This is a genomic window from Promicromonospora sukumoe 327MFSha3.1, from assembly GCF_000385135.1.
Lineage (GTDB): Bacteria > Actinomycetota > Actinomycetes > Actinomycetales > Cellulomonadaceae > Promicromonospora > Promicromonospora sukumoe_B.
Window position 1 is genome coordinate 57672 of the sequence record NZ_ARQM01000013.1, and the last position, 57671, is coordinate 115342.

Below are 57671 nucleotides of genomic sequence, written 5' to 3' on the forward strand. Positions count from 1 at the left end.
CCGTGGCCTCGCCCCAGGACGCGCTGACCGAGCGCGTGCGGCTGGACGGGCTCGACCCGGCCCGCCGCTACAGCGTCCGGGTGCGTGACGAGGTGGGGCCGGCGAAATGGATGGGCGGGATCACTCCCGGCTGGCTGGGCAAGGAGGCGATGGACCTGGCCGGCTCGGTGCTGACGGGCGTCGGGCTCCAGCTGCCCACCCTGTGGCCCATGCAGGCCCTGATCATCCAGGCGACGGCGCTCCCGGAGAGCTAGACGTCCAGCGCTGGGCTAGCCGTCGAGCGCGCCCTGCCGGCGCAGCACCATCAGGGTCACGCCGCCGCCCGCGAGGGCGACCGCGATGAGCGTGTAGCCCACGATGCTGCTCGCGCCGGTGGCGGCGAGCCCTTCGGACTCGTCCTCACCGCTCGGCGCCACGTCACCCGTCGCGCCCGGGAAGGCGAGCTCGACCAGGTGGGACCCGCTCGGCGGGCCGGCGTTCGGGGAGGCAGCCAGGGTGGGCGCCGCGAACGCGACGGCCGGGAAGGCGACGAGGCCGGCGACGAGGAGCGCGGAGGCTCCCATGACGGTCATCTTGCGCACTGGGCGCTCCTTACGAAACGGGGGTCAGTCCCCGTGCCCGATGGCGAGCACGATTCCCGGATCGTAGCGACCATGGCGCAGATCGCCAATATCTGCCGATCTCGGTAAAAACCGAACAGAACTTGGCAGTCGCCCTACCGTCCTTTGCCCTTCTTCTTCTTGTTCGACGCCGGGCGCGCGCCCTTGCCCCGCGGAACGGCTCCACGGCCGCCGGACTTCGCTCCGCCCCGGCCTGCCGCCGACCGGCTCTTGGCTCCGCCCGGACCGCCCTTGACCTGGTTCTTCACCCCGGAGCGCCCCGTTTTCGCTGTCGGCGCATCCCCGGACGCACCGTCCTGGGCCCGGCCGGCGGACGGCGCGCCCCGGCCGCGCGAGCTGTTGACCGTGCGTCCCCGGACGATGCCGATCAGCTCCTCGACCAGGTCGGTGGTGCGGTCGATCGGCCAGACCAGGCCCACCGGCGCCGTCGGCCCGTCGGAGAGCGGGCGGTACGTCACGTCCTTGCGCCGGTGCAGACGCGCCAGCGACATCGGCAGCACCGCGACGCCCACGTTGGCGGCGACCGTCGCGACGACGTCGGCCGTGGTCGGCAGCCGGTCCAGCGGGTTGCCGTCCGGATCGGCCGGCACGACGCCGGGCACCGGGCGGCCGGCGAACAGGACGTCGTCGCCGGGCACCCACACGGGGTCCTGCGCGATGTCGGCGGCGGCGACCGCCTCGTCGTCGGCCAGCGCGGCGAGCAGGTGGTCCCGCGAGAAGCAGACCACCGACGCCTCCTCGTACAGCGGGATCGCGGAGAACACGTCCTTGTCCACGGGCAGGCGGCCGATCGCGGCGTCCGCGTCGCCCGCGGCCAGCGCCGCGACGACGTCGGCCGACTCGACCTGGACCAGGTCGAGGGGCACGTCGGGCAGGCGCTCGCGCCACACGCTCGCCCATTTGCCGGGTGTCGCGCCGGGCACGTAGGCGAGGCGGAACCGCGGGGCACCGGGGTCGCCGGCAGGCGCGTCCGCTTCGGCGGGGGCGGGGACGTCGGCGAGGTCGTCGAGGTCGTCGCCCGGGGCGGGCGGTCCGACGTCGGGCACGGGCTGGCTCACGCCCCCAGGCTACGGGCCGCGGGGCGATCCCGGCGGCGGCCCGCTCCACGAGGACGGCGGCCCGGGCACGTGAGCGGCGAGGATCACGCCCGCCATGGAGAGCGTGGCGGGCGCACGCCGATACCCTGGGAACATGAGTTCCTCCTTCGCCTCGCAGCGGTTCAAGCCGTCCAACGCCGCCAAGCGACTCGGCGTCTACCTGCCTGCCACGCCGCAGGAGTTCCAGGACACCCCGATCTCGCGCGCGGAGCTCGAGGAGCTGGAGACCAACCCGCCCGAGTGGCTGGCGGAGCTGCGCCGCAACGGACCGCACCCGCGGCCGGTCGTGGCGGGGCGTCTCGGCATCTCGATCGCGGGCCTGGCCCGCGGCGGCGTCACCGAGCCGCTGACCACCGAGCAGATCAACGAGCTGCGCGACAACCCGCCGGAGTGGCTGGCCCAGGAGCGGCAGACCGCCGCGCAGGTGCGGGCCGAGGAGGAGCGCGTCGAGGAGGCCCGCAAGGCCGCCGAGAAGAAGGCCCGCTCCGCCCGGTGAGTCCCGAGGTGGACGCCGTCCTCGCCCGGCTCGTGCCGCACCCCGAGGACGGCTCGCGTGCCGACGGCCCGGTCGCGGTCGACGCGACCGACCGGCTGCTGCTCGACGAGGCCAGGGCGCTCATCCAGGAGCACCCCTCCGACGTGGTGGTGATCGGCGACCGGTTCGGGGCGCTCACCCTGGGCGCGCTGGCGTCCGGCGCGCTGCGGGTCCGCGCGCACCAGGACGCGATCACTGCCGAGGCCGCGCTCGAGGCCAACACCCGCCACGCAGGCCGCACGCTCTGGGCCGCGCACGCGCGGGCGTCCGCCGACGCGCCGGTCCCGCGCGAGCCGGCCGGGATGGGCCTGACCGGGCACGACCGGCTCGAACCCGCCCTGTTCGCGGGCGCCCGCCTCGTGCTGCTCCAGCTCCCGACGTCGCTGGCCGAGCTGACCGAGATCGCCGAGCACGTGGCCCGGTACGCCGACCCGTCGGTCACGCTGCTCGCCGGCGGCCGCGTCAAGCACATGACGCACGCGATGAACGACGTCCTGGGCGCGTCGTTCGCGCAGGTCGGCGCCTCGCTCGCCCGCCAGAAGTCCCGGCTGCTGATCGCGCGGGAACCACGGTCCGACGTCGGGCCGCTCACCTACCCCGTGACCTCCCGGCTCACCGACCCGGAGATCCTGGCCGCGATCACGCCGCCGGCCGGGGCGGGCTCCGGGGCCGCCGCCGTCGCACCCGCGGCCACCGGGAACGGCACCCCGGGCGGCCTCACCGTCGTCGCGCACGGCGCCGCGTTCGCGGGCGCCACCCTGGACCACGGCACGCGCTTCCTCCTGGCCCAGGCCCACCGCTGGCCCCACCTGTCAGACCTGCAGTTCACCCCGGTGAGCTCCACGTCTGACACGTCCGAGGCTCCCACCCCCGTGCCCGGCATGGACGTGCACCCGGTCGCGGTCGACCTCGGGAGCGGCACCGGCATCCTCGCCACCGTGCTGGGCCTGCGGTACCCGAACGCCCACGTGCTCGCCTCCGACCGGAGCGCGGCCGCCTGCGCCTCGACCCGGGCCACGCTCACCGCGAACGGCGTCCGCGCGGCGGGGGTCGTGCGGGACGACGCCGGGGCCTTGCTGCCGATCCCCGACGGCTCGGCCGACCTCGTGCTGCTCAACCCGCCCTTCCACGACCGCGCCGCGCTGAGCACCGACGCGGCCCACCGGATGTTCGCCACCGCGGGCCGCATCCTGCGCGAGGGCGGCGAGCTGTGGACCGTCTTCAACACGCCGCTGCACTACCGGCGTGCGCTGGAACGCGCCGTCGGGCCCACCGAGCACGTGGCCCAGGACCCTCGCTTCACCGTGACCCGGAGCGTGCGGAAACTACTTACCGACATGTCAGTGACCGGCGGTTAGCCTGGCTGGGCGCTCGACCGGGCGCACCCGCACGGCAGCACGCCCGGCCCCGGCCGGCCTGCCCCGAGCACGTAAGGAACTGTCGATGAGGACACTTCGCACCACCCTGCGCGGCGCCGCCGTCGCGGCGGTCGCCGCATCGCTCGCCGCGGGAGCCGCGGTCACGGCGCTGCCCGCCACCGCCGCCCCGGCCGCCGCCGACGAGGGCAGGGCCATGGCAAAGGCCTCCACGACGAAGCCGGACAAGCCCGGCAAGCACAAGCCCACCAAGCCCAAGACGCCCAAGCCGAAGAAGGCGGCGGCCGACCCGGACTTCGGCCCCAACGTCACGTTCATCGACGAGTCCTGGACCGCCGACGAGATCAACGCGTTCCTCGACACGGTGAACGACGAGGCGGAGTTCAGCCTCGACCGGCACCAGGTCTTCTTCGAGCCCGGCACCTACGGGAGCGCCGCCGGCCAGGACGACCCGGCCACGGCCACCGGCATCGTGAACGCCCACGTGGGCTACTACGAGTCGATCGCGGGCCTCGGCGCGCAGCCCGACGACGTCCACATCAACGGCGCCCTGCACGTGGAGCCCGTGGTGGGCTGCCCGAACGAGCCCTGGGCCTGCGCCGACCCCGGCTCGCTGACCCGCTTCTGGCGGTCGATCTCCAACATGGGCATCAACCCGATCCAGCGTCCGGTCGGCGAGGACGCGGCCCTGCCGTACCCGGCGGGCGTGACCGAGCCGCACCAGATGCGGTTCGCCGTGTCGCAGGCGGCGCCCATGCGCCGCATGGACATCCAGGGCGACCTGACGATCTTCGGCCGGTACGGCGAGTTCGCCTCGGGCGGCTACCTCGCCAACTCGCGCGTCTCCGGCACCATCGTCTCCGGCTCGCAGCAGCAGTGGTTCACCCGGAACTCCGAGGTGGGCGCCTGGGACGGCGGCGTCTGGAACATGGTCTTCGCCGGGGTGCAGGGCGCGCCGGCCACGAACTTCGGCCAGCCGGTGGGCGACAACGTCGGCGTGACGACGACCGTCGGCTCCACGCCGGTCAGCCGCGAGGCCCCGTTCCTGTACCGGGGCGACAACGGCGAGCTGTCCGTGTTCGTGCCGAACGCGAAGACGAACAGCAGCGGGACCGACTGGTCCACCGGGTCGGACGCCGGCCGGTCGATCGGGATCGCAGACTTCTACGTCGCCAAGGCGGGCACGGACGACGCCGCGTCGATCAACGCGGCGCTGGCCGGCGGCAAGAACCTGATCCTGACGCCGGGCGTGTACGAGCTGGACGCGCCCCTGGCCATCGACCGCGCCGACACCGTCGTGCTCGGCCTGGGCTACGCCTCGCTCACCCCGACCGCCGGCAACGCCGTCGTCGAGGTCGGCGACGTGGCGGGCGTCAAGATCGCCGGCATCACCGCCGACGCGAACGTCCCCGAGTCGGAGACGCTCATCCAGGTCGGCCCGCAGGGGGCCACGGTCTCCGACGCCGCCGACCCGACCACGCTGACCGACGTCTTCGTCCGCGTGGGCGGCCCCTGGGCGGGCAAGGCCGTCACCTCCATCGAGGTGAACAGCCCCGACACGCTCCTGGACCACATCTGGGCCTGGCGCGGTGACCACGGCAACGGCATCGGCTGGGACGTCAACACCGGTGCCCACGGCGTCGTCGTCAACGGTGACCGGGTCACCGCCACGGGACTCTTCGTGGAGCACTACCAGGAGGAGCAGACCATCTGGAACGGCGAGGACGGTCAGACGCTCTTCTACCAGAACGAGATCCCGTACGACGTGCCGAACCAGGCCGCGTGGATGGACGGCGACCGCCTCGGCTACGCCGCCTACCGGGTCGCCGACGACGTGCAGAACCACTCCGCGATCGGCACCGGCACGTACTCGTTCTTCAACCAGGGCCAGGACATCCGGCTGGAGTCCGGCATCCAGGCGCCGGACGCCCCTGGCGTGACGTTCCGGTCGATGACCGCCGTGTTCCTCAACGGCTCGGGCGGCATCAACCACGTCATCAACGGCACCGGTGGCGCGGTCCAGCAGGGCACGCAGCGCACGCAGGTGGTCAGCTACCCGTAGCCCGGCCTGCCGAGGTAGAACCCTGGCGAAGTAGAACCAGGGCGAGATAGAACTCTGGCGTACCCCCTGATCAGGGGGTACGCCAGAGTTCTATCTCGCCGCAGTTCTACTTCGGCGTGGGCGTCACTTGACGTCGACGACGTCCACCACGAAGACGAGCGTGTCACCGCCGCCGATGCCGGCCTGCGGCACGCCGCGCGCACCGTAGCCGTGCTCCGGCGGGATCGAGAGCAGCAGGCGCGAGCCGACGTTCTGGCCGACCATGCCCTTGTCCCAGCCACCGATGACGGCGCCGACGCCGATCGGGAAGTCGATCGTGGTGCCGCGGTCGTAGGAGTTGTCGAACACGTGGCCGCCCCAGGTCTGGCCCAGGTAGTTCACCACGATGGTGCGGCCGGACTCGACGACCGGCCCGTTGCCCTCGGAGAGCACCTGCACCTGCAGGCCGGAGGGCGCGCCACCCTCGGGGAAGGTCAGCTCCGGCTTGTCGCCGAAGGACCCGGAGGCGGTAGGAAGCGTGGTCACGAGGATTGCCTCTCGCTCGGGATGACGTCGGCTGCCCGACGTCGGGTACCCGACCACCCTATGCGGCCACCACCGCTGCCCGCGAAGCGACAGCGGCCTGGCGCAGCGCCTCCAGCGCGGCGAGCGCGGGCGGGGTGTGCGCCACGGCGTCCTGCAGGACGGCGTAGATCGAGCGCACGGGGGTGGGCCGCACCACCGGCACCGCCACGGTGCCGGCCGGGAGCTGGACCGCGCCGAGCTCCGGCAGCACGGTCATGCCGATCCCGGCCTCGACGAACGCGACGGCCGTCGGGTAGTCGTGCGCCTCGACGTGGAAGGTGGGGCTGAACCCCGCGGCCGTGCATGCCTCCAGGAGGTTGCGGCGGCACCAGCCGCGCGCGAAGTCGTTGTCCACCCACGACTCGTCGGCCAGCTCGGCGAGCTCGATCTCCGAGCGCCCGGCGAACGGGTGGCTGCGCGGCAGCACGGCGACGTACGGGTCGTCCAGCAGGTGGTGGGCCGTGAACCCGCTGCCGGGGTCGAACCCGGTCTGTGCCACGGCGACCTGCAGGTCGGCCCGGTCCTCGGTCTTGTCCGGGATGTGCTCGGCGAGCTCCAGGTCGAGGCGCACGCCCGGAAAGCTGGTCGTGATCACGCGGACCACGTCGGGGAGCCAGGCCGAGCCGACGGAGGCGAAGTAGGCGATCGAGAGCGAGCCGGTCCGGCCGGCGCGCAGGTCGGCCACCATGGACTCGGCCTCGCCGAGCCGTTCGAGCACCCCGTCGGCCTGCGCGGCCAGGGCGCGCCCGGCGGCCGTGGGCCGGATGCCGCGGCCGTGCCGCGCCAGCAGCTTGAGCCCGGTCTCGCGCTGGAGCGCCGAGACGTGCTGGCTGACGGCGGACGGCGTGTACCCGAGGTTCGCCGCCGCGGCGCCGATGGAGCCGGACGCGACGACGGAGCGGAAGACGCGGAGGCGGTGGACGTCGAGCATGGAGCCATTGTACAGCGAGACTGAATCCAGATGAAGGAACAGTCGCTGGTGCTTCACTGTGGTTCCGGGCCAGGATCGCACCATGACCAACGCGACGGCCGATAGCCGCCAGACCTCGCCGCTCGCGCCGGGCAGAGTTCCGGGTATGAGCACCGCCGTCATCCCGCCCGCCCCGGACGCGCCCGCCGACCCGGTCGCGCCGGCCACCCCGGCCGCGGCCCCGCCGTCGACGAACCGCTGGCTCGTCCCGGCCGCAGCCGCGGTCACCGTCGTGCTGTGGGGCTCGGCGTTCATCGGCATCCGGTCGGCCGGGTTCGACTACACGCCGGGCGCCCTCACCCTGGGCCGCATCCTCGTGGGCACGCTCGCCCTCACGGTCATCGCCGGGCTGGCCGGCAAGCTCCGGCTACCGCGCGGGCGGGCGCTGATCGGCGTCGCCGTCTGGGGCGTGCTGTGGTTCGGGCTGTACAACCTCGCCCTGAACGCCGCGGAGCGCACCCTCGACGCCGGCACCGCCTCCCTGCTGGTGGGCCTCGCGCCGATCCTCATCGCCGTGTTCGCCGGGATCTCCCTGGGCGAGGGCTTCCCCGCGCGGCTCCTGGCCGGCATCGGCATCGCGTTCGCGGGCGTGGCCGGCATCGCGCTGGCCACCTCCAGCGGCGCCTCCGACGTCGTCAGCGTGCTGCTCGGGCTGGCGGCCGCCGTCGTCTACGCCGGGAGCACCATCCTGCAGAAGCGGCTGCTGCCGCAGGTCGACTCCCTGACGATGACCTGGCTGGGCTGCCTGGCGGGCACGATCGCGTGCCTCCCCTTCACGCCCGTGCTCCTGGCCGAGGTCGCCGCGGCCCCGGCGTCGGCCACCCTGAGCGTGGTCTACCTGGGCGTCTTCCCCACCGCGATCGCGTTCGTCACCTGGGGCTACGCCCTCGCGCGGACGACGGCGGGGCGGCTCGGCGCGGCGACCTACGCCGCCGCGCCGCTCGCGGTGCTCATGTCCTGGGCGCTGCTGGGCGAGGTGCCGACCCCGGTCGCGCTGGTGGGTGGCGCGCTGTGCCTGACAGGTGTCCTGGTGGCGACGCTGCGGGTGCGCTGAATTCCTTTGGTGCACCGATTGACCACGTAAGATTGCGCTCGAGATGAGCGCCCCATGACAGCACCGAAGACGCCGCCCGGGCCGCGCGGCAGCGGCCGGGTGACGATCACCGACGTGGCCGCGCTGGCGGGTGTCTCGGCGGGCGCGGTGTCCAAGGTCTTCAACGGCAACGGCCGCATCTCGGAGGCCACCTCCGAGCGCATCCGCGAGGCCGCGCGCAAGCTGAACTGGCGGCCCAGCGCGGCCGCGATCGCCCTGCGCACGGCCCGCGCGCAGGCGATCGGGCTGGTGCTGACGAGCGACAGCAAGGTGCCCGGCGTCGGCGCCGGGAACATGGACTTCATCTCCGGCATCGAGTCGGTGCTCAGCCCGCGCGAGTACGGGCTGCTGCTCAACGTGTTCATCACCGGGCAGCACGACGAGGAGCACTTCTACCGCACGCTCGCCGAGCGCCAGCGGATGGACGGCATCATCCTCACCAACTCCCGGATCGGCGACACCCGGCCCGAGCTCATGTCGCGGCTCGGCCTCCCGGCGGTGCTGGTCGGCGCCCCGTGGGAGCCCGGGGCCATCGAGTACGTGGACGCCGACCCGCCGAGCGCGGGGATCGCGGAGACCGTGGACCACCTGGTGTCGCTGGGCCACGAGCGCGTCGCGTTCATCAGCGGGCCGCGGCACTTCGTGCTCCCCGAGCTGCGCCGCGAGGCGTTCGTCCGGCGGCTGGCGGACCACGGGCTGCGCCCGCACGCCGTCGTGCCGGTCGAGTACTCGCCGGCCCGCGCGGCCGAGGAGACCGCGGCGCTCCTGGCGGGTCACGTGCGGCCGACGGCGATCCTGTACGGCACCGACACCATGGCGATCGCGGGGATGCGCACCATCCAGGCGGCCGGGCTCCGGGTGCCCGACGACATCTCCGTGGTCGGCTTCGAGGGCCTCACCCTGGGCGAGTGGGTGGACCCGCCGCTGACGACGGTCCAGCGGTTCGCGTTCCAGCGCGGGCGCGCGGCCGCGGCCAAGCTGCTGACGCTGCTGGGCGAGACCGTCGAGGAGCCCGTGCCGCTGGAGCAGCCGGCGCTGATCGTCCGCGGTTCGTCCGGCCCCGTCCCCAAATGACCATGCACCTGCTGCCAGGACGTTCGTCGTCCTGGCAGCAGGTGCATGGTCGTTCGGCGGGAGCAGCCCGGGTTACCAGCTGAGGCGGACCGCCGCGAGCTCCTCGACCGGGGGCAGCGGCACCTCGGCCGCCCCGGCCGTGACGGTCGCTGCGGCGTCCGCCCACACCCCGCCGACCAGCACGCGGACCCGCAGCTGGTCGGCCGGGACCGGCCCGCCCGCGAGCGCCCCGACCCGGTCGAGGTCGAGCGCGACCCGGACGCCGTCGAGCGGCGAGACCGCCCGGCGCTGCCCGCGCATCATCATCGGGTCGGTCAGGTTGGCCGCGAGCACCGTGAACGACCGGTCGCCGGCCCAGGTCGCCGCGTCGAGCACGCCCCGGCCGTGCAGCTCGACCGCGCGCCGCCCGCCCAGCCCGCGGCGCACGAGGTTGTCGAGCAGCGTCAGGTGGTCGGCCTGGAGCGCCTGCCAGTACAGCTCGGCCACGTTGAAGGCGACCACGTCGACGCGGCCGGCGCCGACCTCGCCGCCGAGCACCGCCGGGTCCGACGGCTCGGAGCGCGGGTAGACCTCCTCCATCGGCAGGTCAGGATGATCGGGCACGAACCGCCAGGACACGTCGACGCCGCGAACGGCGCCGCCGTCGACCCCGCCGTCGACCCCGCCGCCCACCCCGCCACCGGCCCCTCCCCCGTCCGGCACCCCGAACCGGACCAGCCGGGTGCCGCCCACGACCCTCAGGGCGTCGCCGAAGCCGTCCTGCAGCGCGCCGCCGGGCTCACGCTGCACGTAGTTGTTGCGCACGATCCCGCCGCGCCGCTCCACGACGCCGACCCCGAGCAGCTCCGTGACCAGCGCCCCGCGCCCCGCATCGTCGGGTCCGGCGACGACGTCGGGTCCTGCGACGACGTCGGGCCCGCCGCCCGTGAGCAGGAGCGCTCCCCCGCCCTCGGCGAACGCCCGCAGGGCGTCCGCGGCGGCCTCGTCGACGGTCGGCACCTCGGGCACGACGACGAGCCGCACGCCGGGCCGCGCCAGCGCCGCCAGGGACCCCGGGCCCACGTACTCGAACGGCACGCCGAGCTCGACGAGCGCCTGGTAGACGCCGGACGCGGCGTCGCGCACCGGGGCGGGCGCGCCGCGCTCGTCGGCGTCCCAGACGAGCACCTCGGCGACGGGCCGCGACTCGGCGAGGTCGGCGGACACCGTGCGGTGCAGCCCGAAGGCGCGCTCGACGGCGGGGATCCAGCGCGGGTCGGGGATCCGGGCGGCGAACTTGGTGAACCAGGGGAACGCGCCGTGCACGAACCCGTCGACGATCCACCCGGTGGTCTCGACCGCCGCGTTGACCGAGTCCTTCCACCGGAAGTCGTGCGACTCCGGGCCCACCGAGGTGATGAGCCCGACCGGCTTGCCCGGGTGCAGAGCCCGTACCCGCTTGGCGTCGCGGCCCGCCGACCAGAGGGCCTCGCCGTCGCCGCGCGCCTGGTGGTCCACCAGCAGGAACGGCACCGACCGCGCGACCCGCGGCTCCAGGTCAGCAGCCGTGAACGAGCCCAGGTTGGGCACGAACCGCACGGCCGGCGCCACGTCCTGCACGGCCCGGTCCCAGTGCACCACCAGCTCGCTGAGCCGGGTCCGGCGCCAGGCGCGGTAGGCCGCCCAGGCCTCGCCGTCGGCCGGGTCGGCCGAGGTCGGCAGCGAGCGCCCGGTCGCCGCCCGGAAGTCCGCCGCCGTCGACTCGGTGTACCCGGGCCCGTGCCCCTGCCACCGGTTGGCGAACAGCGCGTCGACGTCGTAGTCCCGTGCGATCTCGCGGAGCACCTCGGTGGTGAGCTCCCAGCTGTACCCGCCGAACGCGTCGGTGAGGTAGATGCCGGGCATGGCCCAGTGCTCCAGGAGGTCGCCGGCCTCGCTCCGCGCGATCCACTCGGGCCGCTGCTCGACGACGTCGCGGTGCACGGCGTGCGGGTCCACCCGGGCCATCACGGCCATGCCGCGCGAGCGGGCCAGGTCGACGACCTCGCCGAGCAGGTCCCGGTCCCCCAGGTACGTGCTGCGGTGGTGCAGCGGCACCTTGGTCGGGTAGTACGCGACGTAGCCGCCCGCGCTGATGCAGACCGCGGTGGACGCCGTCCGCTCGATGACGTCGGCCCACTCGTCGAGGTCGAAGTCCAGCGGGTCGTTCTCCACGAAGGTGAGCTGGGTCCAGCGGTGGGTGCCGTCCAGTCCGGTGCGCGCAGCAGTCATTTGATTCCCGTCGTCGCGATGCCCTTGATGATGTAGCGCTGAGCGAAGATGAAGAACAGGACGATCGGCACCAGGGACAGCAGCGACATGGCGAACATCGTGCCGATGCCGCTCTGCGTCTCGGTGTCGACCAGCGACTTCAGCGCCACCGGGACCGTGTACAGCTCGGTCCGGGTCAGGTACAGCAGCGGGCCGAAGTAGTCGTTCCACGTCCAGATGAAGGTGAAGATCGTCGTGGTGATGAGCGCGGGCTGCATCAGCGGCAGGATCACCGACCAGAAGATGCGGAAGGGTCCGGCGCCGTCGATCATCGCGGCCTGGTCGAGCTCGCGCGGCAGCGACCGGATGAACTGCACCATGAGGAAGATGAACACGGCGTCCGTGGCCAGGAACTTGGGCAGCAGCAGCGGGATGTAGGTGTTGATCCACCCCAGGTCCGCGAACAGGATGTACTGCGGGATCACGAGCACGTGGAACGGCAGCATGATCGTCATCAGGGTGAGCGCGAGGTACACCTTGCTCATCCGGAAGTTGAGCCGCGCCAGGGCGTAGGCCGTCAGCGAGCACGAGAACAGGTTGCCGAGCACGGAGCCGACGCCGATCAGCAGCGAGTTGCCCAGGAACAGGCTGAACGGGGAGCCGAGGGCGTCCCAGCCGTCGGCGTAGTTCTCCAGCGTGACCTCGCTGGGGAACAGGCCGGTCTGGGAGAGGATCAGGTTGCTCGGCTTGAACGAGCTGACGACCATCCACAGCAGCGGATAGATCATGAGCAGCACGAACACGACGAGCACGACGTGCCGGGTGACCTGCCGCGGCACGGAGGTGGTGGGAGAGGCAGCCATCATTCGTCTCCGTAGTAGACCCAGCGCCGCGACACGATGAAGTTCGCGGCGGTCGCGGCGGCGATGACCAGGAGCAGCACCCACGCCATCGCGGACGCGTACCCCATGTCGAAGTTCACGAAGCCGCGCTGGTAGATGTACAGGGTGTAGAAGAGGGTCGAGTCGAGCGGGCCGCCGCTGCCCCCGCTGACCACGTGCGCCTGCGTGAAGGCCTGGAAGGCGCTGATCATCTGCAGGATCAGGTTCAGGAAGATGATCGGCGTGAGCAGCGGGATGGTGATCGACCAGAACCGCCGCACGCGGCCGGCGCCGTCGATCATCGAGGCCTCGTAGAGCTCCTCGGGGATCTGCCGCAGCCCCGCCAGGAAGATCACCATCGGCGAGCCGAAGGTCCAGACGTTGAGCACCACCAGGGTGGACAACGCGAGCGACGGGTCCTGCAGCCACGAGCCCAGCTCGATGCCGAACCAGCCCAGGACGTGGTTGACCAGGCCGTTCTCCCCGAAGATCTGCCGCCACAGGATCGCGATGGCCACGCTGCCGCCGAGCAGGGAGGGCAGGTAGAAGGCGCTGCGGTAGAGCGACAGGCCGCGGAGTCCTTTGTCGAGCACGACGGCGAGGAACAGCGCGAACCCGAGCTGCAGCGGCACCGACACCAGCACGTAGACGAGCGTCACGCGGACGGCGGCCCAGAAGCGTTCGTCGCCCGCCATCCGCACGAAGTTGTCGAGCCCGATGAACTGCGGCGTGCTCAGCAGGTCGTAGTCGGTGAAGGCCAGCACCAGGGAGGCGACCAGCGGGCCGGCGGTGACACCGACCATGCCGATCATCCACGGCAGCAGGAAGATGTGGGCCACCAGGCCCTGGCCGCGGGTGCCGCCCGACGGCTTGGTCCGGCCGCGCGGCGGCTTGCCCCCGGCGGCGCCGGACGAGCCGGCCGCGCCGGGCGCGCCGGTCGCCCCCGGATCACGGCGCCCGGTGTCCTTCGACGAGGTCAGGGTCATCATGCGCCCGCTATCTCGCCCTCGACGGCCTCGACGAAGGCCGCCGCGGCGTCGGGCACGCGCTTCTGGCCGAGCGTGACCTCCTCGAGCTCGCGGATCATGAGGTCGCGCCAGCTGCCCGACCCGGCCGGCGCCTCGAACCGCGGGCGCTGCTCCGTCCCGGCGATCTCGCGGGTGATGGCGATGACCTTCTGCTCGTCGGGCGTGGCGTCGGGCTCGTACGCGTCGAGCAGCTCCGCGTTGGGCGGCGCGCCCGCCGACAGGCCGACCAGGCTGAGCAGCTCGGGCGAGTTGAGGTTGAAGCTCATCAGCGCGGCCGCCGCCGCCACCCGGTCGTCCGGCACGCCCGAGTACATGGCGAACCGGCTGTAGTAGGTGAAGTGGTAGCCCGCCGCGGCGTCCTCGGCGGCCGGCACGTCGCGCTGGTCGAAGACGTAGTCGGGGAACGCCTGGGCGTCGTCGACGATGTGGTTGGAGTTGGCGAAGGTGAGCAGCACCTTGTCACCCACCGAGGACCAGGACGGCTCGATGCCGTCCTGCTCGCTCACGCTCGTCGTCGCGCCCGCCAGCCGCAGCTTCTCCCACCAGTCGATCCAGGCGGCGACGCCGTCCACGCTCGCCCCGAGCCTGCCGTCCTCGGTCCACAGGTCCTCGCCGCGCTGGCGCAGGAACGACTCGAAGGGCATGTCGTGGTACGGGCCGTAGGTGGTGCCCTTGCGGCCTCCGGCGTTGTCCTTCGCGTAGTCGACGAGCAGCTCCGCCAGGCTGTCCCAGGAGAGCTCGTCGGGCAGCGAGACCCCGTCCTCCTCCTGGAACGTGGTGTTCCAGCGCACCACCGGGCTGAAGATCGACTTGGGCAGCGTGTTGAGCTCCCCGCCGAGCTTGAAGGTCTCGACCTGGTCCGCGCCGAACGCGGCGAGGTCCAGGCCCTCGACGCCGTCGAGGTCGCGGTACAGCCCCGCGTCGCGGTAGGTCAGCACGGCGGGCGACGGGATCCAGAAGACGTCGGGCACGTCGCGCGCCGCCATCTGCGTGGTCATGCGCTCCTGGTAGGCGTCGTAGTCGCCGAACTCCGGCGCGACCTTGATCTCAGGGTTGTCCGCGGTGAACGCGTCGAGCGCCGCCAAATAGGCGCGCTGCCGGTCGGAGCCGCCCCACCAGGCGAAGCGGACCGAGTCGCCGCCTCCGGAGGAGCCGCCCGACGAGCAGCCGGCGAGGGACATGGCGGCGACCGAGAGCGCCCCCATCCCCGTCCACGTGAGGAACGACCGGCGAGTGAGGTCTGACATGGTGTCCTTCTTTCAGTACGTCGTTGTACGGAGTGGTGTGCCGGGACCGGCGGTGTCAGGGCAGGCGCCCGACGTCGACGACGTTGCGCAGCGGGCGCCGCGCGAGCCATCGGTCCAGGTTGTCGAGGAAGATCGCCGTGCCGCGGTCCGCGGTGGCGGCCGTCGTGGCCCCGTTGTGCGGGGTGACGACGGTGCGGGGCAGGTCCCACACGGGTGACTCGGGCGGCAGCGGTTCGGTCGCGTGGGCGTCCAGGCCCGCCCCGGCGATCACGCCGTCGCGGACGGCGGTGACCAGGTCGGCCTCGCGCACGATCCCGCCCCGCGAGACCACCACGAGGTGCCCCTGGGGGCCCAGTGCGCGCAGCGTCCGCGGGCCGATCGCGCCCGCCGTCTCGTCGGTGAGCGGCGCCGCCACGACCAGGAAGTCGCTGACCGCGGCCAGCTCGTCGACCGCGTCCGGGGGCAGCATGCGGTCCACCGGGTCGCCGGGATCGGCGGGACGACGGCGCAGGCCCACCACGCGCATGCCGAACGCCCGCGCCCGCACCGCGAACTCGCGCCCGACGTTGCCGTAGCCGTAGATGCCGACCGTGCGGCCGTGCAGCTCGTCGTGCGTGAACCGCTCCCAGCGGTGCGCCCGCTGAGCCTCGCCCCAGCGCAGCGCCTCGCGGCTGAGCATCAGCATGAGCATGAGCGCCTGCTCGGCGAGCGGGATCGCCCCGTTGCCCGCGGACGACGTGACTGTCACCCGGCCCGCATCGGTGGTTGCCCGACGGCGCAGCGCGGGCCCGACGTCGGACTCGACGCCCGCGGCCCACGAGTGCACCCAGGCCAGGTGCGGCATGGCCGCGACCTCGGCGTCGGTGAGCCGGCCCGTCGCGACGGTCGCGGCGCGCAGCGCGTCGGCGTCGTCCGCGGTGGCGACGACGACGTCGGGGTGCGCGGCGCGCACCTGCTCCACGACCCGCTCGGCCTGGCCGCCCCGGACCACCACGACCTCAGGCACGGGATCCCCCCTCGCTCGCCGGGCCGTCGCCGGTGGCCGCGCCGCCCTCAGTCCCCGGGCCGCCGTCCGCGATCACGACCACCTCGAGCCCGGCCACCGTGGGGACCCGGACCAGCAGGTCGGCGCCGTCGTCCGCCACCGTGGCCTCGCCCGCGAGCGCCCGTGCGGGGCGGCCCGCGAGCCCGGTCGCGCGCAGCACGACGTCGTGCACGGGAACCGCCGGGCCGTACCCGTTGCCGCGCTGGCCGGAGTGGTTGAGCAGGTGCACCACGAGCCCCGCCGCCGAGCGTCCGACGACCACCTCGACCTGCTCGGGCGCCTCGACGACGACCGGTAGCCGGCCACCCGGCCGGTCGCGGAGCCGTTCGACGACGAGGTCGACCGCGACGTCGCGCAGCCGGGTCAGCCGGGTGTCCTGGTAGGCCGTGCCCACCACCCAGGGGAGCTGGACCACGGTGCCGGCGCCGTGCCGGCGTTCCCCGCAGACGGGCTCGGTGCCCGGCACGTGGCCGTAGGCCTTCTCCGGCGGGCCGTACGGGGCGTGCTCGACGAGGCGGTACCGGGCCGCGGCGTCCGCCCGCCAGGTCACCCGGTGGTGGCGGCCGTGCCGCGGCACCAGCAGGGCACCCTCGACCGAGGAGGCGTCGTCGAGCTGGACGTAGCTCGACTTCAGCAGGTCGCGGTCGGTGTCGACGGCGGTCTGGGCCAGCGCCGGGAACCACTCGACCACCGACCCGTCGGCCCTGATGCCGCTGCGGCCGGTGGCCACGATCGAGCCGCCGTCCCGGACGAACCGGTCGAGGGCGGCGACGGCGTCGTCGGACAGGGAGGGCAGGTCGGGCAGCACGAGCACCCGGAAGCGCTCGGGCAGGGCCACGGACCCCAGCGCCGCGGCGGGCACGACGTCGAAGGGCACGTGTCGCTCGACCAGGCCGGCCAGCAGCCCCCGGTGCTCGGCGGTGCCGGTGCCGTACCGGCCGTCGTCGTCCAGCGGGTCGGGCCGGACGAGACCCACCTCGGCCGCGGGCGCGAGCCCGGTGTAGTCGAGCCGGTGGTCGCGGTGGAACCGCGTGACCTCGGCGGCGGCGGACAGGCCGCCGTAGGCGATCTTCCCGGTGGGTCCCATGATGTAGGTCGACGGGTTGGCACCGCGCGAGATCGCCTGGGCGAGGTACTGGCCGAGCATCTCGGGCTGCTCGTCGGCGAGCCGGTACGGCATGTCCCAGAACGCGACGGCGTTGACCAGCACGGGCTTGCCGGGGCGGGCCGACCGCAGCGCGCTGACCGCCTCGCCGGTGGCGTACGGCCACAGGGTGCGCCCGATCGCGTTGTTCGCCTCGTGGAACAGCACGTCGGCCGCCGTGCCGAGGATGAGCCCGGCGTCGGGGCGGAGCGCGGCGATGTGGGCCCGGACCCGGGCGGTGAGCGCCTCGATCGTGGCGGCCGCGTACCCGCGCCACTGCCGGTAGCCCTGGTCGCCCGCCCGGTCGGGCAGGCGGTCGAGCCCGGTGTGCTCCCGGAAGCCCGTGACGCACGCGGCGCAGTGGCACACGCCGTGCACGCGGCCGGCGTAGTCCACCTCGTTGAAGCCGAACCAGTTGAAGAAGAACCCGTCCACGTCGTAGCGGCCCAGCACCTCGTCGAGCACGTCGAAGAGGCGTTCCTGCTGGTAGCCCGCGCTGGGGCAGACGCTGACGAGCCCCTCGAACTCCTGGCGCGCGCCCGACGGGGAGACGTAGAGCCACTCCGGGTGCGCGTCGGCGATCGCGGGCGCGACCTTCGAGAAGTCCATCCGCGCGAGCAGCCGCACGCCCCGGCGCCGGGCGGCGGCCAGCGCGTCCCCGACGAGGTCGCCGCTCGCCCGCCCGGCCAGGTACGGGTTGGCGGTCTGGAAGTCGAGCCGGGTCGGGTAGTGGGAGAGGATGCCGCCCACGTTGAGCAGCCACACGTTCGCGCCGTGCTCCTCGACGGCGTCCAGCGTGCGCTCGACGTCGAGGTCCGCGTCGATCTCGCGGAGGTTGGTCTGGAACACCCCGAACGGCTGGTCCCACCAGCCAGAACGCACCTGCTCGCCGGTGCCCGGGCGCTGGGTGGTCAGGCTCATCGGTCCACCGCCCCGTTCAGCTCGCGGGCCAGGGCCACCAGCGCCGAGTGGTCGAGGCCGCCGTCCCCGCGGAGCACGAGCGACTGGACCAGCCGCCCGACGACGGCCGTCACGGGGAGCACCGCCCCGCGTGCCCTGGCGGCGTCCTCGACGATGCCCAGGTCCTTGTGGTGCAGCGCCACGCGGAAGCCCGGCTCGAAGTCGCCGGCCAGCACGCCGTCGGCCTTGCGGTCGATGACGGTGCTGCCGCCGAGCCCGCGGGCGATCACGGACAGGGCCGTGGCGACGTCGGCGTCGTGGGCCTCCAGGAACACGACGGCCTCGGCGAGCGCCTGGAGGTGCGTGGCGACGACGAGCTGGTTGGCGGCCTTGACCACCTGCCCGCCGCCCGCGTCGCCGACGCGCACGACGGTGGTGCCCATGGCCCCGAGCAGCTCGCGCCACCGCTCGAACGCCGCGACCGGCCCGCCGACCATGATCGAGAGCGTGCCCTCGCGCGCCCCGGCCTCCCCGCCGGAGACGGGCGCGTCGAGCGTGTCGTGGCCCGCCGCGGCGAACCGCTCCGCGATCTCGCGCGCGGCGCCGGGCTCGATGGTGCTCATGTCGATGTAGGCGCCGGCCGGCGCGAGGTGCTCGAGCACACCGTCCGGCCCGAGCGCGACGGCCCGGACGTCCGGGGTGTCGGGGAGCATCGTGATGACGACGTCGGCGCCCCGGACCGCCTCCGGCACGCTCGCCACGACCGGTACCCCGAGCCCGGCCGCGGTCGCGCGGCCCGCGCCGCCCCGGCTGAACGCCCGCACCTCGTGCCCGGCGCGGACGAGGTTGGCCGCCATCGGCCGCCCCATGACGCCCAGCCCGACAAAGCCCACGACTGCCATATGACCGAACTCCCTCGTTCGATGATCTAACGATTGATCATGTCGATCCTGCTTGCCGATCAACCCTGGCCTGAGGAAGGGTATTTCGATATACCTGTCACGGTCAATGCCCCGAGATCGGAGAGCTCGATGCCCAGGTTCGCCGCCAACGTCTCCCTCCTGTTCAGCGAGGTGCCGCTGCCGGAGCGGTTCGCCCGCGCCCGTGCCGCCGGGTTCGAGGCGGTGGAGTGCTGGTGGCCGTTCGCCGACCCGGACCCGTCGGCCGCCCAGGTGGCGGCCTTCGTCAGCGCGCTGGAGGCCGCCGACGTGCGGCTGACCGGGATCAACCTGTTCGCCGGGGACATGCCCGCCGGCGAGCGCGGCGTCGTCTCCCACCCCGGCCGCGCCGCGGAGCTGGCGGCGAACCTCGCAGTCGTCCGGACCGTCGTCGAGGCGACCGGCTGCGCGCGGGTCAACGCGCTCTACGGGCAGCGCCTGCCCGGCGTCCCGGCCGCGGTCCAGGACGAGACGGCCACGCTCAAACTGCGCCGCGCGGTGGACACGCTCGGCGAGGTCGGCGCGACGGTGCTGGTCGAGCCGCTGACCGACGGCGAGAACGGGGACTACCCGGTGCGCACCCTGGAGGACGCGCTGGCCGTGACCGACCGCGTAGGCGCCGGCGCCGCCGTCCTCTTCGACGCCTACCACCTGCACAACAACGGCGCGGACGTGGTGGCGGACGTCGCGCGGGTGATCGACGCCGTCGGGCACGTCCAGGTGGCCGACTCCCCCGGCCGCGGCGAGCCGGGCACGGGCGCGATCGACTTCGTGTCCTTCTTCCGCACGCTGGACGCGGTGGGCTACACGGGCTGGGTGGGCTGCGAGTACCGCCCCACGGCCCGGACGGAGGAGACCCTCGCCTGGCTCCCGTGACCGGTCCCCTGGCCCGCCGAGAGGCGGGTCAGGTGGCCGGCAGGGCCGCCGCCTTGGACTCCAGGACCGTCCGTTCCGCGGTGTTGCCGCAGAGCTCGGCCGCCCGGAGGTACTCGCCGCGGGCCTCCGCGGTGCGGCCGAGCCGGGACAGCAGCTCGCCGCGCACGCCGGGCAGCAGGTGCGACCCGGCCAGGACGCCCTGCTCGACGAGCCCGTCCACGACGCGTAGCCCGAGGTCGGGCCCGTGCGCCATCGCCACGGCCACGGCCCGGTTCAGGTCGACGACCGGCGAGGGCGCGATGCGGCCGAGCGCCTCGTAGAGCAGCACGATCCGCTCCCAGTCGGTCTCCGGCACGGACCGGGCCACCGCGTGGCACTCCGCGATCCCCGCCTGGAGCGCGTACGCACCCATCCCCTCGGGCCCGACGGCGCGGCGCAGCGCCGCCCGGCCGCGGGTGATCGCCGCGCGGTCCCAGCGCCGCCGGTCCTGGTCCTCCAGCAGGATCGGCTCCCCGGACGGCCCCGTCCGGGCCGGGAACCGGGCGGAGGTCAGCTCCAGCAGCGCGAGCAGCCCGAACGTCTCGGGCTCCGGGGCGAGCCGGGTGAGCACGCGGGTCAGGCGCACGGCCTCGCGCGCCAGGTCGTGCCGGATCCAGTCCTCGCCCGACGTCGCGGACGAGCCCTCCGTGAAGATCACGTACAGCACGCCCCGCACCGACGAGAGCCGGGCGGCCCGGTCGGCGCCGTCGGGCACCTCGAACGGGACCTGCGCCGCGGCGATCGTCTTCTTGGCGCGCGTGATGCGCGCCTGGACCGTCGCGACCGGCACGAGGAACGCGCGGGCGATCTCGTCGCTGGTCAGGCCGCCCACCACGCGCAGGGTCAGCGCGATGCGCGCCTCCCGCGACAGCACGGGGTGGCACGAGACGAACATGAGGGCGAGCACGTCGTCGTCGATCCGCTCGGGGTCGAGCAGGGCCGGCTCGGCGCCCGGGTCGCCCGCGCCGGCGCCAGGCCCGGGCGCCGTCGGGCCGCCCACCGCGACCTCGCCCTCGGCGAGGCCGTGGGCGAGCGCCGCGTAGCGCTCGTCCCGCCCGGACCGACGGCGGTAGGCGTCGATCGCCCGGCGCCGGGCCGTCGCGATGAGCCAGGCCGCGGGGTCCCGCGGCGTTCCGTCGCGCGGCCAGGAGACGAGCGCCTCCGCGAGCGCCTCCTGGGCCACGTCCTCCGCGAGCTCGAAGTCGCGCGTGTAGCGGGTCAGGGCGCCGACGATGCGCGCCGACTCGATCCGCCAGACCGCCTCGACGGCCCGCCGTGCCGCGTCGTCGTCCATCCCTGCTCCCTCCCCGCCCCTTCGCTACCGGTCCGGCTCAGAGCTGGCCGGTGGACTCGCGCCAGGCCCGCTCCTTCTGGATGTGCTCGTTGTCCTGCGGGAACTGGTCGAGCTCGGTGACCTTGCGGATCTCCGCCTTGCTGCCCGGCCCGGCCAGCGGCGCGCGCTTGGCCCACTCGACGGCCTCCTCCTTGGAGGCCACCTCCAGGATCCAGAAGCCGTTGAACAGCTCCTTGGTCTCGCCGTAGGGCCCGTCGGTCACCACGGGCGCCTCGGTCGAGTAGTCGACGACGACGGAGTCGGCGGCATCCTCGAGGCCCTCGCCGGCCACCAGCACGCCGGCCTTGATCATCTCCTCGTTGAACGCGCCCATGTCGTTCATGATCTTCTCGAAGTCCATGTTCTGGTAGGCGGTCACGGTCTCGTCGGTCGCTCGCATGATGAGCATGTACTTCGACATGGGTTCTTCTCCCTCGTGGTTTTCCGGTCCCTGGTGGGACCTTCTCATCCACAGGTCGAACGGGAAACAGACAGATCGACACGGGCCGGGAATCAGTTTTGTGGAGCATGCGGACGGGTTCCGCGCGTCACACAGATCCGGCTTGCCAGGCGCGCGGAACGTGCGGAACCCTTGATCCTCATGACGCTCGAATCGATTGACGCGCAGGGGTCCGACGCCCCCTCCGCTCCCTCCGCCGGCACGCCCTCCGCGGGTGGTCAGCTGCCGACGCCCGTGAGCCCGGGCCCGGTGAGAGGTCACAGATCGAGCGAGGGACTCTTCCCGCAGCCCTGGGACGGGCGCAGCAAGTTCCCGCACATCGGTGAGTACGGCTTCCTGTCCGACTGCGAGGCCAACGCGCTCATCGCGCCGTCGGGCAGCGTGGAGTGGATGTGCCTGCCCCGCCCCGACTCGCCCAGCATCTTCGCCAAGATCCTCGACCGGGGAGCCGGCCACTTCCGGGTGGGCCCGCACGGCGTGCGCGTGCCCGTCGCGCGCCGCTACCTGCCCGGCACGCTGATCCTCGAGACCACGTGGCAGACCGAGACGGGCTGGCTCGTGGTGCGGGACGCCATGCTGATGGGCCCGTGGCACGACCTGGAGTCGCGGTCGGGCACGCACCGCCGCACCCCCACCGACGACGACGCCGAGCACATCCTGCTGCGCACCATCAAGTGCGTGTCGGGCACCGTGGACCTCGAGGTCGAGTGCGAGCCCCGCCCGGACTACGCGCGCGCCGAGGTCGACTGGGCGTACAAGAACAGCGGGTACTCGGACGTCGTCGCGCACGTCGGCGACGCAACGCCCGACCTGCACCTGCGCTCCAGCCTGCGGTTCGGCCTGGAGGGCAAGCGGGCCACGGCGCGCACGCGGATGACGCAGGGCGCCGAGCACTTCGTGGCGATGTCCTGGGGCTCGCAGGAGCCGCCCACCACCTACGCGGAAGCCCTCGACGCGATGTGGCGCACCGAGCGGTTCTGGCGCGACTGGATCACGCAGGGCACGTTCCCCGACCACCCGTGGCGCGTCTACCTGCAGCGCTCGGCGCTCACGCTGAAGGGGCTGACCTACTCCCCCACCGGCGCGCTGATCGCCGCGGCGACCACGTCCCTGCCCGAGACCCCGGGCGGCGAGCGCAACTGGGACTACCGGTACGCGTGGATCCGCGACTCGACCTTCGCGCTGTGGGGGCTGTACACGCTGGGCCTGGAGCGCGAGGCGAACGACTTCTTCTCGTTCATCCAGGACGTCTGCCGCGACAACCGGCAGCTCCAGATCATGTACGGCGTCGGCGGTGAGGAGACGCTGGAGGAGTTCGAGCTGCCGCACCTGTCCGGCTACGAGGGCGCCCAGCCCGTCCGGGTCGGCAACGCCGCGTACGACCAGCGCCAGCACGACGTGTGGGGCGCGGTCCTCGACTCGGTGTGGCTGCACGCCAAGTCGCGCGACCAGCTCCCCGAGTCGCTGTGGCCCATCCTCAAGCGGCAGGTCGAGGAGGCCATGAAGCACTGGCACGAGCCGGACCGGGGCATCTGGGAGGTGCGCGGCGAGCCGCAGCACTTCACCAGCTCCAAGCTCATGTGCTGGGTGGCGATGGACCGCGGCGCCAAGCTCGCGCGGCTGTACGACGAGCCGGACTACGCCAAGGCCTGGCAGAAGATCGCCGACGAGATCGCCGACGACATCTGCACCAAGGGCGTGGACGACCGCGGCGTCTTCACGCAGCGCTACGGCGACCCGGCGCTCGACGCGTCGCTGCTGCTGGTGCCGCTGCTGCGGTTCCTGCCGTCGGACGACCCGCGGGTCCGGGCCACGGTGCTCGCGATCGCGGACGAGCTCACCGAGGACGGCCTGGTGCTGCGCTACCGCACGGACGAGACCGACGACGGCCTGCGCGGCGAGGAGGGCTCGTTCACCATCTGCTCGTTCTGGCTGGTGTCCGCGTTGGTCGAGATCGGCGAGGTGGAGCGGGCCCGGGCACTGTGCGAGCGGCTGCTCGGCTACGCGTCCTCGCTCGACCTCTACGCCGAGGAGATCGAGCCCGGCAGCGGCCGCCACCTGGGCAACTTCCCGCAGGCGTTCACGCACCTGGCCCTGATCAACGCCGTCATGCACGTGATCAAGGCCGAGAGCGGCGAGGCGGAGAAGGGCTACTTCGGGGTGGCCCGCCCGCACTGATCCGTCGTCTCCCGTCGAGTGCGGGACCCTCGCCCTCCTGGCTCCGGCCGGAGGGCGAGGGTCCCGCACTCTTCTGTTTTCCCGGGACCCTTGCGCGCGTTGGCTAATGGGCGTAGCTTTATGGCTATGACAACCAGCCAGAGCAACAACGTGGCCGTCCTCGCACGGCCCGAGGGCAACATCGCCTACACCGACGCGGGCTCCGGCCCGCTCGTCGTCGCCGTGCCTGGCATGGGCGACGTCCGGTCCACCTACGACGACCTCGCACCCGCCCTGGTCGACGCCGGCTACCGCGTGGTGATCGCGGACCTGCGCGGCCACGGCGACTCCGACACCACGTTCCGCACGCACGGCGACGACGCGACCGGCGCCGACCTGCTGGCCCTCGTCGAGCACCTCGACGCCGGCCCCGCCGTGCTGCTGGGCAACTCGATGGGCGCGTCGTCCGCGGCCTGGGCAGCAGCCGAGCGGCCCGACCTCGTGCGCGGGCTCGTGCTGATCAGCCCGCTCCTGCGGCAGCCGGGCTCCCCGGCCACGCAGGCGACGATGCGGATCGCCCTCCGCGCGCTCCTCGCCAAGCCCTGGGGCGCCGCGTTCTGGGCGGCGTACTACTCGTCCATCAGCAAGGGCCGGCGCTCCGCCCGGCACGCCGAGCAGGTCGCCGCCGTCCGGCAGAACCTGCGCGAGCCGGGGCACCTGCGCTCCTTCCGGGACCTGGCCATGGCGCTCGACCACTCGGTCGTCGAGGCACGGCTGCCCGAGGTGAGCGCGCCGGCGCTGGCCGTGGTCGGCGCCCTCGACCCCGACTACTCCGACCCTGCGGCGGAGCTCGCCTGGATCACCGAGACGATCGAGGCCCGCGGCGTCCTGGTCCCCGACGTGGGCCACTACCCGCAGCACCAGGCGCCCGACGTCGTCGCGCCCGCCGTGTTCGACTTCCTCGCCGAGCTGCCCGGTTCCGCGGGCGGCCCGGGTGCCGCCGGTGGCGTGGGCACCCCGGCCCGGGACGGCGGCCGCAATGCCTAGGGCGGGGCTGTCGCACGACGCCGTGGTGCGCCTGGCGCTGGAGGTCGTCGACGAGGGCGGCGTGCGCGGGTACGCGGACCTGACCCTGGCCAAGGTCGCCGCGAAGGCCGGGGTCGCGGCGCCGAGCCTCTACAAGCACGTCGGCTCGCTCGCCGACCTGCGCCGTGAGGTCGCGCTGATCGCGGTCCGCGAGGTCACCGCCGCGGCGACGTCGGCCACGGTGGGGCGGGCCGGGCCGGACGCGCTGCACGCCCTCGGGAGCGCGTGGCGCAGCTACGCCCACGCGCACCCGGGCCGGTACGCCGCGACCCAGATCGGCCCCGACCCCGACGACCCGGCCGACGCCGAGCCCCGCGCGGCGGCCGCCGAGAGCGTGCGGGTGGTCGGCGCGGTGCTCCAGGGCTTCGGCCTGCCCGACGACCGGCTGATCGACGCCATCCGCGCCGTGCGGGCCGGCGTGCACGGCTTCGTGACGCTCGAGCTCGGCGGCGGCTTCCGCATGCGGGAGGACGTGGACCAGAGCTTCGGCGTGCTGCTCGACATGCTCGTCGCGGGCGTCACCACGCTCGCCACCCCCTCCGCACCGCTGGACCACGACACCGCCGGGAGCCTTCGATGAACACAGCACCGAGCACTGCTGCCACGCGCACCACCGCCCGCTGGACCGCCGTCGCGTTCGTCGCGGCCGGGCTCGCGTTCCTCTTGTTCCCGCTGCTGCGGCCCTGGCCGGACGAGACCGTGGCGAGCGCCGACCTCGCGGTCGCCTTCGCGTCCGACCGCTGGGTCGTGGCGCACCTGTGCGGCATCCTCGGCCTGGCGCTCGTCGCCCCGGCGCTGCTCGGCCTGCGGGCGCTGCTGGTCGACCGCGGGGCGGGTCCCGGTGGCGCGGGTGCCGGCCGCGCGGGCGTCCGGAGCGCGACCTGGGCCCTGGTCACGGCCTGGTCCGGTGCCGGCATGGCCGCGCTGTACTTCGGCGCCGAGATCTTCGGCATCCGCACCATCGCGGAGGCCGCGCTGCGGGACGGCGACCTCGGCCTGCTCGCCGACGTCGAGGTGCTGCGCATGCAGCCGTGGGCCGTGACCCTGTTCGGCGCCGGGCTGCTGCTGCTCGCGGTGTCCGGGGTGCTCGCCGCCGTCGCCCTGTGGCGCGCGGGCGCCGGTCCGCGGTGGATCGGGCTGCCGTTCGCGCTGGGCCTGGTGCTGGTGCTCCCCCAGTTCTTCGGCGGACCGGAGCTGCGGATCACCCACGGCTTCCTCGTCGCGGCGGGGTGTGTGCTGATCGCGGTCGCGGTGGGCCGCGGCCGTGTCCACAGCTCGTCCCCTGCTGTGGAAAAGACTGTGGACAACGCGGTGGCCCGCTGAGGCGGGCGGGCCGGGCCGGGCCTGGGCTCGGCCGGGCTGGGCTCGGCCGGGCCGGCGCGGAGATGACAGAGGCGTGAGCCCCATCCGGGACTCACGCCTCTGTCATACCCGCACCGCCCGCGTCAGCGGGGGTACGAGGGTCAGTCGCTGCTCTGGAAGATCGCGAGCAGGCGCAGGAACTCCAGGTACAGCCAGATCAGCGTCACCAGCAGACCGAAGGCCGCGGCCCACGCCATCTTGGCCGGGGCACCGGCCTCGACACCACGCTTGATGGAGTCGAAGTCTACGATCAGCGACGCGGCGGCCAGACCGACGGCCACCAGGCCGATGATGATGCCCCACACGCCGCCCCGCATGCCCCAGCCGCTGAGCACGCCGGTCCACACGAGGATCACGTTGATCAGCGAGAAGGCCGCGTAGCCGACCATCGCGATGATCAGCCAGCGCGTGAACTTGGGGGTGACCCGGACCTTGCCCGACTTGAACAGGAAGAGCGCACCGGCGAAGGTCGCGACGGTCGCGAGCACCGCCTGCAGCACGATCCCGCTGAACTGGGCCTCGTAGAACGCCGAGATGCCACCGAGGAACACACCCTGCGCGATGGTGTACAGGACGATCAGCACGGGGCTCGGGTTGCGCTTGAACGCGTTGACCAGGCCCAGCACGAGGCCCACGATCATGCCGACGACCCACAGGCCCGGCGCGAGCGTCCACGTCGCCGCACCCACCACGACCAGGAGGGCGAGCAGCCCACCGGTCTTGATGATCACGTCGTCGTAGGTCAGGCGCTTGGTGTCAGCCGTGGTGGCCGACGGCGACTGGTACATCGCGTCGAGCTGCTGCGCGTCCATCGCCTGCTGTCCCGCGGCGCCGTACTGGCCGTACTGGCCAGGCTGCGGCGCGGTGCCGTATGCGGGAGTCTGGTTGGGGTAGGTGGCGGTGCCGCCGCGGCGTCCACCGGCTGCGCCGGTGCGACGGGGCTCACCGAAGACGTCACTTCTAGAAAAGACGGGGTTGCTCATCTGCTCCTCCTGGTCTGTCTGACCATCCTAGGGAACGCAGATGAGACCTCAGGAGTTCCCAGGTCATACCAACGAATGAAGTGGGTCCGCCCACGGGATGATCCGGGCCGGTAATTGGTGCGCCGGCCATGTCCGCTACCTACTCTCGTAGCTACGAGTCTCCTGGAAGGGCAAGTGATGATCGAGGCCAGAGGCCTGATGAAGAGGTACGGCGCCAAGACCGCCGTGAACGACGTCACGTTCACCGTCCAGCCGGGCCAGGTGACGGGCTTCCTCGGCCCGAACGGCGCCGGCAAGTCGACCACCATGCGCATGATCGTGGGGCTGGACCGGCCCACGGCGGGTTCGGTCACCGTGAACGGCAAGCCCTACACGGCCCACCGCCGTCCGCTGGCGGAGGTCGGCGCCCTGCTCGACGCGAAGGCCGTGCACACCGGCCGTACCGCGCGCAACCACCTGCTCGCCATGGCCGCGACGCACGGCATCGCGACCAAGCGCGTCGACGAGGTCATCGAGCTCACCGGCCTGCAGTCGGTCGCGAGCAAGCGCGTGGGCGGATTCTCGCTGGGTATGGGCCAGCGCCTCGGTATCGCCGCGGCCCTGCTCGGCGACCCCCGCACCCTGATCCTGGACGAGCCCGTCAACGGGCTCGACCCCGAGGGCGTGCTCTGGGTGCGCAACATCGCGAAGTACCTGGCGTCGGAGGGCCGCACGGTCTTCCTGTCCAGCCACCTCATGAGCGAGGTCGCCCTCACGGCCGACCACGTGATCGTCATCGGCCGGGGCCGCATCCTCGCCGACGCCCCGGTCGCGGAGTTCGTGGACGGCGCCGCCCGCAAGACCGTGCGGGTCCGCTCGCCGCAGGCCACGGAGCTCGCCGACCTCCTGAAGGCCAAGAACGCCGAGATCGACGACGTCGAGCCGGGCCTGATCGAGGTCCGCGGCACCGACGCGGTCACCGTCGGCGAGCTCGCCGCCGCCTCGCGGATCGTGCTGCACGAGCTCACGCCCGTCGCGTCCACGCTCGAGGAGGCGTACATGTCGCTCACCGCCGACGCTGTGGAGTACCAGTCAGAGGACCTCGCCCACGTGGCCGCGGCGACGTCCCACACCGAGGGGAGCAAGGCATGAGCGCGACGGTGACCGCTCCGGCGAGCGGAGCGTCGTCGGGCCCGACGACGGAGCACACCCCGGTGCGCAACGTCACCTTCTGGCGCGTGCTGCGCTCGGAGTGGATCAAGCTGTGGACGCTGCGCTCGACGTGGTGGACGCTCGGGGCGACCGTCGTGGTGATGGTGGGCTTCGCCCTGATGCTGGCCTTCGTCTCGCAGTTCCTCGCGGACCAGATGGAAGGTGCCTCGCCGGAGGAACAGGCCGCGATGGGCGGCATGCTCGGCGGACCCGCGGTCGTGGCCGCGGGCTTCGAGATGGCGGCCCTCGTGGTCGCGGTCCTCGGCGCCCTGATGATCACCGGTGAGTACTCCACCGGCATGATCCGCTCCACGTTCGCCGCGGTGCCCGCCCGGCTCCCGGCCTTCTTCGGCAAGGCCGTGGTGCTCATCCTCGTGACCGCGGTGCTCACCGCCGTCTCGCTGGCGCTGAGCTGGCTGGTCACCTACCCGCTGCTGAACCCCAACGACGCCACCGTGGACTTCGGCGACAGCGACCAGGTGCGGGCGTTGTTCGGCACGGTGCTGTACGTGACGCTCGTGGCGCTGTTCGCCCTGGGGCTCGGCGCGCTGCTGCGGCACACCGCGGGCGCCATCTTCACCGTGGTCGCGATCTTCCTGGTGGTCCCGGTCATCGTCCAGGTCGCGACGTTGGCGGCGACCCAGCTGGAGTGGATCGGCACGGTGAACAAGCTGCTGCCGAGCGTGGCGGGTGCACAGATCACGCCGAACGCGGGCGCGTTCCCCGACGTGCTCGACCCGTGGGTGGGCATCGGCGTGCTCGCCGGCTACACGGCCCTGGTGCTGGTGGGCGCGGCGACGCGCCTGAAGCTGCAGGACGCGTAGCGGTACCGGCCGGCTCGCACCCGACGTGGTGCGGGCCGGGCCGGGGTGATCCCGAGCTCACCGAGATGCTCGCCGGGAAAACAGGTACTCCCCGGGCTGTGTTGCTGAGAGTAGACAGTGTCTACGCGGAGCAACACGGCCCGGGGAGTTGTTCTTTCCCCGGCTGCGATCCCTAGTCCAGCGGGTCGAGCGGGTGGGGCCAGACCGGGATCGGCGGCTGCCGCTCCGGCTCCGGTTCGGGCTCCCGACGCCGCGCGGGCAGCGCGGCCTGCGACGCCGGCTGCTGCCGCGGCACGTACGCCTGCTGCTGGCGGGGCTGCTGGCCGTACTCCTGCTGGCCAGCCTCCTGGTGGCCCTGCGGCTGGTAACCCTGCGGCTGGTGGCCCGGCTGCTGGTAGTTCTGCTGCGGGGCATACGTCGGCTGCCGGCCGGTCTGGTTCTGCTGCGAGGCGGCCTGATGCTGTGGACGGTGCTGCGGGGCGAACTGCGGCGCGAATTGTGCCGGCTGCTGGGAGGTCTCCTGGTGGGACGTAGCCGCTTGCGCCACCTGGGGCGGCCCTGGTCGCTGGGCCGCCTGCTGCGGCATGTACGGCGGTGCGGGCTGCTCCTGCGGCGCGCCCTGCCGGGGTGCGTACTGAGGTGTCGGAGCCTCCTGCGGAACCCGCTGGTGCCGCACGAGCTGCTGCGGCTCGGCGACCGGCGGCCAGCCCTGGTCCGGAGCGCCGCCCGACGCGACGCCGGCCGGCACCGCCCTCGGGCGGGCGACCGCCTTGAGCGCCCCGGTGGCCACGCTGACCAGCGCACCCGTCAGGGGTCGCCGGACGCGGCCCGCCGCCTCGTCCGCGGCCCGGCGCCGCTCCGCCCGGCGTTCGAAGAGCGTGTAGATCACGGGCACCACGTACAGGGTCAGCAGCGTGGAGGACACGAGGCCGCCGATCACGACCAGCGCGAGCGGCTGCGAGATGAACGCGCCGCCGCCGGTCAGGCCGATGCCCATCGGGGTGAGCGCGAACACCGTGGCCAGCGCCGTCATGACGATGGGCCGCAGCCGCTTGCGGGCGCCCTCGCGCACCGCCTCGTCGAGCGCCATGCCCCGCGCCCGATACTGGTTGATGAGGTCGATGAGCACGATCGCGTTGGACACCACGATGCCGACCAGCAACAGCGTGCCGATCAGGGCCGGCACGCCGAGCGGGGTGTCCGTCGCGACGAGCGCGACCAGCGCGCCGACCGCGGCGAACGGGACCGACACGAGCAGGATGAACGGCTGCGCCAGGCTCCGGAACGTCGCCACCATGACCACGAACACCAGCGCGATCGCGGCGATCAGCGCCATACCCAGGTCGCTGAACGCGTCGGCCTGGTCGGTGGCCGCGCCGCCCACCTCGACCGTGGCGCCGGCCGGCAGGTCGACGGCCTCGATCTCGGCGTTCACGGCCTCGGTCGCCGCGCCGAGGTCGGCGCCCGCGGGCGTCACGGAGACCGTGGCCGACCGCTCGCCGTCGATCCGGCTGATCGACGTCGGCGAGCTGGCGAGCTCCACCTTCGCGACATCGATCAGCCGCACGGGCCCGGTCGCCGTCGGCACGGGGATCTCGCCGATCTGGGTCATGGTCTCCGGCACGGGGCCGGCCCAGAGCGCGACGCCGACCGGCCCGTCCGCCGTCTGGAGCTCGCCCACGTCCTGCGCGCCGGTCATCGCGGCCGAGGCGATCCCGGAGACCTGCGTCTCGGTGAGCCCGTACTGCGCCGCGGCCCTGCGGTCGACCGCAACCTCGACGATCTCCTGGGCGGCGGCGAGGTCGTTGGTGACCTCCGCGGAAGCAGGCAGGCCGCTCATCGCCTCCTGGAGCTGGTTCGTGGCCTCGGCCAGGGTCTCGTCGTCCCGGGCGCGGACCACGAGGTCGATCGACGAGGTGCCCACGGAGTCGCCGGCGGACACCGAGACCTCCGTCGCGGGCGGCTCGGTCAGGCCCGCGACGGCGTCGCGGATGTCGGCGGCGGCCTGCTCGCCGTCGGCGTCCTCGTCGAGCGTGATCGCGAACGACGCCTTGAGCCCGGCGCTCGCCCCGCCGAACGCCGCCATCGACATGTCGCCGCCGCTGCCGACCGTGGCCTGCACGCTGTCCACGGCGTCGACGTCGGCCAGCGCGGCCTCGACCACCTGGGCCGCCTCGTCCTGGCCCTTGAGCGAAGTGCCGGGCGCGTAGTGCTGCGTCACGGTCACCGTGTCCTGGCCGCTGTCCCCGAGAAAGCTGGTCTCCATGCGCGGGACGAGCGCCGCCGTGCCCCCGAGGATCGCCACGGCCACGGCGATGGTGACGGCGGGCAGGCGCAGCGCCCCGTTCAGGGTGGGCACGTAGATGCGCTGCCAGATGCCGCGGCTCTCCTTGTCCTCGGCTGCCTCGCGGTCGACGGGACCGCCGCGGCGGACCTTGCGTGGGGGCCGGATGAACCAGTACGCGAGCACCGGCACGATCGTCAGGGCCACGACGAGCGAGGCCAGCATGGCGATCGAGACCGTCAGGGCGAACGGCCGGAACAGCTCGCCCACCATGCCGCCCACCAGCGCGATCGGCAGGAACACCGCGACGGTGCAGATCGTCGAGGCGGCGATGGCGCCGCCGACCTCGCGGACAGCGGCGAGGATCGCGGGCGCCTTCTCCTCGCCGTAGGACATGTGCCGCTTGATGTTCTCGATCACCACGATGGCGTCGTCGACCACGCGGCCGATCGAGATGGTGAGCGCGCCCAGCGTCAGGATGTTCAGCGTGTAGCCGCCGAAGTCCATCGCGATGAACGTCACCGCGAGCGACAGCGGGATCGAGATGGCGGACACGAGCGTCGACCGCATCGACATCAGGAACACCAGGATGACGAGCACCGCGAACAGCAGCCCGAGGCCGCCCTCCGTGGCCAGCCCGTGGATGGAGTCCTCGATGAACGGCGCCTGGTCGAAGACGACCGCCGTCGCGATCTTGCGCTCGTCCAGCGTGTCCGCCACGTCCGGCGCGGCCAGCGCATCCTCGATCGCGTGCGACACCTCGACCGTGTTGGCCTCTGGTGTCTTCGTGATGGCCAGGCCGAGCGAGGGCGATCCGTCGAGCCGGGAGTACGACGTCGCCTCGACCGGCGCGAGCCGCACCGACGCGACCTGTCCCAGCAGCACCGGGCGGGCCGGCTCGGCCGGCAGCTCGCCGGCCGGGGCGTCCGGCGTCGTCGCCGCACCGCCGGCGGCCGCGCCGCTCCCGCCCGCACCGCCGCCCGGGAGGACGGGGAGCTGCTTGAGCTGGTCGACCATGTCGACGGGCTTGCCGAGCTGGACGGCCCACGCGCGGCCGCCCGCGGTGATCTCGCCGGCCGGCATGACCACGCCGTTGTCCTGCAGCACCGTGGTCAGGTCCTCGGCCGTGAGGCCGGCCGCGCCGAGCTTGTCCTGGTCGGGCAGGATGCGCACCTCGGTCTCGCTCTGCCCGGTCACCGCGACGGAGCGGACGCCCTCGACCTCCTCCAGGGCCGGGACCATGACGTCCTCGACCGTGCTCGCGAGGGCGTTGGGGCTCTTGTCGCCGGACACCGCCATCTGGACCACGGGCACGTCGTCGACGGATCCGGTCGTGACCTGCGGCTCGACGCCCTCCGGGAGCGCCTGCTGCGCGCCCGCCACGGCGGTCTGGAGCCGCTGCGTGGCGGACTCCATGTCGGTGCCGTAGTCGAGCTCCACCGTGGTCAGCGAGATGCCGGTCGACGCCGTCGAGCGCACCGACGCGACCCCGTCGACGGAGGCGATGGCCTCCTCGATCACGTCGGTGACCTGCTCCTCCACGACCGCGGGCGACGAGCCCGGGTACTGCGCGGCCACGATGCCGGTGGGGAGCTGGAGCGACGGGATGAGCTCCTGCTTCAGGGAGGTCATGCTCAGCACGCCGAACACCGCGATCGCGATGGTCACCAGTGCTACGACGGCTCGGTTCGCGAGGGACAGCCGGGCGAGACGGAACACGAGGACTCCACGGTGCGGCGGGGTTCGGGCGTACGGCGCGACACCGCCGTCGTCGCCAGGAGGGACCAACGGGGTGAAATCAGACCGAAGTCACAGAGTAGGGCAGCGCTCCGGACCACCCGCAAGCCGACGGAGGCATTGACACGCCCGCCCGAACCGTTCCGCGTGGCATGCCCTGGCCCGTCCGCACGCGGGCCAGGGCAGGGGGTCACAGCTCGGACATGGCCTCCTCGGGCGTGCCCTCGACGGCCTTGGCGGCGCGGTTCCAGCGCTGCCAGAGCACGCGCTCCCCGATCGGCCGGGCCATGAGGTGCGCCGTCACGAGGAACACGACCACACCGACGAGCAGCACGCCGGACGCGACCCAGAAGGGCGAGGCGGCACCGACGCTCTCGGCGAGCAGGCCGGCCACCACCGGGGCGGGGGCCGCGAAGCCCCAGCGCACCAGGTTGAACGCACCCGTCGTGACCCGGCGGTCCGGGTCGCCGAGCGCGAGCGACAGGTCGGTGAGGTTGGCGTTGGCGATACCCATGAACACACCGGCCACGATGGTCACGGCGATGGACCCGGCGGTGCCGACGCCGACGGCGAGCAGGGCCACGCACACCAGCACGCCCGTGACGGCGACACCCAGCGTCTGCACGAACCCGATGCGGTGCGCCAGCCGGTGGCCGACCCCGAGGATGCCGACGGCCACGCCGATGCCCCAGGCGGTGAACACCAGGCCCAGCGGCACGACGTCGAGCCCGAGGAAGACGGGCACGTAGCCGAGCACCACGAAGAACACGAAGTTGTACGCGGCCGTCACGACCGCCAGCGACAGGAAGCCCGGCTTGCGGAACAGCCCGAAGACCTGCCCGAGCTTGAGCGGCGCGGGCTTCTCGGCCGGGTCCTTGAGCCGCGTGGCGGACACCAGCAGGGCGACGACCATGAGCAGGCCGCACACGAAGAACGGCACCCGCCAGCTGATGTGCCCCAGCAGCCCGCCGATCAGCGGCCCGACGGCGAAGCCGAGCCCCACGCAGGTCTCGAACAGCCCGACCACCCACTCGCGGTCCTTGGCCAGGGCGACGAGCAGCACCATGGCGGTGGCGAAGAACATCGCGTTGCCCAGGCCCCAGACGCCGCGGAGCACCGCGAGCTGGACGATGTTGCCGCTCAGCGCGGCCAGGACCGCCGCGATGGCGACGAGCGTGACGCCGGTCGCCAGGATCTTCTTGTACCCGAACTTCCCGGTCGCCATCACCGCGGGGATCATGCCGATGGCCATGACCGCGATGTACGCGGTGAACAGCAGCTCGATCTCCCAGGTGGTGGCACCGATCTCGGCGCCGATCACGGGAAGGATCGGGTCGACGACGGCGATGCCCGCGATCGCGAAGAAAGCGGTGAGCGCCGTGGCGTAGATGGCTGTCTTGTTCGGTTCGTTGCGCGCGCTGGCCACGCGGCCTCCTCTGGATCATTTATCTGTACCACACAGGTATATGCCTGTAGGCTACACCTATGTCGAGGGAGACGGAAGAGAACACCGACGGGGAGCACCCCGACGAGGCCCCGCTGTCGCGCGTGGAGCTCCAGCTCGCACTGCTGCTGCGCCGGGCGGAGCGCACCGGCGCCATCCGGGCCGGCCACACCCCCGCGCTGGAACGGTCGGGCTACCTGCTGCTGCAGGTGCTCAGCACCGAGGGCCCGCTCGGCATCAACGCGCTTGCCGCGCGCCAGGGCCTGGACGCCTCGACCGTGACCCGGCAGGTGGTCAGCCTGGAGAAGGCCGGGTTCGCCCGGCGCAGCCGCGACCCGCACGACGGCCGGGCCGTGCGGGTCGAGGCGACGGAGGCCGGCACCGCCCAGCTCGAGCGCGAACGCACGCGGCGCAGCGCGATGTACGACCAGATCCTCGAGAGCTGGTCGCCGTTCGAACGGTCCCTGCTGGCCGAGCTGTTGGAGCGCCTGAACCATGACCTGGACGCCTTCCGGCGCGACCCGGAGGAGTGAGCTCGCGCCTCCAAAGAACTGCTTGCAAAGAAACCCTTGCAAAGGTGTGTTGGCATGCGTAGGGTTGGGCACACGAGCTAGCCCGACCCGAGCCAGGAGATGCACCGATGAGCGCCTTCGCACCCACCGCCCTTCCCCAGGTCCACCACTTCCTCGTGCCGCGCACGGTCGCGGCCGCCGCGGGCCGGCAGCCGGCGGCGCCGGCCCACGAGCAGGAGGCCCGGCGCGACGAGGCCCTGCGCCGCGAGGCGGAGCGCGCCGACCGTCGGCGCGCCCAGGCCGAGCGCGCCCGCGACAACGCCGCGGCACGCCACCCGCTCGCGCTGCGCTGAACCCGCCGGGCACTGGGTAACGTCCTGCCTATGGCAACAGCGCGCGAGGACTCAGCGGCACACGAGGCGGACCAGGACGCAGCGGCGGCCGACCCGTCAGCTGCGCCGCCGTCAGCCGCCCCGCCGTCAGCCGGGCCACCGGCGGAGCTCGCTCCCGCGGCACTGCGCGCGCTCGCCCACCCGCTGCGCATCCGCATCCTCGACCTGCTCCCCAGTCACGGGCCCCTGACCGCCAGCAAGCTCGGCGAGATCGTCGGCGAGTCGAGCGGCTCGACGAGCTACCACCTGCGCCAGCTCGCCAAGCACGGCCTGGTCCGTGAGGTCGAGGGCCGGGGCACGGCGCGGGAACGCTGGTGGGAGCGCACGCCCGGCGGGTTCAGCATCTCCACCGTGGGCAAGGACTCCCCCGCCAGCCGGCAGACCGCCGAGGCGGTCAACATCGAGTTCCTGCGCCTGCGCCACGAGCGCGTGATGGCCTTCGTCCGCGCCGGCCAGGGCGCGGACGAGGAGACCCTGAAGAAGTGGGACGGGACCACCACGTTCTTCTCCTCCAACAAGTGGGCCACCCCGGAGCAGATGCGGGCGATCGTCGAGGCCTGGGGCCGCTTCGCGACCGAGCACATCGACCCGCTCAGCTCCCAGGAGGAAGCCCCCGGGATGGTCCCCTTCGAGATCCACTTCGACGCCTTCCCGACGATCGACCCGCAGGGCAACCCGCTCTGATCCGCCGCTCCTCTGCCGTCAGCAGATCTGCGGCGGGCAGAGACGGCTGTCCGGCGGGCCTGCGCCCGGCGATCGTGGAGTCATGACCGAGACCACCCTGACCCAGGCCTTCGACGACCACCTCGCCTCGCGGCTGCTGCACCAGCGAATGGTGCTGATCGGCGGCGAGATCGACGACGCCGTCGCCAACCGCGTGACCTCGCAGCTCCTGCTGCTCGCCGCGGAGGACGCGGCCGCCGACATCAGCCTCTACCTCAACTCCCCCGGCGGCTCCACCAGCGCCGGGCTCGCCGTCCACGACGCGATGAAGCTGGTGCCGAACGCGGTGTCGACCGTCGCCGCCGGCTTCGCGGGCGGCACGGCGCAGTTCCTGCTCGCCGCGGGCGCGCCCGGCAAGCGCTACGCGCTCCCGCACGCGCGGATCATGATGCACCAGTCCGCCGGCGGGGCGGGTGGTACGACGACGGACGTGGTGGTCCAGGCGGAGAACATCCGGCACGTCAACGACGTGGTGACGCGGCTGCAGGCCGAGCACACGGGTCAGACGGTGGAGGCCGTCGCCGCGGACTCCGAGCGCGACCGCTGGTTCACCGCCGAGCAGGCGCTGGCCTACGGGATGATCGACCGGGTCGTGGACCACGTCGACGACGTCCGGCCGGGCGGGAAGCGGCGTGCCGGGCTCTGAGGCGGCCGGCCCGGGGTCAGGCCGCCAGCAGCACTGCCTCGCCCCGCCGGCCGGCGTCGGAGGAGGTACCGGACGGCGCGGCCCGGCCCGCCTGCAGTGGGTGCCGCGAGGAGGAGAAGCCGGCCGAACGGCGGGCCGCGGACGACAGGACGCGGACCCGGCGGCCCTCCTCCTGCTCGGCGAGGGCGATCGCGAGATCGGCCCACGCGCGTTCGACGAGGTCGACCAGCCGCATGCCGAGCGCCTCGCACACCGCGGCGAGCACCTCGGAGGAGGCCTCCTTGCGCCCGCGCTCCACCTCGGACAGGTAGGCGGTCGAGACCCGGGCGTCCGCGGCGACGTCGGCCAGGGTGCGGCGCTGCTCGCGGCGTGCCCGCCGGAGGATGCCGCCGACGAGGTCGCGCAGCAGCGGTTCACGGGTGTGCTCCAGCGTGCCGGACCGGGCTCCCGGTGCGCCCTCGTTCGTGGTGCCGAGCCCGGCAGGGCTCGCTGTACCTATCGAGATCATCGCCATGTGCCCACTCCCGCCGTTGGTACCCGTCACGCTACCCAACCCCACGGACGTCCCGGGTCGTTCCGGCATCTGCTGCTGGCGTAACGGGCGACCCGGCGACGGCGGGCAGGCCGGGGCGGTGCAGCCAGAGCGGTAAAGGCCGGGTGCGTGTCAGTGGCTCCTGGCACCATGGGACCACCGACCAGGAGAGGACAGTGGTGTTCGGATCTATCGAGGTGCGCGGAGCCCGCGAGAACAACCTGCAGGACGTCTCTGTCGACATCCCCAAGCGCAAGCTCACGGTGTTCACCGGGGTCTCGGGCTCGGGCAAGAGCTCGCTGGTGTTCGGCACGGTCGCCGCCGAGTCCCGGCGGCTCATCGACGAGACGTACTCGGCGTTCCTCCAGGGCTTCATGCCCTCGCGCCCGCGTCCTGACGTCGACACGCTGTCGAACCTGTCGGCCGCCATCGTCGTGGACCAGGAGCCGATGGGCGCGAACGCACGCTCGACCGTCGGCACGGCCACCGACGCCTACACGATGCTGCGCGTCATCTGGTCGCGGCTCGGCACGCCGCACATCGGCGGGTCGAACCTCTTCTCCTTCAACGACCCGCAGGGCATGTGCGCCAACTGCGAGGGGCTGGGCCGCGTCTCCGCGATCGACACCGAGGCGCTGGTGGACCGGAGCAAGTCCCTCAAGGAGGGGGCCATCACCTTCCCCAACTTCGGGGTGGGCACCTGGTACTGGAAGGTCTACGCCGACTCCGGCTTCTTCGACGTCGACAAGCCGCTCAAGGACTACACCGACGCCGAGTGGCACGACCTGATGCACGGCGAGGAGCGCAAGATCGTCTCGGGCGGCATCAACGTCACGTACGAGTCGCTGGTCCCGAAGATCACCCGGCTCTACCTGGTCAAGGACGTCGAGTCGATGAAGGGCGCGATGCGGGCGGCCGTCGACCGGCTGGCCACCTTCACGTCCTGCCCCGAGTGCGGCGGCACCCGGCTCAACGACCGGGCCAGGTCGTCGCTGGTCAAGGGCAAGCACATCGGCGAGGCGGCGGCGATGCAGCTCACCGACCTGGCCGAGCTGGTGCGCGACCTGGCCGACCCGCACGTCCAGCCGATCCTCGACGGGCTCAACGACCTGCTCGCCACGTTCGAGCAGATCGGGCTCGGATACCTGTCGCTGGACCGCGAGTCGTCGTCGCTGTCGGGCGGCGAGGCGCAGCGCACCAAGATGGTGCGGCACATGGGCTCGGCCCTGACCGACCTGACCTACGTGTTCGACGAGCCGACGATCGGGCTGCACCCGCACGACGTGCGGCAGATGAACATCCTGCTCCAGCGGCTGCGGGACAAGGGCAACACGGTGCTCGTCGTCGAGCACAAGCCCGAGGTCATGGCGGCGGCGGACCATCTGATCGACATGGGCCCGGGCGCCGGCACCCACGGCGGCACCGTGGTCTACCAGGGCGACATCGCGGGCCTGCGCACGTCCGGCACAGCGACCGGCAAGCACCTGGACCAGGCAGTGACTGTCAAGGCGGCACCCCGCACCCCGACCGGGGCCCTGCGGATCGAGCACGCGAACCTGCACAACCTCCAGGACGTCACGGTCGAGGTGCCGCTCGGCGTGCTGGTCGCGGTGACCGGCGTGGCCGGGTCGGGCAAGAGCTCGCTCATCCACGGCTGCCTGCCGCGCGACGGCGTCACGTTCGTCGACCAGTCCGCGATCCGCGGGTCCCGGCGGTCCAACCCGGCCACCTACACCGGGATCCTGGAGCCCATCCGCAAGCAGTACGCGCGCGCCAACGGGGTCAAGCCCGCGCTGTTCAGCGCCAACTCGGCGGGCGCGTGCCCGGAGTGCAAGGGCGTCGGCCTCATCTACACCGACCTGGCCTTCATGGCGGGCGTCGCCAGCGTGTGCGAGGCCTGCGAGGGCAAGCGGTTCACCGACGAGGTGCTCGGCTACACCCTGCGCGGCAAGAACATCGCCGACGTGCTCGCCATGTCCGTCGAGGAGGCGCTGGGGTTCTTCACGGAGAAGACGGTGCAGCCCATGCTGTCCCGGCTCTCCGACGTCGGTCTGGGCTACATCTCGCTCGGTCAGCACCTCAACACGCTGTCAGGCGGGGAGCGCCAGCGCCTCAAGCTGGCCATCGAGATGGGCGGCGACACCCCGACCTTCGTGCTCGACGAGCCCACCGCGGGCCTGCACATGCAGGACGTCGACAACCTGGCCGGTCTGCTGGACCGCCTCGTCGACTCCGGCCGGTCGGTGATCGTCGTGGAGCACAACCTGTCGGTCGTCGCGCGGGCCGACTGGGTGATCGACATGGGTCCGGGCGGCGGGCACGACGGCGGCCGCGTCGTCTTCGAGGGCACACCGGCCGACCTGGCGCGGCACGAGGCGTCGCTGACGGGCCGCCACCTCGCCGAGCTCCTCGGCTGAGGCCAGAGTGCAGCGCAGGGTGGGGGCCGAGCGTGCGAGGCACGCACCCGGAGCGGAGAGCCGGGCTCAGCCGATCAACGGCACGGTCTGAGGCAAGGGCGCAGCCCGGCCCGGTCGTGCCCCCACCCGGGTTCGAACCGGGACTGTGCCGGGTTTAAGCCGGCTGCCTCTGCCAGTTGGGCTATGGGGGCGCACCCCAGAGACTACCGAGCGGCAATCGCCTCACGGGAGTTCTGACCGGCTGAGTTCGGTCGGTTGCCCAGGCCCAGTAGTGAGTTCGGTCGGTTGCTTTGAGATCGGTCAATCAATGGACCGATCTCAAAGCAACCGACCGAACTCACGTCAGCCACGGGTCAACTGGGCTCGCAGGCGACCGAAGGAACGAGACCCGTCAGGCCTTGGAGCCCGACTCGGCGCGCTCGGCGGACGACTCCGCCTTCTGCTCGACCTTCTCGCCGACCGGCTTGGGCGGCACGGAGGCGTTGCGGAACTCCTGGCGCGGGTCGTGCAGCGAGCCGAGCGAGACCAGCTCGCGGCCCATCAGGAACTGACCGATCCAGCCGACCAGGATGCGGGCCTTGCGGTTGCCGGTCGGCATCGCCATGACGTGGTAGCCGCGGTGGGCCACCCAGGCCGGGAACCCGCGCAGCTTGACGAAGCCGAACAGCTCGGCGACACCCTTGTAGAGGCCCAGCGAGGCGACCACACCGACGTTCTTGTGGTTGTACTCGACGGCGGGCCGCTCCTTGTAGAGCGCCACGATGTTGTCGGCCAGGCGCACGGCCTCGCGGATCGCGTGCTGCGCGTTCGGCGGGCAGAACTTGCCGGGGTTGAGCACGTCCGGCACGGCGGCGCAGTCGCCCGCGGCCCAGGCGCCCTCGACGATCTCGCCGTCCTCCGTGGCCACCTGCAGGGTGGGGAGCACGGTGACGCGACCCAGCTTGTCGAACGGGAGGTCGGACGCCTCCTTGATGACCGGGTTCGCCTTGACGCCCGCGGTCCAGACGATGGTCTCGGTGTCGAACTCGACACCGGTCGACGTCACGACGTGCCCGTCCACGCAGGACGAGAGGAACGTGTTGAGGTGGAACTCGATGCCGCGCTTCTTCAGCTCGGCCAGGGCGTACTCGCCCATCGGCTCCGTGACCTCGGGCAGGATGCGGCCGGCGCCCTCGATCATGACGAACCGCAGGTCGGACGCCTCGATCGTGTTGTACTGCCGCGTCGCGTAGCGCGCCATGTCCTCGATCTCGGCGAGCGCCTCGATGCCGGCGAACCCGCCGCCCACGAAGGTGAACGTGAGCATGCGCTTGCGCAGGTCGGCGTCCCAGGTGGAGGACGCCACGTCCATGCGGTTGATGACGTGGTTACGGACCGCGATGGCCTCCTCCACGTTCTTGAAGCCGATCGCGTTCTCCGCCAGGCCCGGGATGGGCAGCGTGCGCGAGACCGAGCCGAGGCCGACGACCAGCTGGTCGTAGGTGACCTCGTACTCGTCGCCCTCCTCCGGCTGGATCTTCACGGCCTTGCGACCGTGCTCGATCGTGGTGACCTTGCCCTGCAGCACGTCGATGCCCTTGAGGGCCTTGCGGTGCGGCGCGACGACGTCGCGGGCGTCGATGGAGCCCGCACCCGCCTCGGGCAGGAAGGGCGCGTACGTCATGTACGGGCGCGGGTCGACGACGACGATGGCCGCTTCGCGCTTCTTCAGCTTCTTTCGCAGACGGCGCGCCACGTACAGGCCGACGGACCCGCCGCCGAGCACGACGATGCGCGGCACCTTCCGCGGGCGCGGCGTCGCCGGGTCGGAAGCATGGCTGACCGAGGTCAGGTCGTTCTGAGGCATGATTCCCAGGGTACCGCGCCCTAAGCGTGTTTCTTCACATGGCAAAGAGCGGCGGGTGCGTGACGCCCACCACGCCGCTTCGCTGCGTATCGTGCCCGGTCAACGGACCACCTGGGACGGGAGTTCCCGACCACCGGAAATCCGCCCCGGAGAAAGTCAGCCCATCGACAGCGCGATCCCGTCCAGGATGTCGTGCTCGCTGGTCACCACGTGGGTCAGCGAGCCGCCCGCGGCCTGCACGTCGGTCACGACGCGCCGGATCACCTCGGACCACACGAGCGCGCCGGCGGCGATCACGTCGACCCGCCCCGGGTGCAGGAAGCCCATCGCGGTGCGCTCGGCGCGCGGCGCCGCGAGCAGCGCGGCGCAGGACGCGAGCACGGTCTCCACGGGCAGCCGGGCCCCGTGCACGCGCTCACGCTGGTACTCGGTCAGGCCGAGGGCGTGCGCGGTCACGGTCGTGATCGACCCGGCCAGCCCCACCAGCGTGGCGGTGCTCCCCAGCGGCACGGCACGGACGGCGTCGTCCAGGTGGGCCCGGACGTCCGCGCGGGCCGCCTCGATCTCGGCGGCCGACGGCGGGTCGCTGTGCAGGTGCCGCTCCGTCATCCGGACCGAGCCGACGTCCATCGAGATGCTCGCGTCCACTGCGTCCGTGCCGAGGACCAGCTCGGTGGAGCCGCCGCCGAGGTCGACCACGAGGTACGGCCCCGCGTGCGCCCCGGCGACGCCGCTGGTGGCGCCACGGAACGACAGCTCGGCCTCCTCGTGCCCACTGATCACCTCGACGTCGACGCCGAGCGCGTCCCGGACGCCGTCGAAGAAGGCGTCGCGGTTGCGCGCGTCCCGGGTGGCGGACGTCGCGACGAACCGCACGCGCTGCGCACCGGCGGCCTCGATGGCCGTGGCGTACTGCCGGGTCGCCGCGAGGGTGCGCTCCAGCGCCTCGGGCGCGAGCTCACCGGTGCGGTCGACGCCCTGGCCGAGCCGCACCACCTCCATGCGGCGGTCGAGCTCCGTGAGGTTTCCGGCGGCGTCGACGTCCGCGACCAGCAGGCGGATCGAGTTGGTGCCGCAGTCGACCGCGGCCACGCGAGAGGAAGTCACGCGAGGATTCTCCCAGGCGCTCCGGCCGCGCGACGTCGGACGTGCCGGTTCGCGAGAAACCTCACGCCGGCGGTTCCCGTGGCGCGGGGCTCAGAACGGAGGGCTCAGCAGGTGCAGCGGTCCGGGCGCCAGGTGTCCCTGACCAGGGCGAGCGCCTCGTCACCCAGCGGGTTCACGCCCGGTCCGGCGGCGAGCGCGTGCGCGAACAGGACGTGCAGGCACTTGACGCGCGTCGGCATGCCGCCCGCGGAGATGCCGTCGATCTCGTCGACGTGCCCGATCGCCTCGCGCTGCGCCAGATAGTGCTCGTGCGCGGCGCGGTAGGCCGCGGCGAGCTCCTCGTCGGTCTCCAGCCGCGCCGTCATCTCCTTCATGACGCCGTTGGCCTCCAGCGTCGAGGCGGCGGCCACCGCACCGGGATGCGTCAGGTAGAAGACGGTCGGGAACGGGGTGCCGTCAGGCAGGCGGGGCGCGGTGCGCGCCACCGTCGGACGGCCGCACACGCAGCGCGCCGCGATCCCCACGACGCCGCGCGGCTCGCGGCCGAGCTGCTCGGCCAGGACGCGCAGGTCGTCGTCGGACACGGTGTCAGTCGCGGTGTTCACGACCCCATTGTCTCCCAGAGCGCGGGTGGCGCCGTGCGGCCTACTCGCCGTCGGCGATCCGCACGGAGTCCCAGACGTTCTGGTACCAGGGCGCGTCGTCGCCGTCGGAGGTGCCAGGGGTCGGCTCCACGACGCCGGGCCGCGGCGCCTCCTGCTCGACCGAGTCGGTGTCGAGCGGGCGCCACACCTTGTCCCCGGGCATGACGAACCGGAGGCGCGACCGGGCCTGCTCGATGACGTACGAGCGGTCGTCCCAGCGGGCGAGCTCCGTCTCCAGCTCGGCCTTCTGCTCCTGCTGCTGGCTCAGCTCGGCACGCAGGTCGCGCAGCTCGGCCTGCTGCGTCACCACGGCGCGCACGGTCGGCAGCAGCAGCACCACGGCGAGGAGCACCACGACGGACAGCACCATGGCGCGCACGGTCAGCACCTCGGGCACCATGAGCCCGTAGCGGCCGCGCCTGCGGTCGGCGCGCGCCGGACGGGTGGGCGGCGCGACGCTGCCCGTGGCCGTGCTCCGGCGGCGCGGCTGCGCGGGTCGCTTCGCCCCGCTGCCCGACGTCGGCCGGGTACCCCGGGGCGCGGCACCCGTCGTCGTGCGGGCGCCCGGGCGGCTGGCCGCGGCCCGGCCCGAGGCCGAGCGGGGTGCGGCCGTGCGGTGGCCCGCCGACGTCGACGGCGCGGCGGGCTTGCGCGCGGTCGGCGCGGCCGTCGTCGAGCGCGCCGGCGTCGGCTTCGCGGCGGTGCGCCCCGCCGTCGTCCCCGTCTTCCGGCCCGCTGCGGCGCCCTTGGCCGCCTTCGAGCCCTTCGGGTCCTTCGCGTCCTTGGCCGCGGAACCCTTCGCGGTCTTGGCCGCGGACCCCTTCGCCGCGGAACCCTTCGCCGCCGGCCCGGGGGCCTTCTTGGCTCCCGCCCGGCCCTTCGCCGGCGTCGTCCCCTTGCCGCCCTTGGCGCCGGACGCGCCCGTGCGCGGGGTCGACGAGGGGCGCGCACCCGAGCCGCGCGCCGAACCCGAGGGCCGCGCCGGGCGACGTGAGGAAGGCATGGGTCGATTGTGCCGATTCGCCAGGCCTTTGTACCGGCATTACCTCCGGCGCGCCGTGTGTCGATCCCGTGGAACACAAAAGCTGTCAGACACCGGCCGACGTGTCAGACGTACAGGCCACCCGAGGGATCTGTAGTTCTGACACGTCGGCGCGTGTCTGACAGCTCCGCGCGGGGCTGCCGCACCAGCGCCGGTCGAACGGTTGAGGCCCCCTCGACCAGCGCCGTCAGGCCTGGATCAGCCCTGGAAGCGCGGGAACGCCGACCGGCCGGCGTACGTGCCGGCCTCGTCGAGCGCCTCCTCGATGCGCAGGAGCTGGTTGTACTTCGAGATGCGCTCGCCGCGGGCGGGGGCACCGGTCTTGATCTGGCCGGCGTTGGTCGCCACGGACAGGTCCGCGATGGTGGTGTCCTCGGTCTCGCCGGAGCGGTGCGAGGTCATCGTGGTGAAGCCGTTGCGCTGGGCCAGCGTCACGGCGTCGAGCGTCTCGGTGAGCGTGCCGATCTGGTTGAGCTTGACGAGCAGCGAGTTCGCCGACTTGAGCTCGATGCCCTTGGCGAGGCGCTCCGGGTTGGTGACGAACAGGTCGTCGCCGACGATCTGCACCTTGTCGCCGACCTTGCCCATGAGCCCGGACCAGGAGTCCCACTCGTCCTCGGACAGCGGGTCCTCGATGGACACCAGCGGGTAGTCGGCCACGAGCTGCTCGTAGTACGCGATCATCTCGTCCGGCGTCTTCTTGCCGCCCTCGAAGGCGTACACGCCGTCCGAGAAGAACTCGGTCGAGGCGACGTCCAGCGCGAGCGCGACGTCGGTGCCCGGCTTGAGGCCGGCCCGCTCGATCGCGACGAGGATCAGGTCGAGCGCCTCACGGTTGCTGCCGAGGTTCGGCGCGAAGCCGCCCTCGTCGCCCAGGCCGGTGGCCAGGCCCTTCTCCTTCAGCACGGACTTGAGGGAGTGGTACACCTCGGTGCCGGTGCGCAGCGCCTCGCGGAACGTCGGGGCGCCGATCGGGGCGACCATGAACTCCTGGATGTCCACGTTCGAGTCCGCGTGGGACCCGCCGTTGAGGATGTTCATCATCGGCACGGGCAGGACGTGCGCGTTCGGGCCGCCCACGTACCGGAACAGGTCCAGGCCGGAGCTCTTGGCGGCGGCCTTCGCGACGGCGAGGGACACGCCCAGGATCGCGTTCGCGCCCAGCTTGCCCTTGTTCGGCGTGCCGTCCAGGTCCAGGAGCGTCTGGTCGATGATGCGCTGCTCTTCGGCGTCGTACCCGATGAGCTCGGGGGCGATCTCGTCGTTGACGGCCGCGACCGCCTTCTCGACGCCCTTGCCCAGGTAACGGCCCTTGTCTCCGTCACGCAGCTCGACGGCCTCGAACGCGCCGGTCGATGCACCGGACGGGACCGCCGCACGGGCGAAGGTGTTGTCGTCCAGGACGATCTCCACCTCCACGGTGGGGTTGCCGCGCGAGTCGAGGATCTCGCGTGCTCCAACGGCTTCGATGCTAGCCACGGGGTCTCCTTCTAAGGATGTTGCTCGGAGGTTACGGCCCCCAGCCTAGGACGTCGGGCGAGGGGGCGCGGAACCGTCCACGAGCCCGCAGTTCACAGGCCCACCACAGGTCCGCGACAGGGCTGCCACAGCGAGCCTGCCTAGCGTCCCGACCGTCCGGCGCAGACCGCCCGCGGTGCGACCCGCACGCCCGCTCACCCCTCCTCCACGGCGTGCGGCACCGCCCGCGCGGCGGTCTGCGCGGACACCAACGTCCCCGCACGTTCCTCAGGACCCCAGGCAGGAGCCCATGTTCTTCACCTATCTGCGCAGAGAGCTGCGCAACCGGCGCAAGCAGACGGTCGTGGTCGCGATCGGACTCGCGGTCGCGATCGCACTGGTCATCGTCGTCAACGCGGTCTCGACGGGCGTCCGGAACGCCCAGGCGGAGGTGCTCGAGTCGGTCTACGGCGTCGGCACCGACATCACCGTGACCCAGGCGAGCGAGGGCCCGGGCGAGGGCGGCGGCCCCGGCCGGTTCGACTTCGGCGAGGGAGAGGGCGAGGCCGGCGAGGACGGCACGCGCAACCTCGCGCAGGACCGCCTCAGCACCGCCATGGGGTCGACGTCGTTCGATGCCGCCGCGCTGGAGTCCGTCGCCGGCCTGGACCACGTGTCCGGCGTCGCCGCGACGCTGGACCTGCAGAACATGTCGTTCTCCGGCGAGATGCCGGACTTCGAGGCCATGCAGGAGGGCGGCGGCCCCGTCGACCTGCGCATGGACGCGGACGGCTCCGGCGAGGGGTCGGCCGGCGGGTCGTCGTTCGAGATCGAGCAGTTCACGGTCACGGGCGTGGACCCGGACGCCGCCGCCGTCGGGCCGCTGACCACCGCCACCGTGGCCGACGGCCGGACGCTGGCGGCGGACGACGAGAACGTCGCCGTCCTGGACGCCACCTACGCCACGCAGCAGGAGCTCGCCGTCGGCGACAAGATCACCGTGGGCGGCGAGGAGCTGGAGATCGTCGGCACGGTCACCTCCACGACGGGCGACGACGTCGCCACGGCGTCCGACGTCTACGTGCCGCTGGCCACCGCGCAGACACTCGCTGACCTCGCCGACCAGGTCACCGACGTCTACGTGCAGGTCGACTCGGCCGAGAACGTCGACGCCGTCGCCGCCGCGATCGAGGGCGAGCTGCCCGACGCCTCCGTGAGCACGCAGTCCGACCTCGCCGAGGGCGTCACGGGCTCCCTCTCGACGGCGTCCGACCTGATCGGCACGCTCGGCACCTGGCTGAGCATCATCGTGCTCGCGGCGGCCTTCGGCCTCGCGATCCTGTTCACGGTGTCCGGCGTCAACCGCCGCACGCGCGAGCTGGGCACGCTCAAGGCGATCGGCTGGAGCAAGGGCCGCGTGGTGGGCCAGGTCGCCGGCGAGTCCGTGGTGCAGGGCCTGATCGGCGGCGTCGCCGGCCTCGCGATCGGCGCGCTGGCGGTCTGGGCCATCAACCTCGCGGGCATCACGCTGAGCGGCGGCACCTCGGGCGGCGGCTTCATGATGGGCGGCCCCGGCGGTGGCGGGGGCGGCGGCGCGATGCCGGCCGGCGGTGGGCAGGGCGCCGAGGGCGGCGGCTTCGGTGCGGCGCGCCCGGGCGGTCTGGCCGACGCCGCGAGCAGCGCCGTCGACGTCGCCCTCCAGGCTCCGGTCAGCCTGTGGATCGTGCTGGCCGCCGTCGGCCTCGCGGTGCTGGGCGGGCTGGTCGCCGGTGTGGTCGGCGGCCAGCGTGCCGCACGCCTGCGCCCGGTCGAAGCCCTCCGTTCCCTCGCGTGAGCGACAACCAGCCGACCTGAAAGAGGCAGACATGTATCAGATCGACGACCTGACCAAGACGTACCAGCAGGGGAAGCGCGTGGTGCGCGCGCTCAAGGGCGTGTCCCTGACCATCGGCGACGGCGAGCTCGTCGCGGTGCAGGGGCCGACCGGCGGCGGCAAGTCCACGCTGCTGCAGATGCTCGGCGGGCTCGACCGTCCGACGTCGGGCACGGTGAAGCTCGACGGGACCGACCTCGCCGGGATGAGCGACGCGCAGCTCACGGCGGCGCGGGCCGAGACGATCGGGTTCGTGTTCCAGAACTTCAACCTGATCCCGACGCTCACCGCGCTGGAGAACGTGGAGACGGCGCTCGTGCCGGCCAAGGTGCCGCGCCAGACGCGGACGGCGCGGGCGCTGGCCGCCCTGGAGTCGGTGGGCCTCGGCGACCGCGGCGACCACCTCCCCGGCGAGCTGTCGGGCGGGCAGCAGCAGCGCGTCGCGATCGCGCGGGCGCTGGTGAAGAACCCCAAGGTGCTGCTGGCCGACGAGCCCACCGGCAACCTCGACGAGGAGACCCGCGACGAGATCGTGGACCTCATCGAGGGCCTGTGGAAGGAGCAGGGCCTGACGATCGTGCTGGTCACGCACGACTCCGTGGTGGCCCGGCGGACGCCGCGCCGGCTGCGCATCGCGAAGGGCGCGGTCAAGGACCTCACGGCGGCCTGACGGTGCCCTGAGCAGGCGCCGCGGCAGTTTGCCCCGCGGACTCGGTACGTGGCATCGAGGTCGGCACAGCCCTGTGCCGACCTCGATGCCACGTACCGACTGCTCGGGACGGGCCCATTCACAGGTAAGGGCGCCTCACGAATCGTTACAGACGGTTAACACGACTTTCCAGGCGACCCCAGTTCCGTGGCGATATGGTCCAAACCTCCCCGCCAGTTGACCGGGGAGACGAACTGGGGAGGCAATCAGTGAGGCAAGCACGCATCGCCACCTTCGCCGCGGGGGCGGCCGTGGTGGCCCTGACCGTGGCCGGGTGTACCCCGAGCGACACCGTCGAAGACGACGGGCCGGTCACCCTGAAGCTCACGATCGACCAGGACATGGAGACGCTCTTCCCGGGCGACTCCGGCATCGCCGACAACATCGCGATCCTCGACGTCGTCTACGACGGCCTGGTCCGGTACGACCCGGAGACCAAGGAGCCGTACAACTACGTCGCCGAGTCGATCGAGTCCGACGACAACACCGTCTGGACCATCAAGATCAAGCCCGACCTGACGTTCCAGAACGGTGAGCCCGTCGACGCCGCCGCGTTCGCCCGCTCCTGGAACTACACGGCCGGCCACCCGGAGCTGTACAGCAACTACTTCTTCGAGCGCTTCAAGGGCTACGAGGAGATGCAGGACGAGATCGACGACGAGGGCGAGGTCGTGAAGGAGAGCCCGGTCGAGGAGCTGTCCGGCCTCACCGTCGCGGACGACCTGACGCTCGAGGTCGAGCTCAACGCGCCGTTCGCCGGCTTCGCCACGATGCTCGGCTACACCGGCTTCTACCCGGTCGCCCAGGAGTGCCTGGACGACGTCGAGGCCTGCGCCGTCAAGCCGATCGGCAACGGCCCGTTCCAGATCACCGAGTGGGACCAGGGCGTGTCGGTCGACGCCGAGCGCTGGGCGGACTACACGCTGGACGAGACGCCCGAGGACATCGACGCGATCAACTGGCGCGAGTACGCCGGGGCGTCGTCCTGGAGCGACTTCGAGGCCGGTGACCTCGACGTCAGCTACCCGCCGCCGGCCGACCTGGCCGCCGCGCAGGAGGACCCCGAGCTCTCCGAGCGGCTCGCCGAGGCACCGGGCGCCGCGCTGACCTACATCGGCTTCCCGCTGTACGAGGACGGCCCGTGGCAGGACAAGGAGTTCCGCAAGGCGATCTCCATGGCGATCGACCGCGAGACCATCGTCGACCAGCTCTCGGGCGGCCTGGCCACCCCGGCCGACTCGTGGGTCGTGCCGGACGGCGTCCCCGGCGGCGAGGCCGGCACCTGCGAGTGGTGCGTCTTCGACCCGGAGGCGGCCAAGGCCGCGCTGGAGAAGGCCGGCGGCTGGCCCGACGGCGAGACGCTGACGATCGGCCTGAGCAACGACGAGACCGAGATCGAGTACTTCAAGGCGATCGGTGACTCCATCGAGGCCAACCTCGGCATCCCGTACGAGCTCAAGCCGAACCCGGACTTCTCCTCGGTCCGGTCCGAGCAGGGCTTCGACGGCATCTTCCGGAACAACTGGTTCCCGGACTACCCGCTGAACGAGAACTACCTGGCCTTCTACGCCGTCGGCGAGGAGGGTGCGGGCAACTTCGGCTGGTACGACAAGGAGTTCGAGGACAAGCTCGCCGAGGGCGACCAGGCCGCGACGCTCGACGAGGCCGTGGTGAAGTACCAGGAGGCCGAGGCGATCCTCGCCGAGGAGTTCCCGACCATCCCGTTCCGCTTCAACGCGGGCGCCGAGTACTACAGCGAGCGCCTGGACGACGTCGTCCTGGACCCGTTCAGCGGGGCGGTCCGGGTCCGCGCGCTGACCGTCACGGAGTAACCGACCCACCTCCGCAGCGGAGCGGCCCCGTTGGTCGAGCTTGTCGAGACCTGGTCTCGACAAGCTCGACCAACGGTCGGCGCGATCCACCAACCCCCATCCCCCCGGAAGGACCCCTATGGGGCGTTACGTCCTCCGTCGTGTCGCGCAGGCGGTCGGCATGCTGTTCCTGGTGATGTTCGTGCTGCACCTGCTCACGACGCTCGCGATCCAGCTCAACGGCAACCCCGCCCTCGCGTTCTTCGGCGACAAGATTCCCTCGCCGGCCCAGGTCGCCGCCGTCGAGCAGCGGTTCGGCCTGGACGACCCGTGCTACGACCAGCCCGGCAACCCGTGCCTCGGCCCGTTCGTGGAACGGCTCGGCCAGTACGCGCAGGGCGACCTCGGCACCAACCTGCGGGGCCGCGAGGTGACGGACATCGTCGCCAGCGCCGCCCCGAACACGCTGCGGCTGTTCGTCATGGTCACGATCACGTGGCTGGTGCTGGGCATGGTGCTCGGCTCGGTCGCGGCCCGCTGGCGCGGCTCGCCGTCCGACCACGGCATCCGGCTGACGTCGGTGCTCATCGACGCGCTGCCCGTGTTCGTGCTGCTCCTGGTCTACAAGGAGGTCGTGACGGTCCCGCTCAGCGGCTGGGCCAAGGAGACCTTCGGCGAGGACAGCTGGCCGCCGTACTGGTTCAAGCCGTCGTTCGACCCGGAGCACCCGTGGGCCACGGTCGCGGTGCCCGGCATCCTGCTGGGCCTGGCCGGCTCGGCCGCCTTCATCCGCCTGGTGCGCGCGAGCCAGCTCGACTCGTACGGCGGCGACCACGTGCGCACGGCCCGCTCCAAGGGCCTGAACGAGGGCCGCGTCGTGGTGCACCACGTGGTGCGCAACTCGTCGATCCCCGTGGTGACGGCGGTGGGCCTCACCTTCGCGGAGGCCCTGAGCGGCGCCGTCATCACCGAGGGGATCATGAACATCTACGGCATGGGCGGCGTCCTGTGGGACGCCGTGCAGAGCAGCGACGTCGGCCTGGTGCTCGGCATCGTGACCATCCTGACCGCCGTCACGGTGCTGGTGATGATCGTCGTCGACATCGCCTACGCCGCGCTCGACCCGAGGATCCGCTATGAGTGAGGCAGCCTCCGCGGCGACCGGGAACGTCGCCGGCGCCGCGTCCCGCACCCTGGCGTCGGACGCGTGGCGCAGCCTGCGCCGCCGGCCCGACGTCATCATCTCGGGCCTGATCATCACGTTCTTCGTGGTCATGGCCGCGTTTCCCACGCTGTTCACCTCGGTGAGCCCGCGGCACTGCGTGATCGGCGACGCCAAGATCAAGCCGCAGGGCTTCGGCAACGAGTTCCCGCTCGGCACCGACTCGTTCGGGTGCGACACGCTGGCCCAGCTCGCGCACGGTTCGAGGCCGTCGCTGCTGCTGGCCCTCGTGGTGGTCGGCACCGCGCTGGTCATCGGCGTCACGCTCGGCCTGCTCGCCGGGTACTACCTGGGCTGGGTGGACTTCGTGGTGTCCCGCACCGTCGAGGTCTTCCTGGTGATCCCGTACCTGCTCGCGGCGATGCTGCTGCTGAGCCTGTTCAAGAACGTGGACCTCGGCTCGGGCACGTTCACCACGATCATGCTGCCCGCGATCGTGCTGACGCTGTTCGGCTGGATGGGCTACGCCCGGTACGTCCGGGCGAGCGTCCTGGAGGCCAAGAACCTCGACTACGTCACGGCGGCCCGCGCGCTGGGCGCCTCCGACCTGCGGATCATGTTCCGGCACGTGCTGCCCAACGCGATCGGCCCGGTCACGGCCCTGGTCCCGACGGCGATCGCCGGCGTGATCGGCGCGGAGGCCGTGCTCGCGTTCCTCGGCATCGGGGTGCGCCCGCCCGCCATCTCCTGGGGGATCATGATCGAGAACGGCTCCTCGTGGGTGCTCGGCGGCTACCCGCACATGCTGCTGGTGCCGCTGGCCGCGCTGCTCGCGACGGTCCTGTCGCTGGTGGTGCTCGGCGACGCGCTGCGCGACGCCCTCGACCCGAGGCTGAGCGCATGAGCGCCGCCACGGACCGGACGCAGGCGACGCCGTCCGGCACGCCCCTCCTGGAGGTCACCGACCTCGCCGTCGAGTTCCGCACGCCCGACGGCGTGGTGCGCGCCGTCGACGGGCTGTCCTACCGCGTGGAGGCGGGCCGCACGCTCGCGATCGTGGGCGAGTCCGGCTCCGGCAAGTCCGTGTCGTCGCTGGCCGTGATGGGCCTGCTGCCCGACACGGCGCGCGTCACGCGCGGGTCGGTGCGGCTGGGTGGCACCGACCTGCTCACCCTGAGCCGCAAGGAGCACCGCGCCCGCTGCGGCGACCAGGTGGCGATGGTGTTCCAGGACGCGCTGGCCGCGCTCAACCCCGTGCACACCGTGGGCTACCAGCTCACCGAGGCGCTGCGGGCCCGGCGCGGGCTGTCGCGCGGCGACGCCCGCAAGCGCGCGGTCGAGCTGCTCGACCTGGTCAAGGTGCCGAACGCGAAGGCCCGCGTGAAGGAGTACCCGCACCAGTTCTCCGGCGGCATGCGCCAGCGCGTGATGATCGCGACGGCGCTGGCCATGGACCCGGACGTGCTCATCGCGGACGAGCCCACCACGGCCCTCGACGTGACGGTCCAGGCGCAGGTGCTGCGCCTGCTCGCGGAGATCCAGGCGGAGCGGCACATGGGCCTCGTGCTGATCACGCACGACCTGGGCGTCGTGGCGGGCGTCGCCGACGACGTCACGGTCATGTACGCGGGCCGCGCCGTCGAGCAGGCGCCCGTCGTGCCCGTCTACACGACGCCTGCCCACCCGTACACCCGGGCGCTGCTGCGGTCGATCCCGTCCGCGGCCGGGACGGGCCGCCTGCCCGTGATCCCGGGCCGTCCGCCCAGCCCGGCAGCGATGCCGGCGGGCTGCCCGTTCCACCCGCGGTGCGACGCGGTGCGGGACGTCTGCCGCACCGACGTGCCGCCGCGGGCGACCCCGGCGCCCGGGCGGATGTCGGCGTGCCACTTCGCGTCGGACATCATGGCCGGACGGGAGCCGGCCCCCGAGGCCGGCGTGACGGCGTCGGCGTCCGGTGGGTCGGTGCCCGAGCCGAAGGGAGACCCCGATGACTGAGTCACGACCGGCGGGCGCCGAGCTCGTCGACGAACGCCCCGCGCACGGCGGGTCCGTGCTCGAGGTCCGCGACCTCGTCAAGCACTACCCGGTGCGCTCCGGGCTGCTGCGTCGCTCGGCGGGGGCCGTCAAGGCCGTCGACGGCGTCTCGCTCACCCTGGACCGGGGCCGCACGCTGGGCCTGGTCGGCGAGTCCGGGTCGGGCAAGTCGACGCTCGCCCGCGTGCTCGTGGGCGTCGAGACGCCGACCAGCGGGCAGGTGCTGGTGGACGGCGAGGACGTCACCGGGCGGTCCCGGGCAGGCCGCAAGCAGCTCCGCCGGGACGTGCAGATGGTGTTCCAGGACCCGTACACGTCGCTGAACCCGCGCATGTCGGTCAGCGAGATCGTGGGCGAGCCGTTCGCCATCCACCGCATCGACCCGGCAGGCGGACGACGGGCCGCGGTGGGCGAGCTGCTCGAGCTCGTCGGCTTGGACCCCGACCACGCGAACCGGTACCCGCACCAGTTCTCGGGCGGGCAGCGGCAGCGCGTCGGGATCGCCCGCGCGCTCGCCCTGCGGCCCAAGATCCTGGTCTGCGACGAGCCGGTCTCGGCGCTCGACGTCTCCGTGCAGGGCCAGGTGATCAACCTGCTGGAGGACCTCCAGGAGGAGCTCGGCCTGTCGTACCTGTTCGTGGCGCACGACCTCGGCGTGGTGCGGCACATCGCCCACGACGTCGCCGTCATGTACCTGGGCCGCATCGTCGAGCAGGGCCCCGAGGCCGACGTGTACGGCGCCGCGCGGCACCCCTACACGCAGGCGCTGCTGTCGGCGGTGCCGGTGCCGGACCCGTCGGTGCGGCTGGTCGCTCCGACGGTGGTCGAGCCCTCGCCGGTCGAGCCCCCGCTGGTCGAGCCCGTCGACCCGTCGCTGGTCGAGCCTGTCGAGACCCGGATCCAGACCGGCGAAAAGCGCCCTGGCATCGGCGGGATCGTGCTGGAGGGCGACCCGCCCTCCCCGGTCGACCCGCCGTCCGGCTGCCCGTTCCACACGCGCTGCTGGCTCGCGCCGACCCTGCCGGAGGCGCGGGGCGAGGCCGCCGCGTCGTCGACGAAGGGTTCCGAGACGGAGAGCGCGGGCCCCGTCGTCCCGGATCGGGGCCTGCGGCTCGTCCCGTCCGTGTGCGAGACGGAGGTGCCCGCCCTGGTCACCCGGGGTGCCGCACCGGACCATGTCGCCGCCTGCCACTTCGCGCGTGAGCTCGCCGCCCCGGGAGCCGGCGCATGACGCGCGTCCTGGTGGTGCTGAACTCGCCCACCAGCTCGATGGGCCGCCTGGAGCAGTGGCTCCCCGAGGCCGGGATCGACCCGGTGCTCACGCCGGGCGCGGAGCTCCCCGAGACCCTCGACGGGTTCGGCGGCGTGGTCCTGCTGGGCGGCGGCTTCATGCCGGACGACGACGCCGGGCACCCGTTCCTCGCCCGCGAGCGCGCGCTCACCGAGCAGGCGCTGGCCGACGGCGTGCCGCTGCTCGGGCTGTGCCTCGGCGGACAGCTCCTGGCGCACGTCACCGGCGGCGGCGTCACGGCGCGGTCGGGCGAGACGGAGCGCGGCATGTGCGCGCTCACGGTGCTGCCCGACGCCGCGGACGACCCGGTGTTCGGCGACCTGCCCGGCGTGCCGGACGGTCCGCTGTGGATGATCGAGAACCACGAGGACTCGGTGACCGCCCTGCCGCCGTCGGCGACGCTGCTGGTGACCAGCGACGCCTGCCGCAACCAGGCGTTCCGCGTAGGCGAGGCGGCCTGGGGCCTGCAGTTCCATCCCGAGGCGCGGCCGGAGCGGATCGCGACCTGGGACGAGGCCGCACTCTCGGAGCAGGGCATCGACCGGGCGGTGCTGGCCGAGGCGGCGCTGGTGCACGCGGCGGAGAACGAGGCGCAGTCGGGCGCGCTGGTGCGCGCCTGGGCGGACGTGGTGCACGCGGGCGCGAGGTAGAACCCCAGCGAGATAGAACCAGGGCGGAGTAGCTGCGGTTCTGTCTCGGCAGGACGAGGATCGACGAGAGGACGGACAGGGATGGTCTCGACAGGGACGCACAGCGACGGGGTGCCGGTGGTGGCCTACCGGGTGGCGCGGGCCTCGGGCGAGGTGCTCGCCGCGCGCCACGACGACCTGGACTTCTACGCCGCCTCCACCGTGAAGCTCGCGGTGCTGGTGGCGGCTGCGCGCGCCCTCGACGCGGGCACGGCGAGCCTCGACGAGACGTGCGTCGCGACCCGGACCTTTACGTCGCAGGTACCCGGCGCCGGCGAGTACACGATCGAGCCCGACGACGTCGACGACGGCCTGCCGGCCGACGGCACGCCGATGCCGCTGGGCGACGTCGTCGACCGGATGGTCACGGTGTCGTCCAACGAGGCGACCAACATGGTCGTCGAGCGCGTGGGCATCCCCGCGGTGAACCAGGTGCTGGCCGACGCCGGGGCCACGCGGTCGACGTTCGGCCGCAAGTACTCGGACCTGGCCGCCGAGAAGGCGGGTGCCTCGCACCGCACGACGGCGGCCGACCTGTGCCTGCTGATGTCCGGCGTGGTCACGGGCGCACTGGCGAGCCCGGAGCGGACCGCCTGGATGTGCGAGCTGCTCGGCCGGCAGACCGACCGTCAGCTCACGGCCGCCGTCGGCGGAGGTGTCCCGTTCGGTTCCAAGTCCGGCTGGGTGGACGGCATCCGGCACGACGTCGCCTTCGTGGGTGAGCCCGGCACCGACGCCCTGGTGATCGCGGTGTGCACGCGCGGCTACGACGAACAGGCCGCGGAAGAGACCCTCAAGTCCCTCGGCGCCCTGGCGGTCGAGCTTGCCTGACGGGGCGGCTCCTTTCTCCTTCGAGGCCTAGGTTTCTTCGCTTTCGGTCGCCCGAAAGCGAAGAAACCTAGGCCTCGAAGGGGATGGGTGCCACGGCCCCGACCTGCGGCCGAGGGTTGCCTCCCGCATCCCTTTCCTATTGAATGCGGGTGCAATAGTGGCGAGCCAAAGGGGGCGACGTGCTGACCACCAGTACCGAGGAGGTCCGCGCCGGCGGCCTCGTGCAGGTCGAACGCCGGGAGAACCTGCTCAACCAGGGCTTCCACCTCGTCCGGTCGGGTGTTCTCGCCCCGGGCCTGCGGGTGCACCGCGACGTCGGCGCGATCTGGCAGCTCGTCACCTGGGGCCCGTCGATCGCCGGCGGGTACCGCGCCAGCGCCGTCCGCGCCCCGCACCAGACGGCGTTCGCCGACGAGCAGCGCAGCGTGACCTTCCGCGAGCTCGACGAGCGCGCGAACCGGCTGGCCAACGCCCTGCGCGACCGCGGCGTCGGCGTCGGGTCGCCCGTCGCCGTGCTCTGCCGCAACCACGGCGGCCTGATCGAGGCCATGGTGGCGCTGGCCAAGCTCGGCGCGACCACGCTGCTGCTCAACTCGGGCCTCTCCCCCGCGCAGGTCTCCGCCGTCGTCGGCGAGCAGCAGCCGGTGCTGCTGCTCGCCGACCAGGAGTTCCTGGACCAGCGCCCCGACCTGCCCGCCGGCCTGGGCGTGCACACCACCTGGGCCGACGACGGCGCCTCCGGCCTCGCGGACCTCGTCGCGAACGGCGACCCGGCGCGGGTGCCGATCCCCGACCGGGCCGGCCGGACGGTCGTCATGACCTCGGGCACCACGAGCACCCCGAAGGGCGCCCGCCGTCCGCAGCCGCACGGGCTGAGCGAGGCGGCGTCGCTGCTGTCCGTCATCCCGCTGCGGGCCGGCGACCGGATGATGATCTCGACGCCGATCTTCCACACCTGGGGACTCGCGGCGCTACAGCTCGGCATGGCGCTGCACGCCGAGCTGGTGCTGCCCCGGCGCTTCGACCCCGAGGCGACCCTCCGCATGATCGCCGAGCACCGCGTGACCGCCCTGATCGCGGTCCCGGTCATGCTGCAGCGCATCCTCGACCTGCCCGCCGAGGTCAAGGCCCGCTACGACACGTCGTCGCTGCGGGTGGTCGCCTACTCCGGCTCGGCCATGCCCGCCGACCGGATCACGCAGTTCCTCGACGAGTTCGGCCCGGTCCTGTACGGCCTCTACGGCTCGACGGAGGCCTCCTGGGCCTCCATCTCCACACCCGAGGACCTCGCCACGGAGCCGACGACGGCGGGCCGACCCCCGCTGGGCACCCGCATCGGCATCCTGGACGACGCCGGCCGGCCGGTGCCCCGC

At 72.7% G+C, this 57671-nt stretch carries 51 protein-coding genes and 1 tRNA gene (2 of these 52 cut by a window edge); 28 read left to right on the forward strand and 24 right to left on the reverse strand.

The window, feature by feature from the left end; all coding sequences use genetic code 11:
• Positions 1–254 carry the 3' end of an alpha-galactosidase gene (locus H291_RS0121160; RefSeq protein WP_020017029.1) on the forward strand. The gene continues 1921 nt to the left of window position 1, outside the view, so the window shows 254 of its 2175 coding nt (coding positions 1922–2175); the start codon falls outside the window, past its left edge; it ends in the stop codon at positions 252–254.
• A 15-nt stretch (positions 255–269) separates the two neighbouring features.
• On the opposite strand, the gene H291_RS32815 is transcribed toward H291_RS0121160, so the two are convergent.
• The 3 genes from H291_RS32815 to H291_RS34815 all read right to left on the reverse strand — a co-directional run bounded on the left by H291_RS32815 (position 270) and on the right by H291_RS34815 (position 1813).
• Positions 270–581 carry a hypothetical protein gene (locus H291_RS32815; RefSeq protein ID WP_020017030.1) on the reverse strand — a complete coding sequence of 104 codons (312 nt, stop codon included), beginning with the start codon at positions 579–581 and terminating at the stop codon, positions 270–272.
• A 134-nt stretch (positions 582–715) separates the two neighbouring features.
• Positions 716–1678 (reverse strand): LysR substrate-binding domain-containing protein, encoded by a 963-nt coding sequence (locus H291_RS31040; protein WP_020017031.1) that lies wholly within the window; start codon positions 1676–1678, stop codon positions 716–718.
• Between the two features lie 9 nt (positions 1679–1687).
• Positions 1688–1813: a hypothetical protein gene (locus tag H291_RS34815; protein ID WP_269637219.1), complete on the reverse strand. Its 126-nt coding sequence runs from the start codon at positions 1811–1813 to the stop codon at positions 1688–1690.
• Between H291_RS34815 and H291_RS0121175 the strand changes: the two genes are divergently transcribed.
• The 3 genes from H291_RS0121175 (at position 1812) to H291_RS0121185 (ending at position 5690) form a co-directional block, all read left to right on the forward strand.
• Positions 1812–2213, forward strand: a complete 402-nt coding sequence (locus tag H291_RS0121175; protein WP_020017032.1) for a DUF5997 family protein — start codon at positions 1812–1814, stop codon at positions 2211–2213. The genes H291_RS34815 and H291_RS0121175 overlap by 2 nt on opposite strands.
• Positions 2210–3610, forward strand: coding sequence for a class I SAM-dependent methyltransferase (locus tag H291_RS31045; protein WP_157237233.1), 1401 nt, complete (start codon positions 2210–2212; stop codon positions 3608–3610). Before H291_RS0121175 ends, H291_RS31045 begins: the two co-directional genes overlap by 4 nt.
• Before the next feature lie 85 nt (positions 3611–3695).
• Positions 3696–5690: a hypothetical protein gene (locus tag H291_RS0121185; protein WP_020017034.1), complete on the forward strand. Its 1995-nt coding sequence runs from the start codon at positions 3696–3698 to the stop codon at positions 5688–5690.
• 123 nt (positions 5691–5813) lie between these two features.
• Here the strand turns inward: H291_RS0121185 and H291_RS0121190 are convergent, their stop codons facing one another.
• Positions 5814–6215, reverse strand: a complete 402-nt coding sequence (locus tag H291_RS0121190) for an FKBP-type peptidyl-prolyl cis-trans isomerase (RefSeq protein ID WP_020017035.1) — start codon at positions 6213–6215, stop codon at positions 5814–5816.
• Positions 6216–6273: 58 nt separating this feature from the next.
• Entirely contained in the window at positions 6274–7185 is a 912-nt protein-coding gene (locus tag H291_RS0121195; protein WP_020017036.1) for a LysR family transcriptional regulator, read from the reverse strand.
• Between the two features lie 145 nt (positions 7186–7330).
• On the opposite strand from H291_RS0121195, the gene H291_RS0121200 reads away from it, so the two are divergent.
• A complete protein-coding gene (locus H291_RS0121200) occupies positions 7331–8278 on the forward strand; it encodes a DMT family transporter (RefSeq protein WP_020017037.1) in 948 nt (315 codons plus the stop codon).
• Positions 8279–8332: 54 nt separating this feature from the next.
• A complete protein-coding gene (locus tag H291_RS0121205) occupies positions 8333–9391 on the forward strand; it encodes a LacI family DNA-binding transcriptional regulator (protein ID WP_020017038.1) in 1059 nt (352 codons plus the stop codon).
• A 72-nt stretch (positions 9392–9463) separates the two neighbouring features.
• On the opposite strand, the gene H291_RS31050 is transcribed toward H291_RS0121205, so the two are convergent.
• From H291_RS31050 to H291_RS0121240, 7 genes are read right to left on the reverse strand one after another with little or no spacing between them, the layout of a single operon-like run.
• Entirely contained in the window at positions 9464–11641 is a 2178-nt protein-coding gene (locus tag H291_RS31050) for a family 10 glycosylhydrolase (RefSeq protein ID WP_020017039.1), read from the reverse strand.
• Positions 11638–12483: a carbohydrate ABC transporter permease gene (locus tag H291_RS0121215; RefSeq protein WP_020017040.1), complete on the reverse strand. Its 846-nt coding sequence runs from the start codon at positions 12481–12483 to the stop codon at positions 11638–11640. The genes H291_RS31050 and H291_RS0121215 overlap by 4 nt, the downstream gene beginning before the upstream one ends.
• Positions 12483–13487 (reverse strand): carbohydrate ABC transporter permease, encoded by a 1005-nt coding sequence (locus H291_RS0121220; protein ID WP_020017041.1) that lies wholly within the window; start codon positions 13485–13487, stop codon positions 12483–12485. The genes H291_RS0121215 and H291_RS0121220 overlap by 1 nt, the downstream gene beginning before the upstream one ends.
• Complete coding sequence (locus H291_RS0121225) at positions 13487–14776, reverse strand: ABC transporter substrate-binding protein (protein WP_026365981.1); 1290 nt, start codon at positions 14774–14776, stop codon at positions 13487–13489. Before H291_RS0121225 ends, H291_RS0121220 begins: the two co-directional genes overlap by 1 nt.
• Positions 14777–14831: 55 nt before the next feature.
• Positions 14832–15782, reverse strand: a complete 951-nt coding sequence (locus H291_RS0121230; protein ID WP_020017043.1) for a D-2-hydroxyacid dehydrogenase — start codon at positions 15780–15782, stop codon at positions 14832–14834.
• Entirely contained in the window at positions 15775–17886 is a 2112-nt protein-coding gene (locus tag H291_RS31055) for an alpha-amylase family protein (RefSeq protein ID WP_020017044.1), read from the reverse strand. The genes H291_RS0121230 and H291_RS31055 overlap by 8 nt, the downstream gene beginning before the upstream one ends.
• Complete coding sequence (locus tag H291_RS0121240; protein ID WP_020017045.1) at positions 17883–18767, reverse strand: NAD(P)-dependent oxidoreductase; 885 nt, start codon at positions 18765–18767, stop codon at positions 17883–17885. Before H291_RS0121240 ends, H291_RS31055 begins: the two co-directional genes overlap by 4 nt.
• Before the next feature lie 129 nt (positions 18768–18896).
• Here H291_RS0121240 and H291_RS0121245 point away from each other — a divergent pair, with 129 nt between their 5' ends.
• Positions 18897–19679 (forward strand): hydroxypyruvate isomerase family protein, encoded by a 783-nt coding sequence (locus tag H291_RS0121245; RefSeq protein ID WP_020017046.1) that lies wholly within the window; start codon positions 18897–18899, stop codon positions 19677–19679.
• Positions 19680–19707: 28 nt separating this feature from the next.
• Here H291_RS0121245 and H291_RS0121250 read toward each other — a convergent pair whose 3' ends face one another.
• Both H291_RS0121250 and H291_RS0121255 read right to left on the reverse strand, forming a co-directional pair.
• Complete coding sequence (locus tag H291_RS0121250; RefSeq protein ID WP_020017047.1) at positions 19708–21012, reverse strand: RNA polymerase sigma factor; 1305 nt, start codon at positions 21010–21012, stop codon at positions 19708–19710.
• A 37-nt stretch (positions 21013–21049) separates the two neighbouring features.
• Positions 21050–21472, reverse strand: a complete 423-nt coding sequence (locus H291_RS0121255; protein WP_020017048.1) for a YciI family protein — start codon at positions 21470–21472, stop codon at positions 21050–21052.
• 180 nt (positions 21473–21652) lie between these two features.
• Here H291_RS0121255 and H291_RS0121260 point away from each other — a divergent pair, with 180 nt between their 5' ends.
• The 4 genes from H291_RS0121260 (at position 21653) to H291_RS0121275 (ending at position 26077) form a co-directional block, all read left to right on the forward strand.
• Positions 21653–23689 (forward strand): glycoside hydrolase family 15 protein, encoded by a 2037-nt coding sequence (locus tag H291_RS0121260; protein WP_020017049.1) that lies wholly within the window; start codon positions 21653–21655, stop codon positions 23687–23689.
• A gap of 126 nt (positions 23690–23815) precedes the next feature.
• Entirely contained in the window at positions 23816–24715 is a 900-nt protein-coding gene (locus tag H291_RS31060) for an alpha/beta fold hydrolase (protein ID WP_020017050.1), read from the forward strand.
• Positions 24708–25334 carry a TetR/AcrR family transcriptional regulator gene (locus H291_RS31065; RefSeq protein ID WP_198012559.1) on the forward strand — a complete coding sequence of 209 codons (627 nt, stop codon included), beginning with the start codon at positions 24708–24710 and terminating at the stop codon, positions 25332–25334. The genes H291_RS31060 and H291_RS31065 overlap by 8 nt, the downstream gene beginning before the upstream one ends.
• Positions 25331–26077 carry a hypothetical protein gene (locus tag H291_RS0121275; RefSeq protein ID WP_020017052.1) on the forward strand — a complete coding sequence of 249 codons (747 nt, stop codon included), beginning with the start codon at positions 25331–25333 and terminating at the stop codon, positions 26075–26077. Before H291_RS31065 ends, H291_RS0121275 begins: the two co-directional genes overlap by 4 nt.
• A 140-nt stretch (positions 26078–26217) precedes the next feature.
• Here H291_RS0121275 and H291_RS0121280 read toward each other — a convergent pair whose 3' ends face one another.
• Positions 26218–27099 carry a Bax inhibitor-1/YccA family protein gene (locus H291_RS0121280; RefSeq protein WP_026365982.1) on the reverse strand — a complete coding sequence of 294 codons (882 nt, stop codon included), beginning with the start codon at positions 27097–27099 and terminating at the stop codon, positions 26218–26220.
• A 177-nt stretch (positions 27100–27276) separates the two neighbouring features.
• On the opposite strand from H291_RS0121280, the gene H291_RS0121285 reads away from it, so the two are divergent.
• Both H291_RS0121285 and H291_RS31070 read left to right on the forward strand, forming a co-directional pair.
• Entirely contained in the window at positions 27277–28230 is a 954-nt protein-coding gene (locus tag H291_RS0121285; protein ID WP_020017054.1) for an ABC transporter ATP-binding protein, read from the forward strand.
• Positions 28227–29114 (forward strand): ABC transporter permease subunit, encoded by an 888-nt coding sequence (locus tag H291_RS31070; RefSeq protein WP_020017055.1) that lies wholly within the window; start codon positions 28227–28229, stop codon positions 29112–29114. Before H291_RS0121285 ends, H291_RS31070 begins: the two co-directional genes overlap by 4 nt.
• A 172-nt stretch (positions 29115–29286) precedes the next feature.
• Here the strand turns inward: H291_RS31070 and H291_RS0121295 are convergent, their stop codons facing one another.
• Positions 29287–33117, reverse strand: coding sequence for an efflux RND transporter permease subunit (locus H291_RS0121295; RefSeq protein ID WP_020017056.1), 3831 nt, complete (start codon positions 33115–33117; stop codon positions 29287–29289).
• A gap of 208 nt (positions 33118–33325) precedes the next feature.
• Positions 33326–34561, reverse strand: a complete 1236-nt coding sequence (locus H291_RS0121300; RefSeq protein ID WP_020017057.1) for an MFS transporter — start codon at positions 34559–34561, stop codon at positions 33326–33328.
• A 59-nt stretch (positions 34562–34620) separates the two neighbouring features.
• On the opposite strand from H291_RS0121300, the gene H291_RS31075 reads away from it, so the two are divergent.
• The 4 genes from H291_RS31075 (at position 34621) to H291_RS0121320 (ending at position 36852) form a co-directional block, all read left to right on the forward strand.
• Complete coding sequence (locus H291_RS31075) at positions 34621–35112, forward strand: MarR family winged helix-turn-helix transcriptional regulator (RefSeq protein WP_020017058.1); 492 nt, start codon at positions 34621–34623, stop codon at positions 35110–35112.
• Between the two features lie 107 nt (positions 35113–35219).
• The gene (locus H291_RS0121310; protein WP_020017059.1) at positions 35220–35444 is read left to right on the forward strand and encodes a hypothetical protein; all 225 of its coding nucleotides are present in this window, start codon (positions 35220–35222) and stop codon (positions 35442–35444) included.
• Positions 35445–35474: 30 nt separating this feature from the next.
• Positions 35475–36167, forward strand: a complete 693-nt coding sequence (locus H291_RS34285; RefSeq protein WP_020017060.1) for a winged helix-turn-helix domain-containing protein — start codon at positions 35475–35477, stop codon at positions 36165–36167.
• An 82-nt stretch (positions 36168–36249) separates the two neighbouring features.
• Positions 36250–36852 carry a ClpP family protease gene (locus tag H291_RS0121320; RefSeq protein WP_020017061.1) on the forward strand — a complete coding sequence of 201 codons (603 nt, stop codon included), beginning with the start codon at positions 36250–36252 and terminating at the stop codon, positions 36850–36852.
• Between the two features lie 16 nt (positions 36853–36868).
• On the opposite strand, the gene H291_RS31085 is transcribed toward H291_RS0121320, so the two are convergent.
• The gene (locus H291_RS31085; RefSeq protein WP_269637220.1) at positions 36869–37396 is read right to left on the reverse strand and encodes a helix-turn-helix domain-containing protein; all 528 of its coding nucleotides are present in this window, start codon (positions 37394–37396) and stop codon (positions 36869–36871) included.
• Between the two features lie 164 nt (positions 37397–37560).
• Between H291_RS31085 and H291_RS0121330 the strand changes: the two genes are divergently transcribed.
• Positions 37561–39801 carry an ATP-binding cassette domain-containing protein gene (locus H291_RS0121330; protein ID WP_020017063.1) on the forward strand — a complete coding sequence of 747 codons (2241 nt, stop codon included), beginning with the start codon at positions 37561–37563 and terminating at the stop codon, positions 39799–39801.
• Between the two features lie 117 nt (positions 39802–39918).
• Here the strand turns inward: H291_RS0121330 and H291_RS0121335 are convergent.
• From H291_RS0121335 to eno, 6 genes are all read right to left on the reverse strand, one after another.
• Positions 39919–39992 (reverse strand) — tRNA-Leu (locus tag H291_RS0121335).
• A 200-nt stretch (positions 39993–40192) separates the two neighbouring features.
• Positions 40193–41647 (reverse strand): NAD(P)/FAD-dependent oxidoreductase, encoded by a 1455-nt coding sequence (locus H291_RS0121340; protein ID WP_020017064.1) that lies wholly within the window; start codon positions 41645–41647, stop codon positions 40193–40195.
• A gap of 156 nt (positions 41648–41803) precedes the next feature.
• The gene (locus H291_RS0121345; RefSeq protein ID WP_026365983.1) at positions 41804–42754 is read right to left on the reverse strand and encodes a Ppx/GppA phosphatase family protein; all 951 of its coding nucleotides are present in this window, start codon (positions 42752–42754) and stop codon (positions 41804–41806) included.
• A 104-nt stretch (positions 42755–42858) separates the two neighbouring features.
• Entirely contained in the window at positions 42859–43359 is a 501-nt protein-coding gene (locus tag H291_RS0121350; RefSeq protein ID WP_020017066.1) for a DUF501 domain-containing protein, read from the reverse strand.
• 40 nt (positions 43360–43399) lie between these two features.
• A complete protein-coding gene (locus tag H291_RS34640) occupies positions 43400–44401 on the reverse strand; it encodes a septum formation initiator family protein (protein WP_020017067.1) in 1002 nt (333 codons plus the stop codon).
• A gap of 237 nt (positions 44402–44638) precedes the next feature.
• Positions 44639–45919: a phosphopyruvate hydratase gene (eno, locus tag H291_RS0121360; RefSeq protein ID WP_020017068.1), complete on the reverse strand. Its 1281-nt coding sequence runs from the start codon at positions 45917–45919 to the stop codon at positions 44639–44641.
• Between the two features lie 289 nt (positions 45920–46208).
• On the opposite strand from eno, the gene H291_RS0121365 reads away from it, so the two are divergent.
• From H291_RS0121365 to H291_RS0121410, 10 genes are all read left to right on the forward strand, one after another.
• Positions 46209–47732: an ABC transporter permease gene (locus H291_RS0121365; RefSeq protein ID WP_020017069.1), complete on the forward strand. Its 1524-nt coding sequence runs from the start codon at positions 46209–46211 to the stop codon at positions 47730–47732.
• Between the two features lie 31 nt (positions 47733–47763).
• On the forward strand, positions 47764–48441 hold the full coding sequence (locus H291_RS0121370) for an ABC transporter ATP-binding protein (protein WP_020017070.1): 678 nt from the start codon (positions 47764–47766) through the stop codon (positions 48439–48441).
• A 248-nt stretch (positions 48442–48689) separates the two neighbouring features.
• Positions 48690–50312, forward strand: coding sequence for a peptide ABC transporter substrate-binding protein (locus H291_RS0121375; RefSeq protein ID WP_020017071.1), 1623 nt, complete (start codon positions 48690–48692; stop codon positions 50310–50312).
• A gap of 118 nt (positions 50313–50430) precedes the next feature.
• The gene (locus tag H291_RS0121380) at positions 50431–51435 is read left to right on the forward strand and encodes an ABC transporter permease (protein WP_020017072.1); all 1005 of its coding nucleotides are present in this window, start codon (positions 50431–50433) and stop codon (positions 51433–51435) included.
• Positions 51428–52357, forward strand: a complete 930-nt coding sequence (locus H291_RS0121385) for an ABC transporter permease (protein ID WP_020017073.1) — start codon at positions 51428–51430, stop codon at positions 52355–52357. The genes H291_RS0121380 and H291_RS0121385 overlap by 8 nt, the downstream gene beginning before the upstream one ends.
• Positions 52354–53448 carry an ABC transporter ATP-binding protein gene (locus H291_RS0121390; protein ID WP_020017074.1) on the forward strand — a complete coding sequence of 365 codons (1095 nt, stop codon included), beginning with the start codon at positions 52354–52356 and terminating at the stop codon, positions 53446–53448. The genes H291_RS0121385 and H291_RS0121390 overlap by 4 nt, the downstream gene beginning before the upstream one ends.
• Complete coding sequence (locus H291_RS31095) at positions 53441–54718, forward strand: ABC transporter ATP-binding protein (protein ID WP_020017075.1); 1278 nt, start codon at positions 53441–53443, stop codon at positions 54716–54718. Before H291_RS0121390 ends, H291_RS31095 begins: the two co-directional genes overlap by 8 nt.
• The gene (locus tag H291_RS0121400) at positions 54715–55428 is read left to right on the forward strand and encodes a type 1 glutamine amidotransferase (protein ID WP_020017076.1); all 714 of its coding nucleotides are present in this window, start codon (positions 54715–54717) and stop codon (positions 55426–55428) included. The genes H291_RS31095 and H291_RS0121400 overlap by 4 nt, the downstream gene beginning before the upstream one ends.
• Before the next feature lie 81 nt (positions 55429–55509).
• The gene (locus H291_RS0121405; RefSeq protein WP_020017077.1) at positions 55510–56298 is read left to right on the forward strand and encodes a serine hydrolase; all 789 of its coding nucleotides are present in this window, start codon (positions 55510–55512) and stop codon (positions 56296–56298) included.
• Positions 56299–56477: 179 nt separating this feature from the next.
• Positions 56478–57671, forward strand: the 5' portion of a protein-coding gene (locus tag H291_RS0121410) for an AMP-binding protein (protein WP_020017078.1). Its footprint extends 444 nt past the window's final position; only the first 1194 of its 1638 coding nucleotides appear in the window; it begins with the start codon at positions 56478–56480; its stop codon lies off the right edge, out of view.

Coding starts and splice junctions, on each gene's coding strand:
- H291_RS0121175 (WP_020017032.1), top strand. CDS start 1,812: ATGAGTTCCTCCTTCGCCTCGCAGCGGTTCAAGCCGTCCAACGCCGCC.
- H291_RS34815 (WP_269637219.1), bottom strand. CDS start 1,813: ATGTTCCCAGGGTATCGGCGTGCGCCCGCCACGCTCTCCATGGCGGGC.
- H291_RS0121185 (WP_020017034.1), top strand. CDS start 3,696: ATGAGGACACTTCGCACCACCCTGCGCGGCGCCGCCGTCGCGGCGGTC.
- H291_RS0121195 (WP_020017036.1), bottom strand. CDS start 7,185: ATGCTCGACGTCCACCGCCTCCGCGTCTTCCGCTCCGTCGTCGCGTCC.
- H291_RS0121200 (WP_020017037.1), top strand. CDS start 7,331: ATGAGCACCGCCGTCATCCCGCCCGCCCCGGACGCGCCCGCCGACCCG.
- H291_RS0121205 (WP_020017038.1), top strand. CDS start 8,333: ATGACAGCACCGAAGACGCCGCCCGGGCCGCGCGGCAGCGGCCGGGTG.
- H291_RS31050 (WP_020017039.1), bottom strand. CDS start 11,641: ATGACTGCTGCGCGCACCGGACTGGACGGCACCCACCGCTGGACCCAG.
- H291_RS0121215 (WP_020017040.1), bottom strand. CDS start 12,483: ATGGCTGCCTCTCCCACCACCTCCGTGCCGCGGCAGGTCACCCGGCAC.
- H291_RS0121220 (WP_020017041.1), bottom strand. CDS start 13,487: ATGACCCTGACCTCGTCGAAGGACACCGGGCGCCGTGATCCGGGGGCG.
- H291_RS0121225 (WP_026365981.1), bottom strand. CDS start 14,776: ATGTCAGACCTCACTCGCCGGTCGTTCCTCACGTGGACGGGGATGGGG.
- H291_RS31055 (WP_020017044.1), bottom strand. CDS start 17,886: ATGAGCCTGACCACCCAGCGCCCGGGCACCGGCGAGCAGGTGCGTTCT.
- H291_RS0121240 (WP_020017045.1), bottom strand. CDS start 18,767: ATGGCAGTCGTGGGCTTTGTCGGGCTGGGCGTCATGGGGCGGCCGATG.
- H291_RS0121245 (WP_020017046.1), top strand. CDS start 18,897: ATGCCCAGGTTCGCCGCCAACGTCTCCCTCCTGTTCAGCGAGGTGCCG.
- H291_RS0121250 (WP_020017047.1), bottom strand. CDS start 21,012: ATGGACGACGACGCGGCACGGCGGGCCGTCGAGGCGGTCTGGCGGATC.
- H291_RS0121255 (WP_020017048.1), bottom strand. CDS start 21,472: ATGTCGAAGTACATGCTCATCATGCGAGCGACCGACGAGACCGTGACC.
- H291_RS0121260 (WP_020017049.1), top strand. CDS start 21,653: ATGACGCTCGAATCGATTGACGCGCAGGGGTCCGACGCCCCCTCCGCT.
- H291_RS31060 (WP_020017050.1), top strand. CDS start 23,816: ATGACAACCAGCCAGAGCAACAACGTGGCCGTCCTCGCACGGCCCGAG.
- H291_RS31065 (WP_198012559.1), top strand. CDS start 24,708: ATGCCTAGGGCGGGGCTGTCGCACGACGCCGTGGTGCGCCTGGCGCTG.
- H291_RS0121275 (WP_020017052.1), top strand. CDS start 25,331: ATGAACACAGCACCGAGCACTGCTGCCACGCGCACCACCGCCCGCTGG.
- H291_RS0121280 (WP_026365982.1), bottom strand. CDS start 27,099: ATGAGCAACCCCGTCTTTTCTAGAAGTGACGTCTTCGGTGAGCCCCGT.
- H291_RS0121285 (WP_020017054.1), top strand. CDS start 27,277: ATGATCGAGGCCAGAGGCCTGATGAAGAGGTACGGCGCCAAGACCGCC.
- H291_RS31070 (WP_020017055.1), top strand. CDS start 28,227: ATGAGCGCGACGGTGACCGCTCCGGCGAGCGGAGCGTCGTCGGGCCCG.
- H291_RS31075 (WP_020017058.1), top strand. CDS start 34,621: ATGTCGAGGGAGACGGAAGAGAACACCGACGGGGAGCACCCCGACGAG.
- H291_RS0121310 (WP_020017059.1), top strand. CDS start 35,220: ATGAGCGCCTTCGCACCCACCGCCCTTCCCCAGGTCCACCACTTCCTC.
- H291_RS34285 (WP_020017060.1), top strand. CDS start 35,475: ATGGCAACAGCGCGCGAGGACTCAGCGGCACACGAGGCGGACCAGGAC.
- H291_RS0121320 (WP_020017061.1), top strand. CDS start 36,250: ATGACCGAGACCACCCTGACCCAGGCCTTCGACGACCACCTCGCCTCG.
- H291_RS0121340 (WP_020017064.1), bottom strand. CDS start 41,647: ATGCCTCAGAACGACCTGACCTCGGTCAGCCATGCTTCCGACCCGGCG.
- H291_RS34640 (WP_020017067.1), bottom strand. CDS start 44,401: ATGCCTTCCTCACGTCGCCCGGCGCGGCCCTCGGGTTCGGCGCGCGGC.
- H291_RS0121365 (WP_020017069.1), top strand. CDS start 46,209: ATGTTCTTCACCTATCTGCGCAGAGAGCTGCGCAACCGGCGCAAGCAG.
- H291_RS0121370 (WP_020017070.1), top strand. CDS start 47,764: ATGTATCAGATCGACGACCTGACCAAGACGTACCAGCAGGGGAAGCGC.
- H291_RS0121380 (WP_020017072.1), top strand. CDS start 50,431: ATGGGGCGTTACGTCCTCCGTCGTGTCGCGCAGGCGGTCGGCATGCTG.
- H291_RS0121385 (WP_020017073.1), top strand. CDS start 51,428: ATGAGTGAGGCAGCCTCCGCGGCGACCGGGAACGTCGCCGGCGCCGCG.
- H291_RS0121390 (WP_020017074.1), top strand. CDS start 52,354: ATGAGCGCCGCCACGGACCGGACGCAGGCGACGCCGTCCGGCACGCCC.
- H291_RS31095 (WP_020017075.1), top strand. CDS start 53,441: ATGACTGAGTCACGACCGGCGGGCGCCGAGCTCGTCGACGAACGCCCC.
- H291_RS0121400 (WP_020017076.1), top strand. CDS start 54,715: ATGACGCGCGTCCTGGTGGTGCTGAACTCGCCCACCAGCTCGATGGGC.
- H291_RS0121405 (WP_020017077.1), top strand. CDS start 55,510: ATGGTCTCGACAGGGACGCACAGCGACGGGGTGCCGGTGGTGGCCTAC.